55 protein-coding genes, 4 pseudogenes and 1 other annotated feature (1 of these 60 running past the window's edge) are annotated in these 57,671 nt (G+C 35.6%); of the genes and pseudogenes, 15 read left to right on the top strand and 44 right to left on the bottom strand.

Annotated features, from left to right (window positions below):
- Positions 1 to 534, top strand: a 534-nt coding sequence (locus ACIQZG_RS15525; protein WP_402756395.1) for an IS3 family transposase, incomplete at its 5' end; no start/stop codon positions are given.
- Positions 535 to 544: 10 nt separating this feature from the next.
- On the opposite strand, the gene ACIQZG_RS15530 is transcribed toward ACIQZG_RS15525, so the two are convergent.
- On the bottom strand, positions 545 to 1,447 hold the full coding sequence (locus ACIQZG_RS15530; protein WP_402756396.1) for a DUF2268 domain-containing putative Zn-dependent protease: 903 nt from the start codon (positions 1,445 to 1,447) through the stop codon (positions 545 to 547).
- Positions 1,448 to 1,595: 148 nt separating this feature from the next.
- Between ACIQZG_RS15530 and ACIQZG_RS15535 the strand changes: the two genes are divergently transcribed.
- The gene (locus ACIQZG_RS15535; protein ID WP_402756397.1) at positions 1,596 to 2,234 is read left to right on the top strand and encodes an NAD(P)H-binding protein; all 639 of its coding nucleotides are present in this window, start codon (positions 1,596 to 1,598) and stop codon (positions 2,232 to 2,234) included.
- A 75-nt stretch (positions 2,235 to 2,309) separates the two neighbouring features.
- Here the strand turns inward: ACIQZG_RS15535 and ileS are convergent, their stop codons facing one another.
- Positions 2,310 to 5,387 carry an isoleucine--tRNA ligase gene (gene ileS / locus ACIQZG_RS15540; protein ID WP_402756398.1) on the bottom strand — a complete coding sequence of 1,026 codons (3,078 nt, stop codon included), beginning with the start codon at positions 5,385 to 5,387 and terminating at the stop codon, positions 2,310 to 2,312.
- Positions 5,388 to 5,443: 56 nt separating this feature from the next.
- Positions 5,444 to 5,684: a binding site (T-box leader), on the bottom strand.
- 79 nt (positions 5,685 to 5,763) lie between these two features.
- Positions 5,764 to 6,480, bottom strand: a complete 717-nt coding sequence (locus tag ACIQZG_RS15545) for a polysaccharide deacetylase family protein (RefSeq protein WP_402756463.1) — start codon at positions 6,478 to 6,480, stop codon at positions 5,764 to 5,766.
- A gap of 182 nt (positions 6,481 to 6,662) precedes the next feature.
- Between ACIQZG_RS15545 and ACIQZG_RS15550 the strand changes: the two are divergent.
- Positions 6,663 to 6,944, top strand: a pseudogene (locus tag ACIQZG_RS15550) (hypothetical protein).
- A 33-nt stretch (positions 6,945 to 6,977) separates the two neighbouring features.
- Here ACIQZG_RS15550 and ACIQZG_RS15555 read toward each other — a convergent pair.
- Positions 6,978 to 7,148, bottom strand: a complete 171-nt coding sequence (locus ACIQZG_RS15555; protein ID WP_402756399.1) for a hypothetical protein — start codon at positions 7,146 to 7,148, stop codon at positions 6,978 to 6,980.
- Positions 7,149 to 7,562: 414 nt separating this feature from the next.
- Between ACIQZG_RS15555 and ACIQZG_RS15560 the strand changes: the two genes are divergently transcribed.
- Positions 7,563 to 8,399, top strand: a complete 837-nt coding sequence (locus ACIQZG_RS15560; protein WP_402756400.1) for a DNA alkylation repair protein — start codon at positions 7,563 to 7,565, stop codon at positions 8,397 to 8,399.
- A 128-nt stretch (positions 8,400 to 8,527) separates the two neighbouring features.
- On the opposite strand, the gene ACIQZG_RS15565 is transcribed toward ACIQZG_RS15560, so the two are convergent.
- The gene (locus ACIQZG_RS15565) at positions 8,528 to 9,448 is read right to left on the bottom strand and encodes a DUF5643 domain-containing protein (RefSeq protein WP_402756401.1); all 921 of its coding nucleotides are present in this window, start codon (positions 9,446 to 9,448) and stop codon (positions 8,528 to 8,530) included.
- 242 nt (positions 9,449 to 9,690) lie between these two features.
- On the opposite strand from ACIQZG_RS15565, the gene ACIQZG_RS15570 reads away from it, so the two are divergent.
- Positions 9,691 to 9,933, top strand: a complete 243-nt coding sequence (locus ACIQZG_RS15570; RefSeq protein ID WP_402756402.1) for a hypothetical protein — start codon at positions 9,691 to 9,693, stop codon at positions 9,931 to 9,933.
- A gap of 40 nt (positions 9,934 to 9,973) precedes the next feature.
- On the opposite strand, the gene lepB is transcribed toward ACIQZG_RS15570, so the two are convergent.
- From lepB to dacB, 6 genes and pseudogenes are all read right to left on the bottom strand, one after another.
- Complete coding sequence (gene lepB, locus ACIQZG_RS15575) at positions 9,974 to 10,531, bottom strand: signal peptidase I (RefSeq protein ID WP_402756464.1); 558 nt, start codon at positions 10,529 to 10,531, stop codon at positions 9,974 to 9,976.
- A 564-nt stretch (positions 10,532 to 11,095) separates the two neighbouring features.
- Entirely contained in the window at positions 11,096 to 12,028 is a 933-nt protein-coding gene (locus ACIQZG_RS15580) for an LCP family glycopolymer transferase (protein WP_402756403.1), read from the bottom strand.
- Between the two features lie 146 nt (positions 12,029 to 12,174).
- Positions 12,175 to 13,860, bottom strand: a complete 1,686-nt coding sequence (locus tag ACIQZG_RS15585) for a methyl-accepting chemotaxis protein (protein WP_402756404.1) — start codon at positions 13,858 to 13,860, stop codon at positions 12,175 to 12,177.
- Positions 13,861 to 14,044: 184 nt separating this feature from the next.
- Positions 14,045 to 14,485 carry a MarR family winged helix-turn-helix transcriptional regulator gene (locus ACIQZG_RS15590; protein ID WP_402756405.1) on the bottom strand — a complete coding sequence of 147 codons (441 nt, stop codon included), beginning with the start codon at positions 14,483 to 14,485 and terminating at the stop codon, positions 14,045 to 14,047.
- Positions 14,486 to 14,514: 29 nt separating this feature from the next.
- Positions 14,515 to 15,219: pseudogene (locus ACIQZG_RS15595) on the bottom strand (SDR family NAD(P)-dependent oxidoreductase).
- A gap of 88 nt (positions 15,220 to 15,307) precedes the next feature.
- On the bottom strand, positions 15,308 to 16,741 hold the full coding sequence (gene dacB, locus ACIQZG_RS15600) for a D-alanyl-D-alanine carboxypeptidase/D-alanyl-D-alanine endopeptidase (protein WP_402756406.1): 1,434 nt from the start codon (positions 16,739 to 16,741) through the stop codon (positions 15,308 to 15,310).
- Positions 16,742 to 16,948: 207 nt separating this feature from the next.
- Here dacB and ACIQZG_RS15605 point away from each other — a divergent pair, with 207 nt between their 5' ends.
- Positions 16,949 to 17,326, top strand: coding sequence for a hypothetical protein (locus ACIQZG_RS15605; protein ID WP_402756407.1), 378 nt, complete (start codon positions 16,949 to 16,951; stop codon positions 17,324 to 17,326).
- A gap of 42 nt (positions 17,327 to 17,368) precedes the next feature.
- Here ACIQZG_RS15605 and ACIQZG_RS15610 read toward each other — a convergent pair whose 3' ends face one another.
- The 4 genes from ACIQZG_RS15610 to ACIQZG_RS15625 form a co-directional block, all read right to left on the bottom strand.
- Complete coding sequence (locus tag ACIQZG_RS15610; protein ID WP_402756408.1) at positions 17,369 to 19,105, bottom strand: ABC transporter ATP-binding protein; 1,737 nt, start codon at positions 19,103 to 19,105, stop codon at positions 17,369 to 17,371.
- Positions 19,102 to 20,844 carry an ABC transporter ATP-binding protein gene (locus tag ACIQZG_RS15615; protein ID WP_402756409.1) on the bottom strand — a complete coding sequence of 581 codons (1,743 nt, stop codon included), beginning with the start codon at positions 20,842 to 20,844 and terminating at the stop codon, positions 19,102 to 19,104. The genes ACIQZG_RS15610 and ACIQZG_RS15615 overlap by 4 nt, the downstream gene beginning before the upstream one ends.
- Before the next feature lie 445 nt (positions 20,845 to 21,289).
- The gene (locus tag ACIQZG_RS15620) at positions 21,290 to 22,798 is read right to left on the bottom strand and encodes a hypothetical protein (protein WP_402756410.1); all 1,509 of its coding nucleotides are present in this window, start codon (positions 22,796 to 22,798) and stop codon (positions 21,290 to 21,292) included.
- A 15-nt stretch (positions 22,799 to 22,813) separates the two neighbouring features.
- Positions 22,814 to 23,617 carry a cupredoxin domain-containing protein gene (locus tag ACIQZG_RS15625; RefSeq protein ID WP_402756411.1) on the bottom strand — a complete coding sequence of 268 codons (804 nt, stop codon included), beginning with the start codon at positions 23,615 to 23,617 and terminating at the stop codon, positions 22,814 to 22,816.
- A gap of 339 nt (positions 23,618 to 23,956) precedes the next feature.
- Here ACIQZG_RS15625 and crcB (ACIQZG_RS15630) point away from each other — a divergent pair, with 339 nt between their 5' ends.
- Genes crcB (ACIQZG_RS15630) through ACIQZG_RS15640 form a run of 3 tightly spaced genes read left to right on the top strand, consistent with a single transcriptional unit; the run spans position 23,957 to position 25,039 of the window.
- Entirely contained in the window at positions 23,957 to 24,319 is a 363-nt protein-coding gene (crcB, locus tag ACIQZG_RS15630) for a fluoride efflux transporter CrcB (protein ID WP_402756412.1), read from the top strand.
- A complete protein-coding gene (gene crcB / locus ACIQZG_RS15635) occupies positions 24,316 to 24,645 on the top strand; it encodes a fluoride efflux transporter CrcB (protein WP_402756413.1) in 330 nt (109 codons plus the stop codon). The genes crcB (ACIQZG_RS15630) and crcB (ACIQZG_RS15635) overlap by 4 nt, the downstream gene beginning before the upstream one ends.
- Before the next feature lie 46 nt (positions 24,646 to 24,691).
- The gene (locus ACIQZG_RS15640) at positions 24,692 to 25,039 is read left to right on the top strand and encodes a hypothetical protein (RefSeq protein ID WP_402756414.1); all 348 of its coding nucleotides are present in this window, start codon (positions 24,692 to 24,694) and stop codon (positions 25,037 to 25,039) included.
- A 174-nt stretch (positions 25,040 to 25,213) separates the two neighbouring features.
- Here the strand turns inward: ACIQZG_RS15640 and ACIQZG_RS15645 are convergent, their stop codons facing one another.
- The 13 genes from ACIQZG_RS15645 to ACIQZG_RS15705 form a co-directional block, all read right to left on the bottom strand.
- On the bottom strand, positions 25,214 to 26,005 hold the full coding sequence (locus tag ACIQZG_RS15645; protein WP_402756415.1) for an ABC transporter ATP-binding protein: 792 nt from the start codon (positions 26,003 to 26,005) through the stop codon (positions 25,214 to 25,216).
- Between the two features lie 23 nt (positions 26,006 to 26,028).
- Positions 26,029 to 26,823, bottom strand: coding sequence for an alpha/beta hydrolase (locus tag ACIQZG_RS15650; protein ID WP_402756416.1), 795 nt, complete (start codon positions 26,821 to 26,823; stop codon positions 26,029 to 26,031).
- Positions 26,824 to 26,842: 19 nt separating this feature from the next.
- A complete protein-coding gene (locus ACIQZG_RS15655) occupies positions 26,843 to 27,877 on the bottom strand; it encodes a FecCD family ABC transporter permease (RefSeq protein ID WP_402756417.1) in 1,035 nt (344 codons plus the stop codon).
- Entirely contained in the window at positions 27,870 to 28,871 is a 1,002-nt protein-coding gene (locus tag ACIQZG_RS15660; RefSeq protein ID WP_402756465.1) for a FecCD family ABC transporter permease, read from the bottom strand. Before ACIQZG_RS15660 ends, ACIQZG_RS15655 begins: the two co-directional genes overlap by 8 nt.
- Positions 28,872 to 28,888: 17 nt before the next feature.
- Positions 28,889 to 29,878 carry an ABC transporter substrate-binding protein gene (locus ACIQZG_RS15665; protein WP_402756418.1) on the bottom strand — a complete coding sequence of 330 codons (990 nt, stop codon included), beginning with the start codon at positions 29,876 to 29,878 and terminating at the stop codon, positions 28,889 to 28,891.
- A 20-nt stretch (positions 29,879 to 29,898) separates the two neighbouring features.
- Entirely contained in the window at positions 29,899 to 31,191 is a 1,293-nt protein-coding gene (locus ACIQZG_RS15670) for an NtaA/DmoA family FMN-dependent monooxygenase (protein ID WP_402756419.1), read from the bottom strand.
- 761 nt (positions 31,192 to 31,952) lie between these two features.
- On the bottom strand, positions 31,953 to 32,756 hold the full coding sequence (locus tag ACIQZG_RS15675) for an arsenite methyltransferase (protein ID WP_402756420.1): 804 nt from the start codon (positions 32,754 to 32,756) through the stop codon (positions 31,953 to 31,955).
- A 150-nt stretch (positions 32,757 to 32,906) separates the two neighbouring features.
- A complete protein-coding gene (locus tag ACIQZG_RS15680; RefSeq protein WP_402756421.1) occupies positions 32,907 to 35,318 on the bottom strand; it encodes a heavy metal translocating P-type ATPase in 2,412 nt (803 codons plus the stop codon).
- Positions 35,319 to 35,393: 75 nt separating this feature from the next.
- Positions 35,394 to 35,600 (bottom strand): copper chaperone CopZ, encoded by a 207-nt coding sequence (copZ, locus tag ACIQZG_RS15685; protein WP_402756422.1) that lies wholly within the window; start codon positions 35,598 to 35,600, stop codon positions 35,394 to 35,396.
- 98 nt (positions 35,601 to 35,698) lie between these two features.
- Complete coding sequence (locus ACIQZG_RS15690; protein ID WP_402756423.1) at positions 35,699 to 36,028, bottom strand: metal-sensing transcriptional repressor; 330 nt, start codon at positions 36,026 to 36,028, stop codon at positions 35,699 to 35,701.
- A gap of 133 nt (positions 36,029 to 36,161) precedes the next feature.
- On the bottom strand, positions 36,162 to 36,476 hold the full coding sequence (locus tag ACIQZG_RS15695; RefSeq protein ID WP_402756424.1) for an ArsR/SmtB family transcription factor: 315 nt from the start codon (positions 36,474 to 36,476) through the stop codon (positions 36,162 to 36,164).
- A 226-nt stretch (positions 36,477 to 36,702) separates the two neighbouring features.
- A complete protein-coding gene (locus ACIQZG_RS15700; protein WP_402756425.1) occupies positions 36,703 to 37,035 on the bottom strand; it encodes a metal-sensitive transcriptional regulator in 333 nt (110 codons plus the stop codon).
- 151 nt (positions 37,036 to 37,186) lie between these two features.
- Positions 37,187 to 38,140 (bottom strand): cation diffusion facilitator family transporter, encoded by a 954-nt coding sequence (locus ACIQZG_RS15705; protein ID WP_402756426.1) that lies wholly within the window; start codon positions 38,138 to 38,140, stop codon positions 37,187 to 37,189.
- A gap of 710 nt (positions 38,141 to 38,850) precedes the next feature.
- On the opposite strand from ACIQZG_RS15705, the pseudogene ACIQZG_RS15710 reads away from it, so the two are divergent.
- Together ACIQZG_RS15710 and ACIQZG_RS15715 are read left to right on the top strand one after the other, a co-directional pair.
- Positions 38,851 to 39,483, top strand: a pseudogene (locus ACIQZG_RS15710) (nitrite reductase).
- A 353-nt stretch (positions 39,484 to 39,836) separates the two neighbouring features.
- Positions 39,837 to 40,400: a cysteine hydrolase family protein gene (locus tag ACIQZG_RS15715; protein WP_402756427.1), complete on the top strand. Its 564-nt coding sequence runs from the start codon at positions 39,837 to 39,839 to the stop codon at positions 40,398 to 40,400.
- 235 nt (positions 40,401 to 40,635) lie between these two features.
- Here ACIQZG_RS15715 and ACIQZG_RS15720 read toward each other — a convergent pair.
- From ACIQZG_RS15720 to ACIQZG_RS15735, 4 genes and pseudogenes are all read right to left on the bottom strand, one after another.
- Positions 40,636 to 40,866, bottom strand: a pseudogene (locus ACIQZG_RS15720) (transposase-like zinc-binding domain-containing protein); the annotation flags it as partial.
- 319 nt (positions 40,867 to 41,185) lie between these two features.
- Positions 41,186 to 41,467 carry a DNA-binding protein gene (locus ACIQZG_RS15725; RefSeq protein WP_402756428.1) on the bottom strand — a complete coding sequence of 94 codons (282 nt, stop codon included), beginning with the start codon at positions 41,465 to 41,467 and terminating at the stop codon, positions 41,186 to 41,188.
- A 169-nt stretch (positions 41,468 to 41,636) separates the two neighbouring features.
- Positions 41,637 to 42,365 carry a DUF2812 domain-containing protein gene (locus ACIQZG_RS15730; protein ID WP_402756429.1) on the bottom strand — a complete coding sequence of 243 codons (729 nt, stop codon included), beginning with the start codon at positions 42,363 to 42,365 and terminating at the stop codon, positions 41,637 to 41,639.
- A complete protein-coding gene (locus tag ACIQZG_RS15735; protein ID WP_402756430.1) occupies positions 42,362 to 42,679 on the bottom strand; it encodes a PadR family transcriptional regulator in 318 nt (105 codons plus the stop codon). The genes ACIQZG_RS15730 and ACIQZG_RS15735 overlap by 4 nt, the downstream gene beginning before the upstream one ends.
- 599 nt (positions 42,680 to 43,278) lie before the next feature.
- Between ACIQZG_RS15735 and ACIQZG_RS15740 the strand changes: the two genes are divergently transcribed.
- The gene (locus ACIQZG_RS15740; RefSeq protein WP_402756431.1) at positions 43,279 to 43,824 is read left to right on the top strand and encodes a DUF7010 family protein; all 546 of its coding nucleotides are present in this window, start codon (positions 43,279 to 43,281) and stop codon (positions 43,822 to 43,824) included.
- A 149-nt stretch (positions 43,825 to 43,973) separates the two neighbouring features.
- Here the strand turns inward: ACIQZG_RS15740 and ACIQZG_RS15745 are convergent, their stop codons facing one another.
- Complete coding sequence (locus ACIQZG_RS15745; protein ID WP_402756432.1) at positions 43,974 to 46,214, bottom strand: ATP-binding cassette domain-containing protein; 2,241 nt, start codon at positions 46,212 to 46,214, stop codon at positions 43,974 to 43,976.
- Positions 46,215 to 46,455: 241 nt separating this feature from the next.
- The gene (locus tag ACIQZG_RS15750; protein WP_402756433.1) at positions 46,456 to 46,662 is read right to left on the bottom strand and encodes an antibiotic biosynthesis monooxygenase family protein; all 207 of its coding nucleotides are present in this window, start codon (positions 46,660 to 46,662) and stop codon (positions 46,456 to 46,458) included.
- A 90-nt stretch (positions 46,663 to 46,752) separates the two neighbouring features.
- Here ACIQZG_RS15750 and ACIQZG_RS15755 point away from each other — a divergent pair, with 90 nt between their 5' ends.
- Complete coding sequence (locus tag ACIQZG_RS15755) at positions 46,753 to 47,439, top strand: ArsR/SmtB family transcription factor (RefSeq protein WP_402756434.1); 687 nt, start codon at positions 46,753 to 46,755, stop codon at positions 47,437 to 47,439.
- 219 nt (positions 47,440 to 47,658) lie between these two features.
- On the opposite strand, the gene ACIQZG_RS15760 is transcribed toward ACIQZG_RS15755, so the two are convergent.
- Complete coding sequence (locus tag ACIQZG_RS15760) at positions 47,659 to 48,315, bottom strand: uridine kinase family protein (RefSeq protein WP_402756435.1); 657 nt, start codon at positions 48,313 to 48,315, stop codon at positions 47,659 to 47,661.
- A 248-nt stretch (positions 48,316 to 48,563) separates the two neighbouring features.
- The gene (locus ACIQZG_RS15765; RefSeq protein ID WP_402756436.1) at positions 48,564 to 49,427 is read right to left on the bottom strand and encodes a DMT family transporter; all 864 of its coding nucleotides are present in this window, start codon (positions 49,425 to 49,427) and stop codon (positions 48,564 to 48,566) included.
- 214 nt (positions 49,428 to 49,641) lie between these two features.
- Here ACIQZG_RS15765 and ACIQZG_RS15770 point away from each other — a divergent pair, with 214 nt between their 5' ends.
- Both ACIQZG_RS15770 and ACIQZG_RS15775 read left to right on the top strand, forming a co-directional pair.
- Entirely contained in the window at positions 49,642 to 50,322 is a 681-nt protein-coding gene (locus ACIQZG_RS15770) for a response regulator transcription factor (RefSeq protein ID WP_402756437.1), read from the top strand.
- Complete coding sequence (locus tag ACIQZG_RS15775; RefSeq protein ID WP_402756438.1) at positions 50,312 to 51,550, top strand: sensor histidine kinase; 1,239 nt, start codon at positions 50,312 to 50,314, stop codon at positions 51,548 to 51,550. The genes ACIQZG_RS15770 and ACIQZG_RS15775 overlap by 11 nt, the downstream gene beginning before the upstream one ends.
- 70 nt (positions 51,551 to 51,620) lie before the next feature.
- On the opposite strand, the gene ACIQZG_RS15780 is transcribed toward ACIQZG_RS15775, so the two are convergent.
- From ACIQZG_RS15780 to ACIQZG_RS15815, 8 genes are all read right to left on the bottom strand, one after another.
- Positions 51,621 to 52,160, bottom strand: coding sequence for a ferric reductase-like transmembrane domain-containing protein (locus tag ACIQZG_RS15780; RefSeq protein ID WP_402756439.1), 540 nt, complete (start codon positions 52,158 to 52,160; stop codon positions 51,621 to 51,623).
- A complete protein-coding gene (locus ACIQZG_RS15785; RefSeq protein ID WP_402756440.1) occupies positions 52,150 to 53,064 on the bottom strand; it encodes an FAD:protein FMN transferase in 915 nt (304 codons plus the stop codon). The genes ACIQZG_RS15780 and ACIQZG_RS15785 overlap by 11 nt, the downstream gene beginning before the upstream one ends.
- Complete coding sequence (locus tag ACIQZG_RS15790; RefSeq protein WP_402756441.1) at positions 53,064 to 53,318, bottom strand: hypothetical protein; 255 nt, start codon at positions 53,316 to 53,318, stop codon at positions 53,064 to 53,066. The genes ACIQZG_RS15785 and ACIQZG_RS15790 overlap by 1 nt, the downstream gene beginning before the upstream one ends.
- Positions 53,319 to 53,331: 13 nt before the next feature.
- Entirely contained in the window at positions 53,332 to 53,994 is a 663-nt protein-coding gene (locus ACIQZG_RS15795; RefSeq protein ID WP_402756442.1) for a copper amine oxidase N-terminal domain-containing protein, read from the bottom strand.
- A gap of 154 nt (positions 53,995 to 54,148) precedes the next feature.
- Positions 54,149 to 54,523, bottom strand: coding sequence for a PH domain-containing protein (locus ACIQZG_RS15800; RefSeq protein WP_402756443.1), 375 nt, complete (start codon positions 54,521 to 54,523; stop codon positions 54,149 to 54,151).
- Between the two features lie 148 nt (positions 54,524 to 54,671).
- Positions 54,672 to 55,934 carry an MFS transporter gene (locus ACIQZG_RS15805; RefSeq protein ID WP_402756444.1) on the bottom strand — a complete coding sequence of 421 codons (1,263 nt, stop codon included), beginning with the start codon at positions 55,932 to 55,934 and terminating at the stop codon, positions 54,672 to 54,674.
- Positions 55,935 to 56,452: 518 nt separating this feature from the next.
- Complete coding sequence (locus ACIQZG_RS15810) at positions 56,453 to 56,719, bottom strand: hypothetical protein (protein WP_402756445.1); 267 nt, start codon at positions 56,717 to 56,719, stop codon at positions 56,453 to 56,455.
- A 114-nt stretch (positions 56,720 to 56,833) separates the two neighbouring features.
- A protein-coding gene (locus ACIQZG_RS15815; protein ID WP_402756446.1) for a methyl-accepting chemotaxis protein crosses the window boundary here: on the bottom strand, positions 56,834 to 57,671 show its 3' end. 851 nt of this gene lie beyond the right edge of the window; 838 of the gene's 1,689 nt are visible here — the last part of the coding sequence; the start codon falls outside the window, past its right edge — the gene reads right to left on this strand; its stop codon occupies positions 56,834 to 56,836.

Raw genomic sequence — 57,671 nt, forward strand, 5'->3', positions numbered from 1 at the left:
CCGGATTATGTGGCTGAAAATGTATTAGCGCGTGAATTTACTGCAGAAAAACCAAATCAAAAGTGGTGTACAGACGTCACAGAGTTTAAGTATGGCAAAGGGAAAAAGGCTTATTTAAGTGCGATTATTGATCTCTATGATAAGTCCATTGTGAGTTACGTATTGGGGCATTCGAATAATAATGACCTAGTTTTTAAGACGGTAAGACTCGCTATACGAACATTAAACGAGAATGAATTCCCTCTTTTACATAGCGATCGTGGTTATCAATATACATCGAAAGAATTCAAGCAAATCATGGATAAAGCAGAAATGATTCACAGTATGTCTAGAGTAGGACGTTGCATCGATAACGGTCCTATTGAAGCATTTTGGGGAACCTTAAAAGTAGAGAAGTATTATTTATATAAGTTCGAGTCGTTTGAAGCATTAAAGCACGCCATCGATACGTACATCAAGTTCTATAACAACGAACGTTACCAAGAAAAATTAAACGGCTTAAGCCCTCTAGAATACAGGGTTCAAGCCGCTTAAAGTATTTTTATTATTTCCACTGTCTACTTGACAGGGAGCAGTTCATGATTTCATCTGTCCCAAGTAAGGTGGCTTTTCCTATTCCAATATTATTATTTTTCATGAAAGACTGTACTATTTTGTATCCTACTGCATATCCTGCAAATGGTGATAAACCTACCGATTGATATCCCTGTTTAATTGCAATTTCGTCACCGAACATGTAACTACTAACTTCTGCGAATCCTTTAATATTAAACACATCTTTTATCACTTCTGTTGAGTATTCTAAATCTTCTTGATCAAATGAAGTGACCCAAGGACCTAATGATTTTTCTCCGTAAAGCTCTTTAGCAAATGACTCCGCTAACCCTTCGATAATTAAGTAATCACCTAGCGTTACATTTCCGTGATCCCAATCAAAATAAGAGAAACGAATATTGTGATGAAATTCATGTGCAATTAAAGAAGGTATTTTCGGAATATTATAAGGGTTAGGAAAAACTGTTATTTGAATATAACCAGGAATTCCTCCAAAACCACAATAGCCTTTTTGTAATTCTAATTTTTTTTGATCAGCTATATATAATCCAAATCTCAATTCATCTGCGCTTATTTTCAAGTCATTCTCATGAGTAAACTCAATACATGTATTCAAAGTAGTATGTGCAGTTTCTATTGCTTGAATTTCTTTAAAATTCTTTAAAGCTAGTCTTCCATTTTGGGTATCCGATACATCTAAATATCCAAGCATTTTTGTTGCCATTATTACATCGTATCCATTCTGTGATTTAGCTTCTAGCGGGACATTAATCGTATGCCACATTTTTTCAAACGGACTCATCATTGAATAACGAAAATATTGCTCTCTTTTATCCTTCATAGAGAACAACTGTTCATATTGTTCAACTGTATTTTCAATTATTAATTTCATTGTTTCCACCTCTTTCAATTTTCAACGATAAACTATTACGTAACGTGAAAGTCAACAGAAACTCATTAAAAAAATACGAATAAAATTGAAACCAATACCCATATTTTTCCGTATACACTTAATGTACACATCATTTTGGAGGTGCTATATGGAAACTACAAAAAGAATTGCGATTGTTGGAGGAACTGGAAAAGTTGGTCGTCATATTGCTGCTAAGGCAGTACAAAACGGCTATCAAGTTCGTATGCTTGTTAGAAATCCTGAAAAAATAACTTATAAAGATAATCGAATTGAGGTTGTGATAGGAGACATACAAAACATAGACACCATTCGTACTCTGTTAAAAGACTGCCAAAGTGTAATTAATACTTTCGGCCAACCTATTAAAGAAACCCCTATTTACAGCAAAGTAACTGACAATATTCTTGAAGTTATGGATGAGTTCGAAATAGAGCGATACATTGGAGTTACAGGGGGATCATTAACTATAAACGGTGATAAAAAAAGCTTTATGAATAGAGTAGGCGCAAAGTTATTTGAAATCTTATATTCCAAAATGATGTTGGATAAGAAAAATGAGTGGCTAATCCTTCAGCAAAACAAGCAAATTAATTGGACCCTATTTAGGCTTCCTTTTATAAAAGAAAGTTTAGAAATCGCAAACGTCAAGGTAAGTCTAGTTGATATGCCTGGAACAAAGATTACTAATCAAGATATTGCGACTTATATCATTAATCAGATTAAAGATCATAAATATATTCATCAAGCACCCTTTATCTCAAATTAGATAATAAAAGGTTTGTTCCATATTGCGAACAAACCTTTTTACAAGTGTCTATAAAAATTACTTATAACCCTAGTTCTAGACGTCTAAACGAACCAAGACATCTTCATTTAACAAAAGTAATGCTAGTTCAAGATCTGATGAAGATTCAGCTTTAAATGTAATGTTATTTAACAACACATTTTCTTTTATTAAAGGCACAAATTTCTTAATAATGTGCTCTAGTTTTTGACTAGCCACAATATTTATAGAAATGTACTGTTCCACCGGTAAATTTAGTTTCTTACGCTTATCCTGGATTACTCGGATTAGCTCTCTAACTTGCCCTTCCTCTATTAAATCATCTGTTAATTGCGTATTTAATAGAACTCTACATGCTGTATTTTCAGCAAGCACATAGTTCTCTTTCACAATTGATTCTTTTAAAACATGTTCTTTTAATAATTGAAGTTGCGCGTTCGATACAGAAAAATCTAGATACCCTTGACTGTTTAACGTTTCCTTCTCTTCATCCTTTAAACTCATAACAAATTCTTTCACAGCATTGACATTTTGTCCGAAGGCTGTACCAGCGTTTTTGAAGTTCAGCTTATACTGGATTGATTCATATGCTGAAAAGTCATTTGTGAATTCAATGTTCTTGATATTCAATTCATCTTTTATAATGTCACAATACTGCGTATATGCATCCATTTTTCCATCAAGCAAAACGACCATTTTTGCTAGTGGTTGCTTTATTTTGATGACTTGTGTATTACGTATACTACGTCCTAACTCAACGATTGTTAATACCTTTTTCATTTCATCCTCTAGTTCAGGATTGATGAAGGCTGCATTGAATTTTGGATAGTCTTGTAAATGAACACTTTCACCGTGTAAATTAGTGTAGATATCTTCTGCGATAAATGGTGTAAAAGGTGCTAATAGCTTGTTCACCGTACTTAGCACCTCGAAAAGTGTACTAAAAGCCGCTCGTTTATCTTCCGAAAGTCCCTTACTCCAGAATCGCTGGCGAGAACGTCTTACGTACCAATTACTTAATTCTTCTACCAGCTCTCCAATTTCTCGTGTTGCTTGTGTAAACTGATAAGCGTCCATATGCTCTATTACGACTTTCGTTGTATGATGAAGACGTGAAAGAATCCATAAATCCAGTTGGTTTCGCTTTCCGTCAAAATTAGGGTCATATGAGAATTGGTCAATTTCTGCATACAACTGATAAAATTTAAACGTATTATCCAGCGTGTCGACTAATTTTGATTTAGCATCTTGAACAATTTTCTTGGAGAAACGCTTAGGATTCCATGGTGAACTATCCACTAAAAATGCCCATCTTAATGCATCTGCTCCTGATTCATTTATAAGTTCAACTGGATCTAAGGCATTTCCCTTACTTTTAGACATTTTTTGTCCATTTTCATCAAGCACATGCCCTAAAGAAAGGACATTTTTATATGGTTTTTCTCCTGTATATAACGTCGAAACAGCTAGTAAACTGTAGAAAAATCCTCTTGTTTGGTCAATACCTTCAATCACAACATCTGCCGGGAATTGATTTTTAAATGCCTGACTATCTTCAAACGGAAAATGTTGCTGCGCAAAAGGCATTGAACCACTATCAAACCACACATCAATGACCTCAGGCGTGCGATTCATGTTGCCACCACATTGCGGGCAAGTACACATTACATTATCAATATATGGTTTGTGTAGCTCCACATCATCTGGACAATTACCCTTTGCCAATTCTTTTAAAGCCGCGATACTATTAGGCGCTTCTTCATGACGACAATCTGTACATATCCAGACATTTAGTGGCGTACCCCAATATCTATTTCGGCTTATATTCCAATCGACTAAATTGTCTAAGAAATTCCCAAATCGTCCGTTTTTAAGGTGATTCGGATACCAATTCACCTGCTGGTTATTTTCAATCATCTTATCTTTTAACGCTGACATCTTAATAAACCAACTATCCGTTGCATAGTACAATAGTGGTGAATCACATCGCCAACAGTGTGGGTAGCTATGTTCATATTTTTCTTTAGAATACAATAACCCTTTCTCAGATAGCATTTTAATGATATCTACATCACAGTCTTTTACAAATCGTCCCGCTAAATCAACAACGTCTTCCGTATAACAACCCTTTAAATCAACAACATTAACTAAAGATAATTGATTTTGCTGTACTGTTTTATAGTCATCTTCACCAAAAGCAGGCGCAATATGCACAATCCCGGTTCCACTATGCTCCGTTACGTAATCTGCTACTACGACTTCATGCCCTTTTTCAACAGTCACATAATTAAAAGGTGGTTGATAAGCAACACCTTTAAAATCCAAACCGACATGCTCACTTAGCACTTCGGCATCTTCTCCTAATACTTTTTCTACTAATGATTTTGCTACGACATAGACTACATTATCTTTTTTCGCACGTACATATGCGAGTGTTGGATTCACCGCTAACGCTACATTTGCAGGAAGTGTCCATGGTGTAGTAGTCCAACCAAGAAAATACTCTTCTTTATCAGTTATTTTAAATTTCGCGGTTACTGATAAATCTTTTACATCTTTGTATCCTTGAGCTACCTCATGTGAACTTAATGATGTCTGGCAACTAGGGCAATATGGAGAAACACGATGTCCTTTATATAAAAGCTGGTCTTTGTGTACTTTACTTAAAATGTTCCAAACCGATTCAATATACTCGTTACTTAAAGTCACATAAGGATTATCCATATCGACCCAATAGCCCAATTCCTCTGTGAATGAACGCCATATTTTTTCATAAGTGAAGACACTATTTTTACATTTGTTTATAAATGCTTCGATGCCATAGTTTTCGATTTCTTGCTTGCCTGAGATACCTAGTTGCTTTTCTACACCTAGTTCTACAGGTAAGCCGTGTGTATCCCATCCAGCTTTTCGTTCCACCTGATAGCCCTGCATCGTCTTATATCTTGCAACAACATCTTTAATCGTACGACCAAGTGCATGGCCGACATGAGGTAAACCATTTGCTGTTGGGGGGCCCTCATAAAAAACAAATGGCACTTTTCCATCACGATTCTTTACAGACAAGTTAAAAACTTTGTTATCTTCCCACCACTGCCGAATTCTTCTTTCTCTTTGGACTGTTGTTTCTTTCATACATTTGTTCCTCCTATACATTTTGTATAAAAGGCATACAAAAAACCCCGTCCCAAGTAAGGGACGGGGTTAACCGCGATACCACCCTAATTCTATTGAAAAACGCTCAATAGCACTCAGCAACGTACAATCATACGTGTTCTTTTTAACGGTAGACACCCGAGTTAACCTACTAAAATCTTCAGTTAACCTTCTCAGAGAGGATCTTCATGTAACACCTGAACACCGACTTCCACCAAACTGTCGGCTCTCTGTAGATCAAAATGAAACATTACTTTTTCTCATCAACGAATTTGTATGCTTTTATTACGTGCAATAATAACAAAGTGGTTTTCAAAAGTCAATTTCTTATCAAACATTTTTATTTTAGGATTCATTATTGAAAATCTGCGTTGCGCTTCTCAATAAGTTCGGTAATCGTAACAAATTCATAGCCATCATTTTTTAATTTCGGTAAAATTTCTTCCAGTGCTTTTACAGTTTGTTCACGATTCCCGCCACCATCGTGAAATAAAATAACATCTCCTGGTTTAGTTCCTTTTAGTACTTTTTGGACAATTCTATTTGTGCCGGGATTTTTCCAATCAAGTGTATCTTGGTGCCAAGACCACATCACGACCGTATAGCCTTCTTTTACAGCTGCATTAATCATATTATCAGTATATTCGCCTCCAACAGGGCGAAATAATGTGGGATAAAACCCAGTAATACCATATATCATGTCATTTGTCTGTTTTAATTCTTTTTCTAAATTTGGAATAGAAATTTTAAATCGATGATTAAACGTATGATTAGCAAGTTCATGTCCTTCTTCATATTGCCGTAATATAAGATCTGGATTTTTTTCAGCATTTGCCCCAATGACAAAAAAGGTTCCTTTTGCTTCATACTTAGCCAACAAATCTAAAATTTCAGCTGTATATTTTTTATCTGGTCCATCATCAAATGTCAGGGCAACAATTTTTTCTTCCGTGTTAATATCCCACACAACTTGTCCAGTTTCCTCATAATAATCTCTTCCTTTATCTGCGTAAGTACGAAAACCTACATAAAATACGGAGATGAATATTATACAAACGCTCGTAATGATCATGTACTTTCGTTTCAATTCACCACCACCTAGAATTAATAAATTTTTCAATACAACTTATCGTTTTACTATTTGCTGAAACTGATTAATTATACCGTGAATAGACTTCTTCACTTTGAATAAAGGATCTGTTTATGGGAAAAATATTTTATACAATCATTTAATTATTTTAGGTGGAGGAAAAGATGGATTTTCCAATTATCCATACAAATTTTTGGGATGCATTGATAGCCATTCCTGTTATTATGATTATCACACAACTTATCAAGGTTTATTTACATGCTCCTGCCAAATAAGTACCTTTAGTTGCATTAGTTATTGGACTACTTATATCAATTTTCATCAGCCACAGACATAACTTTCTTGCGGGGGTTTTCATGGGATGGTTTTATGGTTATGCGGCAATTGGAAACTATACAGCATTAAAAACAACCATAATTAGTTTCAAAAAGAAGCAAAATAACTAGTCGACTAAACAATACGCCAATAGAAAAAAGACGTCATTTTGACGCCCCTTTAAGTATCCTATCAATATCCTCAATTAGTTTATCAACGCAAGCTTTTGTAATTTTTTGTACATCCGATGTTTCCTTATTAATAACTTGAACACACTCACTTTGTAGCTTTTGATTCAAGGGATATTGATAGTTAGTTGTAATATCTATCCTCATACAATCACCTCATATTTAAGTATTCGGCTTACACTATAAAATACCCTTCTAACTCCAATCTATTTAGGTATTTACTCACTTTAAAAAGTAAGAAATGTACATATTTCTATTTTTACAATAAACCTGCATTTGCTCTATTGCAATAGAGAATTAAATTTTTTTATCCCAAAAGTAGATTTACTGCATATTTATAATTATTTGCCGTCATTTACTCTTTTGTATATAATTGAAAATAGATTTATTTCCATTTTTTATAAATAAAAAATGAGTCCTTCCCACAAAATATACATAAATCTTATACTGCGTAAGCATATGGACGGAATATAAATACGCCCGCAGTAAGCGTTCGACTTAAGTGGAATGTGCTGTCAAATACCTATATTCGTAAAAATCCATAAAGGGATGATGATAAAAATGGTTATTAATGATGCTATTTTAAACAGAAAAGGTGCAAGGAAAAGTAGTGATATTCCAAACGAAGTTTTAATGTACTTACATGATGGTCAATTAGAGAGTGTAAATTTAATAGAATGGCAAGCTGTTAACCATCAATCATTACTAAAAAGTATTCTGCCTTCTCTTGATTTAGAAGAAAATATGGCTTTTTTCTTATCAGAAATGGAAAAGCAAAATGTCGTAAGTGGAATGAAAGCTATCCGTGTTGTCAGTGAATTGTTAGATAATGTGTTGAAGAATGAAAGCGATGAAAAAAGGTTAGAAGTTTTAACGATAATGTCTACTCATATTTCGGATAGTGTTCGTTGTTGGGCAGCATTTATGAATAAAGGCACCAGCAAAACAATTGAAGAACTATTGTCATATATACAACCTTTTGCTGCTGATCATCATTTCGGCGTTCGAGAAATAGCTTGGATGTCCGTTAGAGAAAATCTTTCTGAAGATATTGAAAAAAGCGTACAACTGTTAATTAAATGGGCTAGTAGTTCTGATGAAAATGTTCGTCGCTTTGCTGTTGAATCTATTCGCCCTCGTGGCGTATGGACAAAACATATTGATCTATTAAAACAAGACCCCGAAAAAGCGCTGCCAATTTTAAATTTACTAAAAGCAGATCCATCTAAATACGTTCAAGATTCTGTAGGAAATTGGTTAAACGACGCAAGTAAATCTCAGCCACAATGGGTTCTTGACTTATGTAGTAAATGGGAAAATGAATCTGATGTACAGGCGACATCAAAAATCATAAAAAAAGCTACGAGAACAATCAAAAAACAAACTATAAATAAGTAAAGACCGGGCTCATTAGTACCTGGTCTCCTTTGCTTATAGGTTTATCAAATTTTAGCAGGACAAAATCTATTTTAATTGTATATTAATTTGTTCCTCTCCTACTAAATATTTTGGGTAATTTTGCAATTTTAAACGAATTGGACTTTGCATCTGTTTGAAATCAAACGTATATTTACTATAATTCCCCCATCTTTTATTCCCGTTAAGTAGTCAAAACTGTAGAATATTTCACCTCTAGCGTCCTCTGCACTCGTAAATATATTAAAGTTTCCCTCATTTTCTTTCACTGGCATGACAACATGAATCCCTTTATTTTCCAGACGAATTTTCGCGTCGACTAATGGTGGTTGATGTGTTACTTTTTCATTTTCAATATCAATTTCAACATAGTCATCATCCTTTGGTAGCGCTTGAACATTTCCAATTTCAAGTAATAATTGTTTTGGCTTTCTAAAGTAATTACTTTGTAAATAGTAATGTATAAGCCCCGACTCCAAGTTCCCATGTGCTCCAAGTTCTCCTACTTGTTTCCACACTTCACCCTGTCCATCTATTAAATGTAGCTTCCCAATGTTCAGTAAACGCATCGTATTGTTCGCTGGCACAAGCATTGTAACTTTTGCGCGTAATGGTGAGATTGCGATTTCTTCTACAATAATCCTTTGTCCTTCAAAGGATAGTGTTTGATTTATTTCTACATTTTTCGTATTGGCAATCGGTTTTTCTAATGTAAATGGAAGGACAAACGTCGTTTGTGACTCATGATTTATTTTCACCTGTAATTCAAAATTAGCGCTTTCGTAGTTAATAATCTTTGGAGAAATTACCTCTACTAGTCGCTCCACCTTATTTTTTGATTCCACACTAACATGATTTTGAACAACTGATGTACTTAATGGTAAGTCATTTTGAGAAATGCTGATTTCAGGTATTAAATTTTGTAGAGGATTTGATGATTCAAGTTTGTAATTAATCAGCATGCCCGATGTATCCGCAATCACACCTTGTAATGTAGAAGTGATATCGTCTATTATCTGTGATACATTCAATTGTTCATAATAATCGTGAGTTATACTTTCGCGCTACATATTCCTGCATGACCGCTAAAAAAGCTATTTCCTCTTTTTTTAGATCACGTAGATAAAGCATTTCATCCAAACAGGTCACTTCCTCTCTAGTAATTTGACTACCATTCCTATTAAAACGTTCATCTTTATTTCCATTTTTGATTATAATTCACAACTTTCGACCATACATAAGTTTATAGATACTAATTGAAAGAGGTGATCGTTTGCGTATATTAATATGTGTTTTCTACTTTTTAACACTATTTTATGGCGTAGAATTATTATTTGATGATGACTCAAACGAAACGGCGCCCACAGATTATGTCGCGAACTATGAATATCCAAAAGTATTAAAAGAATCTATCGAAGATTCTACTGCTTGTGCCTATTACGCAACTTATAAAATGTGCACAGATTTACACTCAAAACAAATTACCTACTCTTTTTTAGACGAAAATGATCAGTAATAGAAAAAGATCTATCTACAATGTAGATAGATCTTTTATATTATTCACGACCAATATGGAAATGTTTAAATGGATAAACAGTTAATTTTGATTCACCATAAACAGCTTCTTTCGATATAAACCCATAGTGGCGACTATCATAACTTTTTAAACGATTGTCACCTAATACAAAATATGAGTCCTCTGGAACCGTTGCTTTTCCAAGCAGTGCTTCTAGCGTAAAATTTTCAGTAATTCGTAAATGGTTAGGGTCATCTGTTTCACGATTGACATAGCTTTCTTCATACGCCTTTCCGTTGACATATAAGATATCATCTTTCATTTCTACTGTATCCCCCGGTAAGCCAATTACACGTTTTATGTAGAACTCATCTTCAGTTGGTGACTTGAAAACGATTTGGTCAAAACGTTCAATTTTACTTGTCTTGCTAACAATGATTATATCTTTATCCTCATAAGTAGGATACATTGACGCACCCTGTACCTTAATAGGTGCAAATAAAAATTGCTTACAGCCAAGTACAACAAGAACTGTTATGACAATAATTTTAATGTACGAAAATAGTTCTTTTTTAAAATCTGTTTTTTCTTCTTGCATGCTCATTCCCCGATACTATTTTTTCTTAAGTATAACATTTTTCACTGCAACTTTACGACTAATGCTAATCATTTGTCATCTTTTTTTAATTATTCAAGAAAAAAGACAAAGGCACTTCTACCTTTGTCTATTAGTTATTTTAAGTTTTATTGGTTGTTTGAGTAGTAGTACGATGCTGTTCAAGGAGTAAATCTGCTACTAAATATATACCTATTGGTAATGCCAACGATAGTAAAATTATACCAATCATCATAACAACCACTTCCTAAACTATTTCGTTGACATCATTATACACAGAATTTTTCGATATTTCAAATATATTTATCGACCATTATCTAAACATTTTCAAGCAAAATAGCTGTAATTGTAACAATAGAGAGTTTTTTCGTTTCTTTTGTACTTTTCGACTGGGCATATAACATTCCATGCAATTATTGATAGCTGTATATCTAAGTACCTGGGTCCTCCCATTCATTCTTCTCCCCCCTTTATAGTTAAATTCATTACTGCTATTTTACTCAAATTGTCAAAAAAATCATTCGTATTTACACATTATTTACAAAATCATTTCAAATGTTCATTTAATTCTGTTTGAATGTTTTGTAGCTCTTCTTCATTTGGAATGTAATACCATATATTATCAATCCTTGTACCAGATCCTTCTTCAAATGACAGTTGTTCAATTTCACTATCCATTTTTTTATAGACCCCTTGTAATTGAATCAGTTCTTTCATCGTGAAATTCATTCGTACATTATCGCCAATTACTTCTAACATATCACTTGCTTTTAATAAAGTCGTTGGTGTCGAAGCCTTTTTCAAAATGGCTTCTATAACTTGGCGTTGGCGAATTTGACGTCCAAAATCCCCCCGTGGATCCTCATAGCGAATGCGTGTAAAAATAAGTGCCTCCTCGCCGTTTAAAGTCACTTCACCTTCTGGAAAATGATATGAACCATATGTCAATTCCATATCATTTTGAATGGTAACGCCACCCAACGTATCAATCATTTTCAAAAAGCCTTCCATATTGATAAATACGTAATAATCAAGTGGAATGTCCAATAAATTTTCAACTGACGCCATCGCCATTGGTACACCACCAAATGCATAAGCATGATTAATTTTATCCTTTGTGTCATTGCCGACGATATCTGTTCGAGTATCCCTAGGAATACTTAACATTTTCATCGTCTTTTTCTCTGGGTTAACAGTCATGACAATCATCGTATCTGAGCGCCCGTTATCATTTTCCCTTTCATCCACCCCTAACAATAGCACTGAAAAAGGATCTTTTTTAATGACAGTTTTTTGGTTGTTATCGTCTGTGTTTGTAGATTCCAAAAGTGGCGTGTTCATTTTATTCATCGTTTTATGGACATTATAATAAGCAGTCCCCACAAATACTAGAGTGAGTGCTAGTAAGCTCCCTATTATCCAGAGCCAGATTTTCTTTTTACTTTTCTTTTCTTGTGATTTCTTCATTTTATGCTCCATTCTAGAGTCCTCTCTTGCAAATTCACAGATTTACTCACCTTTTAGACGTCTCAGATTGAAAAAAAGTTCATATAGTATAGTAATATGCATAATGTACGAAAAAAAGACGTACACTAGTATTCGCTAAATGTACGCCTTTCTATGCATCAATATTTAAAATTTGCAATTCCATTCGTTAATTCTACAGCTTTTTCACTTAGATTTTCAGAAATATTATTAATTTCTTGAAGGGAAGCCACTTGTTCAACGATTTGCTGCGCCATTTCCTCTGTACCTTCGGCTGTGATACGAACATGTCCATCTACCTCTTGAATCGAAGCCGTAATCTCTTCAGAAGTTGCTGTCATTTCCTGTGTAATCGCCGTTACTGTGGAAATTTGCTCCGTCATATCTTCAATAGCTTCCACTATATTCGTAAATGAAGCTCCTGCTTGTGCGATAATGTTGACACCTTCCTCGACAGTCGTAAGACCTTGTGTAACTGAAGCTTCCACATTTTTTGTTTCTTGCAAAATATCTGTTGTTAGTTGGACAATTAGGTTTGCAGATTCTTTTGATTGAACAGCCAATTTTCGTACCTCATCCGCCACAACTGCGAACCCTTTGCCATGCTCCCCGGCACGTGCTGCTTCTATTGCAGCATTTAATGCCAGTAAATTTGTCTGCTCTGTAATATCAGTAATCACTTTTGTAATACTCTGTATTTCAACAGATTGTTGACTTAGACTAGAAATAAGTGCTGTTGTTTGTTTGGATGTATCATAAATCGTATTCATTTGTTGTTTCGCATGTTCAATTGTAAGTTGCCCAACATCTGCTGTATCTTTCGTCTGTTGTGCCTTTCCAAGTACTGTATTCGTTGCATCTGCAATCTGCTGGATACCTACCGTAGTTTCTGACATTGCAAGTGTAGCCTCGTTTGAAACAGTTGAGGATACTTTAGTGCCGGCTGCGATCGTTTCAACATTTTGTGCAACCGTATTAGAAGAAGATGCAACATGGGAAGTACTAGCAGTTAGCTCTTCGGCAATCGCTGATAAATCATTTGCCGTTTCACCTGTAGCACGGATTAATGAACGAATTGAGAGCTTCATTTCATTAAAAGCGTTCGCTAAAGTACCCAGTTCATCTTTTGATTTTACTTTAATATCTTCAATTGTTAAATCACCCTGTGAAATGCGTTGTACCGAACTCGCCATTCCAGTTAATGGCTTTACGATCTTCACCGCCATTAATATACTTAAACATGTACAAATCACTGTTGCGAGTAGCCCTATTAAAATGGTGATAATGGCACTTTTTTGAACTTCTTTCTCTGCATTGTCAGCAATTTCAGTAAATTGCATTTTATTGAATGCAAGCATTTCATTCGCTACACTGCTCATTAAGCTATTCAATCGAGATAACTCAGTATCATATATTTCACGCGCAGCAACAGCATCACCTCTATCAACAGCAGCTATTACCGTCTCTGCCACTTGATCAAATGACTTTTTTCCTTCTATCAGTTTATTATTAATCTCCAATAATTGTTCATCCTTGATGAGATCATTTAACAATCCAATACCTGTACCGATTTTAAGTTGCACACTCTGAAAACTTTCTAAAGTACCGGAACTTCCAGTTTCAATATAATGCTGAATGTAGATACTTTGTTGTTTTGTATTACTTTGTAAATCGGAAGCTAAGTAGATTTGTTCAACATTTTTATCAAGAATGGCATTATATTCAGTTTTCATCTTCGTTAAATCCATATATCCATTGATGGATAAGGCGATAATGCTTAAAAATAATATTGTAAATGCTAAATATAATTTTACTTTTATGGACATGTCTTTTGTCATTCTCCTTCTAGGACTATATTCCGGATTTACTACGAAAAAATCCCTTGTATACCAATAAGAGTATCAAATATTCAGTAAATGATAAAGTTATTTTTGTCGATATTATGAAATTTATGTAAAAAAAGAAACTCCATAAATGGAATTTCTTTTTTCGTAATGTGTGTAATTGATATTAAGCTTGTAATTTTTTTTCTTGTATACCTTGCACTAATTTTTCTTGAATCAATAAATATTGAGCAATTTCTTCCTCGTTTAATACTTCAAAAAGTTGCATAAAAACATCTCGCCCAATGCTTTGCGCCTTAAGTAAAGCATTTTCACCTTCTTTAGTAATTTCCATACGAATCGTACGACGGTCATTAGCATCATACAATCTTTGCGCTAGACCAAGGTCTACTAACTTCGTCGCAATGCTCGTCATGGCACCTTTTGTATAACCAATTGTTTCAGCTAACTCGGCCTGCTTTTGCGGACCTTTTGTACGTAATTCGCTAAGGACTAAAATCGGTGATATGCCTAACGGATAAGGAAAAGCTTTTGTAAACCGTACAATGTTTGCATTATTCATCTGATCAATCATATGAATGAGTTTAAAAATAGTTGTTTGTGTCAAAAAAAATCCTCCTCGTACATACGAGAATATTAGCGAAGCATAACAGAACCTCCGTCAACCAAAATTGTTTGACCTGTTATATTTTGTGAATCTTATAACGCTAAAAATACAGCTACATGGCCAATATCTTCTTCAACATCACCAAAACGTCCTAGCGGAATTTTATTTTTCACTTCTTCGTAATATTCAGGTTGTGCTTTAGCCCAAGCCTGAACACCTGGCGAGTTCACAAGTGGACTGATTATATTTACATTGATACCAAAACGTCTCCATTCATTAGTACTACACGTGTAATAACACGAATTGCTTCCTTCGCTGCAGCATATACACCTTGTGTTTTATGTCCAGTTAGACCAGCGCCAGATGCAAAATTAATAATATTGCCTTTAGACTCTTTTAAGTGTGGTAAAGCCGCTTGCATTAAATAGAATGTTGGATAAAACCCTGTACCAAATGATAAATCTAAGTCAACTTGTGTAGTTTCTTCAAGTGTTACTTGTTTAGAAGCATGGGCATCATTAATTAATACATCTATTTTACCGTAGTTTATCACAACTGTATCAATTTTTTTTGCCAAAATAGCTTGATTCATTAAATAAGCTTGTAAAAACATTGATTTTGGAGAGAATTATTTCAGTTCTTTTTCAGTTCTTTTCCATTGCTTTAGCCATTCCACTACCAATACCACCAGCACCACCTGTTATAACGATAACTTTAACTTGTAATTTCAGCAATAATATATACCCCCTTTGATTGTATTTCATTAATTTCACCATCAAACCAAATAACGGAAAAATAAACCACTCCACAAATTGTAAAACTTTACATTCCCTTTGCGATTTGCTCGACAATTTGATCGATTGTAGACATCGCAGACGATTTATTCGCTTGTGTTAAAATACTAAAAATATACCACTTCCCACTTTTCCCCTGAACATAACCTGATAATGCATATGTACCTGTAATATAGCCCGTTTTAGCAATTACACTGTACCCCTTTAAACGATTCTCTAATGTAGCTCCAACAAGCTTTCCTTTCCTACCAGCTTGAGGAAGAGCATCTAAATACGAGAAGTACCATGATTTACTACGTACTTTATGTAAAAGTAAACTTTCTTGCATACTACTAACTCGGTTTTGATGATTTAAGCCTGAGCCATCTTCAAAATACCACTGCTCCATATTAAGACCACTATCAAAGCCGTATGCGCGAATTGCTTGAATGCCCGCTGACCAACTACCCTCACCAAGTTTTTCGCGACCAATTTGCTTCATGAGCATTTCTCCCATACCGTTTATGCTTAGTTTTAAAAAGCGGAAGTTAATATCCTGTAATGGCTTTGAATATAAAACGCCCACTCTTTGTGCATTTTTAGGAACTTGCCCTATTTTAAGTGGCATTTCTTGTATACCTTTCGCCTTTAATTTTTCTCTAAATACATCTAGTGAATATAGTGTTGGATCATACACTGTCACTTTTGTAGTTTGCTGCATTCCTGCTGGCAAATTACCTTTAACAATAATTCGGTCTGTGCCATATTCACGAGTGATACTTACCGTGTTTTTCCCACCCTTTGTGACTACTTTTGTGTGGTTTACGATTGGAATTATACTCGTATATGGTGCTAGCTGAACATTTGCAGTAGCTCCTACCTTAGAACCAGTAACTTTCACCTGCACAGTTGAAATATCGTAATCATCATTAGGTGATATGGTTAAAGATGAAATCCTTGAAGCAAATGATAATGACTCGTCTTCAGGAACAATGCCCTTTGATAATCGGTCACCGTCAAACCACGTATCATCTGCGATTAATGCCCCAGTAATTTTAGTAATCCCTATCTTTTCTAGACCATTAGCAAAGGATTCTAAATGAACAGGTAGTAATGTAGGATCTCCCCCTCCCTGTAAATAAAGATTACCTTGTAAAACACCATTTTCAATTGGCCCATCAATATAAGTCCTCGTCATAAAGCGATAGTCCACACCTAGTAAATCTAATGCTGCAGCACTTACTAACAGCTTGTGTGTCGAAGCAGGTCGAATCAATTTTTCACCATTTTTACTATATAGTATTTTTCCGCTTTCCATTTCTCGGATAGTGATACTATGCTCATTTTCAGTCCAATTTTTAGCAATAATACTGTTAATATTAGTTGTCAGTTTTTGTGTACTTGCTGATGCATCTTCAATTAAGAAGAATTGAAAACAGCAAAGCATTAAAATCGTTATAAATGCAAAATTTCTCTTTTTCATAAGCCCTCCGATGGTGTCTAAATACTATCATCTATAAAACAAAGTATATAAATAGTAATATCAGCACTTTTCCTTAATTTCCTATTATTTTACAACGTACATCATGAAATATATAGCAAATTTTAGTTAAAAGTTGTAGGTCATTTTTTCTTTCGACAAGAATAGACTAAAGAAGCAACACATTCTACAGTAAAGGAGATGATTGCAATGGGTGCTAAATGGGTTAAAATTTCGGTTTTGTATTTCGCGATTGGTCTGGCTTTTGGACTTTTTATGCATTATACAATTGAGCTGCAATGGAAAGCGACGCATGCTCACATTAATGTTGTAGGTTGGCTGTCAACTGGTTTCATCGGTGTTATTTATTCGGTTTATAAAGAAGCTGCCGAAACATCACTCGCAAAAGCACAATTCTGGCTATATAATATTGGATTACCATTCCTCTTTGCAGGTATGATGATGATTTATTTAGATGTGCCTCGTTGGTTATTTGAAGTCTGTGTATCCGGTGGCGGTATTGCTGTTGCGCTTTCAGTTGTCTTATTTGTTGTCAATGTCTTTAAACATGTAAAAACTGCTTCATAAATATAGAAAGACCCACTTTTTCATCAAAGTGGGTCTTTTCATTTATTCTTTTAGCGATTTCGCTTGCATTTGATACATTTTTTCGTAAATGCCACCTTGCGCTAATAACTCGTCGTGTGTCCCTCGCTCCACTATTTCTCCACGGTCAAGTACTAAAATGCGGTCTGCGTTTTTTATCGTAGATAGTCGGTGCGCAATAATAAAGGTTGTACGCCCCTTTTTTAGAACATCCATTGCATGTTGAATAATTTCCTCTGTCTCTGTATCAATATTAGACGTTGCTTCATCTAAAATTAAAATAGCTGGGTCAAAGGCGAGAGCACGCGCGAAGGAAATAAGCTGACGTTGTCCCGAAGACAAAGTACTTCCTTTTTCAATCACTGGCTCATCATATCCATTTTCTAGGTTGTTAAGCACTTGCTCTGCACCTACTGCTTTTAATGAAGCTTCAATTTTCTCACGCGTAATATTTGGATTATTTAAGCTCACATTCGATGCAATTGTACCAGTGAATAAATATGGGTCCTGCAACACAATCCCCATATGCTCACGCATCGTTTGACGGGAAACTGTTGTTACATCAATCCCATCAATCGAAATCTTACCTTTAGATGGATCGTAGAAACGGAATAGTAAGTTCATAATCGAACTTTTCCCTGAACCTGTATGGCCTACCAAGGCAATTGTTTCTCCTTGATGTGCTTCGAATGACAAGTTTCTCAACACATACTCATTATTTTTATAGGCAAACGAAACATTTTCAAACACTACATTCCCTTGATATCTCGGTAAACTTTCCTGCGATACTGGCTCTCCGTTCATGTCTAACACCTCAAACACGCGCTTCCCTGCAATGAGCGAGCGTTCAAGTTGTGAGAACTGATTAACAATATTCGTAATCGGATTAAACAGTTTTGTTAAATAATCCACAAATGCATATAAAGTACCTGCTGAAACGACCTCTGCCATAGTCATTGATTGCGTTCCAAAGTAAAAAATGAAAATAGTAAACATAATAAGTCGTAGCGTATTAACTAAGTTAAAGGATGTAGCCGAATCTAGAAAAAGTAACTTACGCTGATACGTATAATGCTCATCATTCATAGCATCAAATTCCTTACTCATTTGTTGTTCGCGGCGGAAAGCTTGAATAATCGTCATACCTTGAATCGATTCATTGATCATGGCATTAATATCTGCAATTTTCGTTCGAATAACATCATTATATTGTGAAGCGAACTTACGATATAAAATCATCCATAAGTAGATGACAGGCATCATCGTTAATGCAAGTAGCGCCATTTTCCAGTTCAAGATAAAGAGTGCCACATAAACCCCGAAAATTGAAATAAAACTCGTGACAAAGTTTGATAGAACCTGGACATATAAATTACGCACCGCTTCTGTATCATTTGTCACACGCGCGACAATTTTCCCTGCTGGTAAATTATCGAAATAGTGGATTGGCAATGTTTGAAGATGTTCAAACACATCTTTTCGCAACTTTTGCACGACACGATTGGCACCGGACTGCAAATAAATATACATGAAATAACGTAGAATCGCAGTTGCTACTGCTAATCCAAAATAAAGAATAAGTAACCAAGTTATTGGTTTTATCTCGATTTTTCCGATTGTCATATAATTATCAATAATATGCTTAGCGATAAAAGGACCAACTAGCTCTGTAAATACAGCAATCGTTAAGAAAAACAGCCCAACAAAAATCGGTCGCTTAAAATACATTGCATAGTGAAATAGTCGTTTACTTGTACTCATGAGGCACCTCCTTCAAGCTGTTGGCGATCGAATTGTTCTTTATACCAGCCATTTTGTGAAAGGAGTTGTTCGTGCGTGCCCTGTTCAACCACTTGCCCATCGTCTAACACAATTATTAGGTCGGCATGCTGAATACCAGACAAACGATGTGTAGTAATAATCGTCGTTTTCTCTTGTCGTTCCCGCTGAATATTTTCAATAATTTTCGCTTCAGTTTTTGCATCCACAGCGGAAAGAGAGTCATCGAGGATCAATATTTCAGGATCTTTAATAAGGGCACGTGCAATTGACACACGTTGCTTCTGTCCACCGGAAAGCGATACACCTTTTTCCCCGACAAGTGTTTCTAAACCCATCTGTAAATTCTCTAAATCCCTCTCAAAATATGCAGCACGTACGGACTGTTTTACTTCTTCCTCTGTTGCATGTTCTTTCCCAAATAGAATATTTTCACGAATCGTACGAGAGAATAGCACGTGGTCTTGCGGTACATAACCAATCCAATCCAAAAGCTGCTCCTTTGATTGCGCGGTAATATCAATACCATCGATGGATAATTGCCCTTGTTCTAGTGGATATTCTCGTAATAATTGACGTAAAAACGTTGTCTTCCCAGCACCTGTTTTCCCAACAATGCCAAGAGTTTCACCTTTTTTCAGCGATAAAGAAATACGCTGTAAATTCTTCACATGACTCATCGGATATTGGAACGTTAAATTCTCAAAACCTATGGCATTTGGTGTTGCTACCACTTTAGGATCATTAGTATTTTGGACGTCTGCCTCATAGTTTAGCGTTTCCTGTACACGATCAAGCGAGGCATTCCCTTGTTGCATTACATTTATCAACTCACCAATCGCAAAAATTGGCCAAACTGCAAGCCCAAGATACACATTAAACGTCACTAACTGCCCAACTGTCATCGCTTCAGTCGCCACTAAGTGAGCACCATAACCAAGTGCTACGACATAGCTAATCCCTGTTCCGACCTTTGTAATCGGTCCAAAAAGCGCATTGATTTTTACCGTATGCATATTTTTCTCATAAACTATTTCACTCATTGCCGCAAAATCAGCTTCGTCTTTTTTCTCCTGTACATAAGCACGCACTACGCGAACACCAGCAACAGATTCTAAGACGTTATCATTCAATTCACCGAACGTTTCCTGCTCTTTCATATATCGTTCATGTACGATTTTCCCTAAATACTGAATGAGCACTGCCATAATCGGTACTGGCAACATAGCAAAAATCGTCAGCTTCCAAGAAATCATATAACCCATAGCAAATATGATACAGCCCATATAAATCGTCGAATCGATTAACGTCATAATGCCAAAACCTGCTGTTAAAGATACAGCATTTAAATCATTTGTCGCACGAGCCATCAAGTCCCCCGTGCGATTTTTTTCATAAAATGTCGGAGTCATCCGTAAAAACTGTTTCATTAACCGACGACGCATCATCTTTTCAAGATTGATAGCCCCTTCAAACAGACGGAACTGCCATACAAAATTAAGTACATAACCGCCGATTATAATACCTACGAACACCAATATATATTTCGTTAAGATTGGTACAGTCATTTCGCCTACTGTCAGAATATCAATGATCGATCCTAGTAAATATGGCGGGATAACTTCTAATACGCTAGCAATGATAAGTAACACTATTGCTACTGTATACTGCTTCCAGTAAAGCTTAAAAAACCAACTTAATTTCCTTAAGACATCAAACATAATTTAATACCTTCTTTCACCTTTTGCTCTTTTGCGAAGCTACCCACTATCTAGCAACTCCCTGTTGAAAATCATCTTTATCATTGTGTTCCACATACTACATACACTCCTCTTCCTGTTTTTTCACTACAACCCGTGTAATTAGGCAATAAAAAAGAGACACATCCCCTAAAAAGAGAATGCGCCTCTTATAAAAGGTAAGGAGTAGCCCATACCCTTCATTGCAAAATTAATTTACAACATTAGACATGAACAATGTATGCAGCTGTAATTTGTAAATCCACTGTTAAAGTAATCATTGTCATGTCCTCCTTTGTACAATTTGTTATAGTGTTCTTGAAGATTATCACACTTTAGAAATAATTGTCAACAATGTAATTGTATTTTTTTACGTTTCCCAGGAAATAATTAACGCTTTAAATCGGTAAATTACTAAATTACGATTTTATTTCGTTACCTCAAATGCTAATCTAATAGCTGGCATAGATGAACCAGGATGATCCGTTGAATACGTTAATTGAGGGATTAGCGTCATATCCGTAGCTAATTCTTTTTGCTTATAAATACCTGGGTAAAGATCGATTAAATGATGCCCAACATCACCTGTTGCAATTACATCAAATGTTAAATTGCCTTGACTGTTAAACGCACATAAATAGCCTGTATAAGCATTGTCATACGTTAAATAGTAGGCATTGTCGAATTCAGTCCAACCGCCACCTTTAATCGTAATTGAAATTTTTGTACCGACGGGACCCGATTTTGGTGAAAAATCAACAATTGATGGCAAGATACGTAAGTAAGCCTGTCCGTATACTTCTCCACTAGCAACTAAATCAAGACGGTGTGGAATACCCCCTAGGTCATCTGGAACTTTGAAATCATAGCTTAAATTGCCCTTTGCATCCGTTTTAATTTTTTCTAAGATTGTCACTTCCTCAGCAAATCCCTTACCGCTAACACGACTGCCTTTCATTGTGTTCCATACAAGCTCGATTTCTGTATCTTTTGGCAAGCCCGTAGAAGTTAAAGTAACAGGTTCACCTACATTACCTTCGTCTACACTAAGTGCAACTTTTACGTCTTTCTTTTGCTCAAGCCTAGGCATTTCTACACCACCCGATGCTGCAACAGGCGCATCTTCTACGTGATTTGCAATTGTTGGTGCGACACCGTCGGTAATTTTAAACATAAAGTCTGGTGCCGGTTTATCTGGATAAGGCGACTGTAGATAATTTATGTACTGCATACCTAAATAGCCTGTACGTAACCGTATTGCATGATCGCCAACAGAGCCTGCTGCACGAATTTTCGCTTCAGCTGTACCATTGGTCGAAATACCTGTCACAAGACCTGTATATTTATTGTCATATGTTAGCTGCCAGTTACGCATGTACGTGCTCCAGCCTAGCCCCTCCATTTTAATGGAGATTTCTGTACCGACCGGACCTGATTGTGGTTCCATCACAAATGACGGGTCTACTGTATAACCAACCTGACCTATCTTTTTACCATCTTGTTTTACCCAAAGTGTAATATCACCACCAAAACCCTCTGGAACATTAAATTTACCAGTCCATTTACCATCTGTATCAGTGGTACCTTCTAGTAACATGATTTCTTTTTCCGTAAATTCCGGACCGATAACTGCATATAAATCTTCTATAATATATTCACCATCAATAGAGTTCCATACTAATTCAACAGGCTTGTCAGGCTTTAAGTCTGTTACATTAAATTGCACTTCATCACGTACAAATCCACGCGAAGCAGATAATGTAATGTTGTTTAACAACTTTTCTTCAACGACTTCCCCTTTTTCCGCCGATGCTTCGGACACTTCATCTTGTTTTTCTCCTACTGAATCGTCCTCTTTTTCTGTACAAGCAGCTAATGCAAGGCTACTTGTTAAAGCAAGTATAAGTAGCCGAGATTTTTTCATCGGAACTTTCATTTATATATCCCCCTATTATTCAACAACCACTAGTTTTGCTGTCATGTCGCCATGACCTGCGCCACAGAAAACGCTACAAACTATCTTGTATTCACCTGCTTTTTCTGGTGTAAATTTAACTGAACCATCCTTATCTAATTTTACATCTAAGCCCTCTACTAAGACCCCGTGTAAACCTTCTTCAGATTTTAATGAAAGTGTAACTTCCTCCCCAGCTTTTACATAAAACTCTTTCTCACCTGCAGGACCATGGAATTCAAAGTTTTTTCCGATTATCTCTACTTTTTGATTTGTTTCTACTTTCGCTAGATCTACTGTTTCCTTTTCTGGTGCTACTTCTGCTGAAGTTTCTACCACTTCGTTAGAGACAATTGTTAATAATGAAGGAGCTACATTAAACGGCTTAAATTCACCTTTTTGATCTTTATATTCAGCTTTTACCGTATAGCCAAGTGTTCCTGTTGGTGTATCTTCTGTAACCGGATATGCTACAACCCAGAAGTTATCATCGCCGTGCTTCCCGTAAGTCATATCAAGAACTACCCCAGTAGATAAATGCACCTGTACCTTGGCATCTTTTACTTGCTCATTTGTTATACCGTCTAAAACATTATTTCGGAAAACAATTTTGTCTCCTGGTGAGAAGCGACTAGCAAGTACACAACCCCCTTGTTCTGTTACAGTGTCACCAGTAATGACAAGTGCACCAACTTCTTTTTCTGCCCCTTTGTCTTTTTCGTTCTCTGCATCATTACTACAAGCAGTTAAAATTATTGTGGCTGCAAATAGTGATGCTAAAATCGGTCTTCTCTTTTCCATGTCAAATCCCCCATTTAATTTTTAATTTTCCGAATATCCAAATTACTATTACAGTGTACCTCTCTATCGTATCTCTCACAATATTATTATGCGAAAAAAGCTCGAAAATTCATAAAATTCATCCACTAGTATGAATTTTCATATAAAGCACTTCTCACAAATCCTTTTATCACACTATTTATAGTGTAAATTTAACATATGAAATGTTATACATTTTTGAACTCCACTTTATATGAAAATAACGATTGATTTTCAAATTTATTAATCGCTTTTTTGTAGAATTCACCTTATGATAAGTAACGATGAATAAGTAATTAATGACGAAGGGACGTTTCTTAAATGAAGCAGTTTTTCGCAGTTGGGGTTGGGGGTTTTTTTGGAGCCATGACCCGCTATGGATTTAGCAAGATCATACCACAAGAAAATGGATTTCCTTTTTCTACAGTATGTATTAATAGTATCGGTTGTTTTTGTCTAGCTTGGCTCTTTACAAAATATACGAAGCGAACACCGGCTGTTCTTGCCATCGGGACAGGCTTTCTCGGAGCTTTTACAACATTTTCTACATTTTCAGTGGATACATTATTGTTATTTGAACAAGGAAGGTGGGTCCTTGCCGCAAGCTACATAGCTGGCTCTGTTGGAGGGAGTCTATTTTTTGCTGTTTTAGGTGTCCTTTTTGCAAGGAGGCAAGTACAATGATACTCATAGGTATTGGTGGTTTTTTTGGTGCACTTATCCGATTTAGCATTAGTAGATACATTATCCATTCCTATCCGTGGGCGACTTTTCTGATAAATTGTAGTGGGTCCTTTGCCCTTGGATTTTTATATGGATTACAGCCTACCGAATGGCTTTGGAAACTTTTAGGAATAGGCTTTTTGGGTGCCTATACAACTTTTTCAACATTTGGCTTTGAGGTATTGCAGTTACTAGAAAAACATCAGTGGTTGCAAGCAGTGACTTATATTTTTAGTTCAATCATTCTGGGCATACTTTGCGCTGCACTTGGCCTATTTCTGGCATAGAAATTAACATTACATTCTTATTACACTACTACGATGAGGTGATTATTTGACGCAACTAACATCTGAACATTTACAAACACTAGAAGCTGAAATCACACATAATCTACATACTTTAATAGATTTAGAGTTAGAAGATGCATATTCCGAAATGAGTACACAATTCGCAAAACTACTTGCATCGGTTCAAGCTGCAAACCTAATCGATTATAAATTAGATGTACTTGTTGAACCCGAATTGTTTGCAACAGAGACACAAATTTTGCTCAAAAGTTTGATTGAGGCAAAAACACGACCAAATAATCGACATAAGCTGTTAACTCATCGCATGATTTTAAAAATATGGCTTCGCAAAAATCAGCGCTTTACTTATGAAAATTTACCGCAAATGTTTTAATTGCTAAAGGCGCCTTCCTATCAAAGCGGAAGACGCCTTTTTTATATTTACTACATTGATGACATTGAATTGCGTGTGGAGATGTTTAACTCCTGTGATGACGTAATTCTGCATAAATAGCTAAATAATAATTTGGTGGACTAGCTCCAATAATCATCACGTCATAACAACCATTTATGATACGCTTTCATCTACTTTTCCATATGATAAGCAAATCGGATTTTGGCTGAAAGGACAGGTCGTTAACATCGCTTGAATTTGAAAGATACATTGTAAATGTTCGCAAGTTACCACTCGTTCTGGTGTACCTTCTGTTACCATTGCACCATCTCGCATTGCGATTAAATAGTGAGAAAAACGAGATGCATGATTTAAATCGTGTAACACCATGACAATTGTCTTACCTTGCTCTTGATTGAGTCGCTCCAACAATTGTAAAACATCTAGTTGATGTGCCATGTCTAGGTAAGTTGTCGGCTCATCTAAAATTAAAATCTCGGTATCTTGGGCGAGAGCCATCGCAATCCAAACGCGTTGCCGCTGTCCTCCAGATAACGCTTCGATTGGTCGTTCTTGGAATTCGGTTAAATTTGTCGCTTTCAAAGCCCAATCAATTGCTCGCACATCATCTTCTTTCAAACGTCCAAAACTAGATTGATGTGGAAATCGACCGTATGTGATTAACTCACGAACCGTCAAACCGGTAGGTGCTTCAGCCGTCTGAGGCAAAATCGCCATCTTCTTCGCGATTTCTTTAGTGCTTGTCTCGTGAATAGCTTGTTCATCAATAAAAACAGCACCATGACTCGCTTTTAAAATACGAGCAATTGTTTTGAGTAAAGTAGATTTGCCGCATCCATTTGGTCCGATAATAGTTGTAATTTGCCCCTTCGGAATCTTGACACTTAACTCTTCTATAATGATAGTTGGTCCATAACCGACCTTAATCTGATCAACAGCTATCATATCTTTCACCTCATCTTCTCAAGTTAATCTTTTATCTGCTGTTGTTCTGGTGAGAAAGACTTTGCACTCATTAAAAATCGTAATGCTTGACTTATTGTCGTTGGAACAATAGACAAATGATTTTCATCTGGTGATGTATAAAATTGCATTGATTGTAAGGGTAATGATTCTAAGTGACGATACAAGGAACATGCATTTTCATACATCTGATGTTTTGACTCTTGCTCTGTTGCCATGAAAATCGCACAATCTAAATTTGAGATATGCAAAGCTTCTTGTAATACTTGCTCTTGATTCCACCAGAGTGATGGACTACAGATATAATATTGTGAGAATAATTGAGGTTCTCGAACGAGCGTATTAACGAGAAATAAACCTCCTAAAGAATGTCCAAAAATAAGTTGCTGTTCATCATTCACATTTAGCATATGTCGGACGATTTCTTTCACTTCTTTTAATATTTCTAAAAAGCGCTCTGCACCTCCAAATGTAGGCCAAGGCTTTCCGGAAGGATGTTCCGGTAAATTGACTACTTCACTTTGCGGTGTGAAGTCATATACTCGTAGAGAAGGAAAGGCTTCTTCTTGTTCATATCCAATCGATACTATTACCGACAAATGCACGCCTGTTTTTTCAGTGCGACGTGACTGCATTGTCATAATATTTTCAAAGAGTCCACCATAAGCGTTTCCATCCAAAACGTACAAGACTGGGTATCCTTCTCTCGGTGCTTGCTTTTTAGGAATTGCTATTGTAATTCGGTATGCAGTCTGCGATAAAGGGTGACGCATTGTTTTTACTACATGTGTATAACTCATAACTTACCTCTATTCTTAATCATGTCACTTTGCGACTTTTTCGGATTAATAAATATATGAAATACGGCACGCCAATAATAGAAATGACAATCCCAACTGGTAATTCTGCGGGTGCGAAGATCGTCTTTCCAATCCAATCCCCTGTTAAAACAAGGATTACACCGACAATTCCACTAATCGGAATAATGTGTTGATGATGTATACCAACTAATCTTCTCGTAATATGTGGAGCAAGTAATCCGACAAATGATATACTTCCTGAAACGATAACACTTGCACTAATTAAACCAACCGAGCCTACTAATAAAATCATACGTTCACGGTTTGCTCGGACTCCTAAACCGATAATCGCAACTTCATGGAGTTGTAATATATTGAGAATGGGTGCTTTCCAAATTAATACTGGAATGATAAAGATTATCCAAGGCAACATAGAAATTATTTGTTGCCATGATGCGCTATAAATACTTCCCGATAACCATACTGTCGCCATCTCGAAGTCATGAGGATTCATCTTCAATGAAATAAAAAGAGTAAGAGCACCAAAGCCAGCATTCAACGCAATCCCTACTAAGATTAAACGTTTTGGATCAAGCTCACCCCGATATCTTGAAAGCACAAAGAGTAACGACGCTGCCACCATTCCACCTATCCAACCCCATACAGACATCCCGACAATACCGAAACTCGACATTCCATTAATATTACCTTGCGCGATGAACATATAAAGTACTACTGCGAGCCCTACAGCAGACTGGATACCCAAAATCCCTGGATCAGCTAAATCATTTTTAGTTATACCTTGTAAAATGGCTCCAACTATCCCGAGTGCTAAACCGACTAATGCGCCAATTACAATTCTAGGCATCCTAAATTCAAAAATAACAAGTTCATGATTAGAGATATGATCTATACCAAACAACGTTCGAAATGTTTCAGATGTTGTCAAAGGGTACGTCCCACTTGTTAAACTGAAATAAAAAATCAGTAATGTAAAAGCGATTCCGATACTACCAACTATAATAAAACGAGTATTTTGTTTCCGGTTAGGCATGCTGTTTCCCTCCCTTTATTCGAATGAGATAAAGGAAATAAGGGACACCTACAAGTGCTGTTATGACGCCTACTGGTGTTTCGAAAGGTGGATTAATCGCGCGGCTTAATACATCTGCCCATGCAAAAAATAGTGCACCGAACAGGCCAGCGTATGGAATAATCCTTTTATAATCTTCTCCAATCAAAAACCGAGTAATATGCGGAATCACTAACCCGATAAATGTAACTTTACCTACTAAAGCTACAGATATACCTGTCAATAATGCAACACTCACTAATGTCAAAACTTTCATCACTACTATGTTAATACCTAGACCTTGTGCAACCTCATCTCCTAATGAAATCGCAGTAACGGACTTTGCAACGTACAGCGCAATAACAAGTCCGATTATCGCTAAAGGCACAGCCCACTTAATCATGACAGGGTCAATTTGATGAAGTCTCGTATTATACCAAAAGCTAATGTTTTGAGAGACTTGAAAATAAGTAGCTAAAGCTTGAGAAACACCGTTTAAAAACATCCCTAAAATTGTTCCGATAATCACGAGCGATATAGGAGTCAGTCCACCTGGAGTGATTTTAGCGATACCAAAAACGAACGCTACTCCTAAAATTGAGCCGATAAAAGAAAAGAAAATAAGAGTGAGAGGTTGAAGATTCGGTAAAAATATCATAGATATTGTAATGATAAAGACCGAGCCATCCGTTACTCCCATAATGTCAGGTGAAGCTAGGTAGTTCCTTGTCATCCCTTGCATAAGTGCCCCTGATATCGCAATGAAAGCGCCTACTAATAATGCACCTAGCACTCTTGGAATCCTTGATGATCGAATGATTAAGTGTTCCATATTTGTCGGATCAAAATGAACAAATGCTTTCCATATCGTAGAAAAAGAATAACTGGTAGCACCATACATCGTCGAACACGCAATTGTAATAACAAATAAACTAATTAAGAAGAGAGCTATCAAAATCTTATTCTGTCGAATCATGTTCATTTAGCTACCCTCTATTTCTTTAAAACATTTTGTTCTAACGCTTTTAAAAATTCAATTTTACTAAAGATTGTACCTCCTTCTAATAATGAATCTACAATATTTATGTGGACATGATCATTTTTGAAAGCAGCGATATTTTGAATAATTGGATTCTTTTTCAACTCTTCATAAGCCTGTTCGTTTTCTTGGTTTCCAGTTTGTTGCACTTGGATGAAGAGATAATCTGGATTGACTTGTGCTAATTGTTCAATCGAAATCGCTTCTTGTGCTTTTGCTTTTTGGATTACTTCTGGAACTTCTAGTCCAAGCTCATCGTATAAAGAAGGGTTGAAGAATACATCTTTAGGATAGACAAACATTTGACCACCACGAATGCGAAGTGTCATTACTGTGTCTGCTTCAAATTCTTTCGCTAAAGTCGTCTTAGCAGATTGTAGATCTTTGTCGTATTGAGCTAAAAGAGCTTTTGCTTCGTCTTCTTTATCTCCTAATTGTGCCATTAGCATCAGATTATCTTGCCAATTTGATGAAATGTGAGACACTAAAATCGTAGTTGTGATTTCTTCTAATTTTTTAACTACTTCTTCCGGGAATTTAGTTGTTCCTAAAATAACATCTGGTTGTAATTCTAAGATTTTTTCAAAGTTTGGTTGTTGTTTCTCACCAATAGACTCTGCTTTCCCCATTGCTACTTTAAACATTTCTGGAAACTCTCCTGCAAGAGTGATAGCTCCTACTGGCTCTACTTGTAAAACTGTCGCATCTTCCATCGCTTCCATCGTACCAGCAATTACGATACGCTCTACTTTTTCTGGCACTTGGTATGTTTCGCCTAAGTACGTAATTTCTTTCATTCCATTCTCAGTTTGACTTTCTTTTTCAACATTAGTCTCCTTCTCTTCTTCTTGTGGCGTTTCTTTTTCTTTCGTTGTATCCGTACATGCAACAAGAACTAAAATAGCCATTAATGCAAATAGTAATAAACTCAGTCGTTTTTTCATGTTATATCTTCTCCTTTGGATCACTTATCCATTTTTAAATGTTCTCGCAATGTTGAACCTGTGTACTCTTTACGAAACAAACCATACTCTGCAAGTAGAGGTATAACTTGCTCTAAAAATAACGTTAATGAACTATCTGAGCCCCCAGGAACTGCAATTATTCCATCTATCGCTTCCGCTTCGTACCACCGAATAATCTCTTTTGCCACATCTTCTGCTGTTCCGACCACTACCCAATGGGCAGAGTGCATCACTTCTGGTCGATTCAAAATCTCTTCAACAGTTGGATGATTTCTTTCAATATATCGGTATAACAATTCGCTATGTGTGCGACTACGAATTGTTGAATCGAGAGCAGGTAAAATTTGTTCAGTAATAATGTCCGTTAAAGCATAATCACTTAAAGAAACATGTAGTAGTTCTTCTGCCGCATGATATTTTTGTTTCATCGTGATGTGGGCATGGGCTTGACGGTGCATCTCTTCGGCCTCTTCCTTTGTCTTTCCAACAAAGAAATAACAACCAGGCAAGAGACGTATATCATCAGCTTTACGCCCCCCCGCTATTGCACGGCGCCTTAAATCTGCTCTTAATTCAACGGCTTCAGATAATTCCGGTGTCGCTGCGAAAATGGCATCTGCAGTTGCCGCTGCGAATGCTCTTCCTTCATCAGAAGCACCTGCTTGAAATATAGGAAGCATTCCTTTCGGGTGAGAAATGACATTTAAGGGACCTTTTACGGTAAAGTGTGAACCTTTATGATTCAATTCTTCTATAGACCTTTCAGAAGGTTCTCCCGTGAATTCTTCGTGAGGATAACTCGTCCATAAGCGCTTCACAACTTGCGTGGACTCGGCAGCTTTTTCATATCGTTCTTTCGATGTTGGGCGCTCCTCATAGTTAAAGTTCTCAAAACCTTCTATAGAAGTCACGACATTCCAACCAGCTCTTCCACCACTTAACCATTGCAACGACTGTAATTGTCTTGCTAATAAATAAGGAGGCACAAATGACGTAGAAGCTGTCGTGACAAGTCCAATTTTCTCAGTATATTGACTAATAATGCTAAATAATAAAGTAGGATCTGTTGCAATGCCTTTACTTTTTTTCATAAAAGCAGGGTGAGCCACTATGTAATCCGCCTTAAATAAAAAATCTAACTTTGCATGTTCTGCTTGTTGAGCAATTTCAATTTGTTCTTGAATACTGCTTGCATACTCTTCTTCCAACGCTATTTGCCGGTCATCCACAGGACCTTTAGATTGACGCCTTCCCAATGTAAGTCCGATTAATAGCTGCTTTCTTTTATTCATATTTACATTCCTTTCACTATCACCACAATCTATCATTATTGATAAAATTCATTTGAGATATATGTTCATCCTAAGACTTGTTATCCTCCCTACCTTTTACTCTAGTAAATATATAATCTATGCAAAAAAGCATTTATACATATCAAACTATTCCGAACAGATCTCAAACGAATTATAACGAGAATGATTATCATTGTCAATTGATGTTGGTAAAAAAGTGTAAAGTTATCCTCAACTCCCTATTATTGTTTCGATTTTAGCAACTATAACTTTCGAAAACCTCAGTATCTGTAGGTCACCCAAACACGTTAGTTGATCGGCTTATTCGACTTCAGTTTTCTACGGCTTAATGTGCTATTTTATTTTTTTCTAAGTGCAATAGGAAGTTGATTTAACAAAATCAAGTGAAATGATTTAATTCGATATTTTTAAAATCATAGGAATCCTATGAAGCAGACAAAAGGAATATGGGATTTTTCTAAAAAGGTTTCTAAGTGTTGATTGTGGGGAACTGCCTCAACTATAGCCATTGAATTCATTCCTAGGTTCTAAGCTATTTGGTAAGTATAAAAAAACGCTCAGATTTTATAAAAAACTGAGCGTTTTGTAAAGCGATAATAAAGTTGATTACATACAATTTAATTTAAAGTTCACATTAGCTTCAGCTAATGTGAACTTATTCAGAATCTATTTCAGGTAATAAATGAAATATTCTTTCGTTAAAACAATAACATGATTTACGGTCATACTGTTTCACCTTTCTATTTAACGGCTTGAATAATTGCTGATACAATGTAGTTTTCGATATCATAGTTTGGTTCCCATTCTCGGATAAACTCTTTTGATTCATCCTTTGGCTCAATCGAGATATTTTTAAAACCAGCATCTTTTAACAATTCTTCGTATTCCTTAATCGAAACAGCACCAGAAATACAGCCAGAATATAAATTCATATCCGATATATAGCTCTCTGGTAGTACTGCAGTTAAGACGACATCTGAAATTGCTAAACGACCACCTACCTTTAAAATACGATAAGCTTCGTCAAAAACTTGAGCTTTGTTTGGAGAAAGATTAATCACACAGTTTGAAATAATAATATCTGCTGTATAGTCTGCAACAGGCATATGCTCAATCTCACCTAAACGAAACTCCACTTGCTCAAATCCTGGTTTTTCTGCATTACGACGCGCTTTTGATATCATTTCTGGCGTCATATCTATCCCGATTACACACCCTTTTTTTCCTACTTTTGGAGCTGCTAAGAAACAATCGAAACCCCCACCTGAACCTAAATCAATAACCACTTCACCAGGTTTCAAATCTGCTATTACTTGAGGATTACCACAGCTAAGTCCCATATTTGCCCCGTCTGGAATAGAAGATAGTTCTTCCTTGGTATAGCCCATTTTTTGCGATATCTCATCGATGGAGATATTTTGATTTCCACTTGGAACACTGCAACTAGGTGCAGGTGTACAGCAATCTTGTGTGCTGTTTAATTTCAAGGCTACTTTCGCATAGCTTTCACGTACACTCGTACGAATATCATCTTCAAGTTTCATTAAAATCCTCTCCTTATATAAAAGAACTCTTATATAAGGATATAATTATATATTGTTATATACAAGAAAATAGCATTCTTATCTCAAAAAAAAGCTGTGTCAAAAGATAATACTTTGACACAGCTTTACTTCGATAATTCTGTATAATAGTTATTTTAGTTTCACACGTTGTAAGCGAAGGGCATTTAACACAACACTCACGGAACTGAATGCCATTGCAGCACCTGCTACCCAAGGTGCTAAAAATCCTGCAGCTGCAATGGGAATCCCCATTACATTATAAGCAAATGCCCAGAATAGGTTTTGTTTAATGTTGCGCATTGTTTTACGGCTCATTAAAATCGCATCAGCAATGCTGTTAAGGTCGCCACGAATTAACGTAATGTCTGCAGCCTCCATCGCTACATCTGTACCTGTACCAATTGCCATACCAATATTGGCTGTCGCTAGTGCAGGTGCATCATTAATACCATCACCAACCATCGCTACTTTTTTATCTTGAGCTTGTAGTTTTTTCACTTCTTCTGCTTTACCTTCTGGTAATACTTCTGCAATTACAGCATTTACGCCTACTTCTTTTCCAATCGATTGTGCTGTACGTTCGTTATCACCTGTCATCATAATAACTGTAATCCCCATGTCTTTTAGACGACGAATAGCTTCTTTTGAAGTTTCTTTAATCGTATCAGCAACAGCCACTAACCCTGCATATTGGCCATTTATTGCCGCAAGCATCGCTGTTTTCCCGTTACGTTCTAATTCTTCCATGGTCGGTAAGACCTGTGTAATATCAATGTTATATTGTGCCATTAACTTACGTGTACCAATGACAACTCCTTGACCTGAAACTGTTGCCTGCACGCCATACCCTGGTATTGCTTCAAAGAATTGAATATCGCCAAGTTCAATACCACGATCTACAATGCCTGCCACAATAGCTTCTGCTAATGGGTGTTCCGATTGTTTCTCCGCTGCACCAATCAGTGATAAGAACTTTTCTTCTTCTACATTTTCTACAACAACATCTGTTAATACTGGTTTACCATGTGTCACAGTACCTGTTTTATCAACGACAACTGTATCGATACTTCGTGTTTGTTCTAAGTGCTCGCCACCTTTGAAAAGAATTCCAAATTCAGCGGCACGACCAGAACCTGCCATTATTGATGTTGGCGTAGCAAGACCAAGTGCACATGGACAAGCAATAACTAATACAGCAATAAACACTTCTAAAGCTTTTGTAAAGTCACCTGGAGTAACCCATAATATCCAGATCAAGAAAGTAATCACGGCGATTCCGACAACAATCGGCACAAAAACACCTGAGATTTGATCCGCTAAACGCTGGATCGGCGCTTTAGAACCTTGTGCATCTTCAACTACTTTAATAATTTGTGCTAACGCTGTATCGCGCCCTACTTTCGTTGCTGTCATTTTGATAAAGCCGTTTTTATTGATCGTTGAACCATATAAAACGTCACCAGATACTTTATCAACCGGTAAACTTTCACCTGTTAACATCGATTCATCAACAGCAGTTGTACCTTCTAATACTTCACCGTCTACTGGAATTTTTTCACCGGGTTTTACTAATATCGTGTCACCAATAGCTACTTCTTCTAATGGAATTTCTTTTTCTACGCCATCACGTACAACAATTGCTGTTTTCGCTTGAAGACCCATTAATTTTTTTATCGCTTCTGATGAACGGCCTTTTGCTTTTGCTTCAAATAATTTCCCTAGTAAAATTAGTGTAATTAATACCGCACTTGTTTCAAAATACAGATGCGGTCCGTGATGTGTCCCTACCGTTATGATGGCTTGATAGACACTGTAAAAGTATGCTGCAGATGTTCCCATCACTACTAAAACGTCCATATTAGCACTACCATTTCGAAGGGCTTTATAGGCACCTACGTAGAATTGCTTCCCAATAATAAATTGCACTGGTGTTGCTAAAACCATCTGCACCCAAGGATTCATTAATAGTTCTGGTACGTATAAGAACGATGTGAACGAAAAATGCCCTACCATCGTCCACAATAATGGTAATGCAAGAATTGCTGATAAGATAAACTTATTTTGTTGTTTTTTAATAGCTTGCTCACGATGGTCAACGGTTTCTTTGTCATCTTGTTGTTGATGTGCGCCAAAGCCTAATTTTTCAACCTTCGCAATGATCTCTGCAATGGCTACTTCTGAAGGGTTAAATTCAATCGTTGCTTTTTCGAGAGCCAAGTTCACGTTCGCTATGGCAACACCATCCATTTTGGTTAAACCTTTTTCAATACGCGCCGCACATGCTGCACACGTCATCCCTGTAATATTGAACTCTGCTTTTTGTTTCACGACACCATAACCGAGTGCTTCGATCTTTTTCTCAAAATCAGCTTCGCTCAATTTTGATGGATCGTATTTGATAGACGATTTTTCGAGTGCTAAATTGACATTCGCAGTTTCGACACCGTCCATTTTATTTAAGCCCTTTTCAATACGCGTTGCACATGCCGCACATGTCATTCCCGTAATTTGCAGGTTTGCTTCTTTTAGTTCTGAACTCATGTTACTTCCCACCTCTTTATACCACTCAGGGGTATATATTTTTGAAAATAGGAGAGTGCTACGAGAGCACTCCTATTATTTAATATCGTAACCTTGATCATCAATTGTTTCTTTAATTTGATTTAGAGTAACTTGCGCTTCATCAAAAGCAACTTCTACTAAACCTTGTTCTAAGTTTACTTTTACTTGGTCAACGCCTGCTAATGCACCAACGCTACCTTCAACTGATTTAACACAATGTCCACAAGACATTCCTTCTACATTTAATGTTACATTTTGCATATTATTCTCTCTCCTTTAATTTTTTATTATAGATATATTTATACAGTAACGGGGTATATAGAATCTATAAATACCTCTGTACTCTACAAGAAACTTCCTTATTTTTTCATCAACTTCTGAATTGTCACGAGCAACTCGTCTAACACTTCTACGTCACCTTCCGATAAACGATCGACTACGCATCCCTTTAAGTGCCCTTCAAGTAAAATCTTCGCTACACTATTTAAAGCCGACTGAGTAGCAGATAATTGTGTGATAATATCATCACAATATACATCTTTTTCAATCATACCTTTAATGCCTCGAATTTGGCCTTCGATACGGTTTAAACGATTGGATAAATCTTTTTTGACTTTTTCAGAATGATGACTTTTTCGACAAGATGCTTCTTCTGCATGACAAGTAACAACTTCTAAGGTACTTTTCAATTATTCGCCTCCCTACCTCACCTTTATAATACTATACCTACCCAGGGTATGTAAAGTAAAAAAACTTATTTTACAAAGTTTTTTTAGCAGATCATTTTAGCCTTGATATAACTGACTTTCGACATGTCTATTGTCAATGTTTTGCATGGTCAATTGCTTGATGTAACAAATTCATTACATGGTTATCATCACTTGAATAATACAAGGTTGTCCCTTCACGTCGAAATTTTACTAATCGTAAATTTTTTAAAAAACGCAACTGATGAGATACTGTAGATTGTCCCAAATTAAGCGCTTCTGTAATTTCATTTACTGAATGTTCTTCGCAGCACAGTAAATTTAATATGCGAATACGTGTTGGATCACCTAACGCTTTGAATGTCTGCGATACAACAAATAATGTTTCTTCATCTAATTCATGTGTATTAGTTTGTACTTCTTCTTCCATTATATACAACGCCTCCAGTTATTAACAACCCCTCAACATGAGAATATGTTCATATAATAATTAATATAGAAACTTTACCATAGATAGTCAAAGTTAACTACCTTTTAATAAAGACAATGAAATAACACAAGTGGATAAAACTTTATTGTTTTCTCCACCTATATTAGTTGTATGAATGATTTTTATATTACTTATTAAATGGCTAGACGGCACATACTCATATACATCATTTCTTCATTAACTTTTGAACGGTTACAAGTAATTCATCTAATACTTCTTCGTCACCTTCAGCTAAACGATCAACCACACAGCCTTTTAAGTGACCTTCGAGTAAGATTTTCGCGACACTATTCAATGCAGATTGTGTAGCCGAAATTTGTGTAATAATATCATCACAATACACATCTTTCTCTACCATCCCTTTGATGCCACGTATTTGACCTTCAATACGATTTAAACGAACAGTTAGATTTTTCTTCACGCGTTCTGGATGATGACTTTTTCGACACGTGATAGATTCTTCTGTCGAATGATTCAATTCTTCGATATTTTTTTCCAAAATAAAGCCCCCTAACTAGCTATTATCATTATTATACACAAATACGGTAGATAAAATAATAACAGACTTTACGCTTTTACTAATACAAGAACACCTCCGATTAAAGCAATCGAAGGTGTTAATAGATAATATTAGTTATTTAATTACCCACTTAGTGATGATGGTGTGCATGTGCATCTGGAGCTTCTGCTTTAGCAGTACATAAAATCGAATTATCATGTTGATGTGCCCTTGTTTCAAGTTGAATCGTAACATGCTGAATATTTTGATGTAATAAATCATGTTCAATTTTTCGAAGTAATTTTTCACACTCTGCAATTCTCATTTGGTCATCAACAACAACATGGCAGGAAAGCGCATTTAAACCACTTGTGATTGACCAAATATGTAAATCATGCAGACCTTTGATTTCCTTTGTCTGTTCAATCGTTTTCACAACATCTTCGACATTAACATTTTGGGGTGTACCCTCCATCAATACGTGTAGCGCTGCTCTTGTTACATAGTAACCGCTACGTAAAACTAGTCCAGCTACAATAACACTTGCCAATGGATCTGCCCAACCCCACCCAAAGAACATAATTAGTAAGGCTGCAATAATCGCACCAACAGAGCCTAACATATCACTAATAACGTGTAGGTATGCCCCACGCATGTTTAAATTTTCTTCTGTGTCTCCGCCTCGCATCATAATCCAAGCAACTAGAATATTCACCGCTAACCCAATACAACTAATGACCAACATTCCTGTAGTCGCAACTTCTGGTGGGTTCGCAAAACGCTCAATTGCTTCATAAAAAATGAAAAGAGCGATGAGTATAAGCGTCACACCATTAAAGACTGCTGCTAAAACCTCAAAACGTTTATAGCCATAGGTTTTACTATAATTAGCTACCTTCTCGCCAAGTGTAAAGGCAAGTAATGCGATTCCGAGTGAAACTGCATCACTTAGCATATGACCTGCATCAGAAAGGAGTGCTAAACTGTTCGTTAAATACCCCCCTACCGCTTCTACAAGCATATAACTAGTAATAATGATAAAAGAAATCAGTAATATTTTCTTATTTGTACCATGTGCATGATTATGATCATGATGACCAGACATAATAATCCCTCCATCTATTTCTTAATTAAATTCAACAAACATTCAATATATGATTATATGTTCATATACGAATCATATATCCGTTTTTATCTATTGTCAATACATATAATTTAAGGGGTATATGATTTTCACCAATAAAAAATTACCTTTAAAATAAGAAAGAACTCCTTAAAATTAAACATTTTTTATAAAAAATAAATTTTTCATTTATATACCTTACATAGGTATAGTAGTATAGTTGCGGTAAGGTACGGATAAAGATGATTCACTTGCACAGCTGGAACAATCATTTATTAGGTGATCCACTTACTTTTTATACGCACGTTCTACATCTGTGTTAAGTGTATGTAGATCTTCTCAGATTTATTTAATATAAGGAATTTTTTCTCGTCCATATACCCTCTATATGTATAAAAAGCAATAGGACAAGAGATGGCATGCGGTAGCTGTATAAACACAGTTAGCAATAGCATGTATAAAATTGAAGGCAGCATAGCAAATGATGAAAATGCAGTGGAATATGATGATAGCCAAGCAACAATTGAGCTTCACTATTATGCAGTAGTCAATTCAATAAGCTAATAGTCTTTAAAGAAAATTGTGAAACTCATCAATTTAAATTAAAAATGAAAAGGCACTTTCGATAAATTCAAAATTCGGTTCATATCTGCTTCCGAAAATGCTTTTTCAATAGAAAGGTAAATGTTGTTATGACTGAAACAGAAAAAAAATTGGCTGTTAATGGAGGTATTGGCTTTGGTTCAAAACTCAATGCCAAGCAGCTGGTATTACTCGCTTAATATTTAGAGGAGCAAGAATTGGAACTAACGACGTTTCAACAACTTTATATAGAAGTCTTTGAAAGTAATGTAGAATTTATCACAAAAAAGTTTATTGAAGTTGGACTAGCGGTATACCCTGTTTGTAATACCATTAAAAGTTTTCATCACTGCAACTTTTGTAAAGATGAGGAGCAAGAAGGTAAGCCAGTTGCCAAATAAATTAACCGTCGAATCACTGGCAAGCCAGTTCCCTTCACACTTCGCCTAGCTTACGCTGGTTGCCCTATCGGATCTTGAGAACCTCTTGTGAATGATATTGGTGTCTTAAGAGGTAAAAATGGCTATGATCTGTATATTAGCGGTTATCCTAAAGGAGCAGATGCACGAGTTGGCAAGTTAGTGAAAGCTCAACTCCAGCCCGAAGAACTTTATACACTAATCGACAAGGTCGTAGAGATTTATTCTGAGCATGGAAAGAAACGCGAATCTTTTTTTAAATTTGTCAATCGTTACGGTTTTGATACGCTTACAGAACAGTTATTGATGGCAAAACATATTTAATTAACATAAGGCTGTTTTCGCAAAGATTGTTGCTATTAAAACTAAAAAGCAGATTTAATCAACAAAACGTGTAGATTAAATTCTGTCTTTTGTTTTGCTAATTCGTGAATCGAAATTTCAACTAAAGTTCTCCTTTGGTTAAAAACGTTACAATATTTATACAGTTATTTACAATTAACAGAACAAATATGTTACACTTTAATAGTCTGATAATTATAATTAAGACAATTTTTATTTTGGAGTTAGATATTATGACAAACAAAGGAAATGTTAGCTTGAAAATTTATTAAGGGATTACGACTAACTAAATAAACACTTTAGCGTTTCCCTACATTTTGAAAGGGGAAATTTATTTGAATCAAACATTATTAGTCATTGATGTTCAACAAGAATTAATTGATGGGAGTCAAGAAGTAAATCCAATATTCAATAAAGAGCAACTTATCAGGAATATCAATAAAGTAATTGAAAAAGCAAGTGAATTAGGTGTTCAAGTTGTGTTCGTAAGAGATCTTGATGTTGCTGAAGGAGAAGGTAATGGATTTCAAATTCACAATGAAATCAGTATACCCTCTGAATCAAGGATTTTCGATAAATCTGCAACAAACGCCTTTTATAGAACTGGCCTACTTGAACATTTAAAATCACAGCATATTGAACATATTGTGATTATGGGCTGTGAAACACAGCATTGTATAGATAGTGCTGTCAGAACAGCAACTATTAGTGGTTTTGATGTAACATTAGTTGATGATGGGCATTCAACATTGGGCAATGAAGTTTTAAGTCCAGAACAAATAATAAGACACCACAATACTACACTTCACGGTCATTTTAATGTTGATCACTTTTCTATTGTTAGAAATTCAGGGGAAGATTTATTTAGTCCAACTCACAATTCATATAGGGAAAATTAAAAGTAGCACTTAATATATAAATATTTATAATTAGTTTAGATGACAACATATTAGAATCAAACTGTACCTAAACTCACCTGCACGGTAAGTTTAATAATAATCCACTTAAAAAGCATCTAATAAATGGTGCTTTTTATCATTTCTTAATGCTTCAACTGTAAAATAGTTAGATTTTTGACAAGCTGAAATAAGCCTTTCCTCTACCCAATTTTCAAATGGCAAGTTTTTATGTAATCTTACATAAATATCTTTGTCTAGAACGGTATTTACCATTACGTTTAACAGCATTACTTCCACAATGAAGACAACCTAAACCAGACGAAAACTGAAACTCCTTGATCTTAGGAAGTAATCTTTCCATTTTATTTTCTTCTTTAGGATATAAGTCTTGTTTCATTGCGTTAAAAAAGGCTAGTCGATCTGCTTTTTTTAATTCTCCGACTTCTTCATACAAATATCTCCACATTATTGAACGCCTTCTGAAAATGCATTATATTCAACCATACTCAGTATTTTCAAGAGAGCAACAATCGATACGAAAACAGCCTAACATAAAGAAAGACCATTGATGTGGCACAAGATTATCATTAGAAAATGATTGCACATAAAGCAGGTAAAAACTAAGCTCTTGGAAATCACATCAAACAAATGCCTATTTCTGCTTGTCAAAAAAATCGTTGCTGTTAAAACAAAAAGACAGAATTTATCTACAGTATGTGTAGAATAAACACTGTCTTTTTATTTTGATATTTCTTGTATTGAAACTGCTATGCCAATTCATTCATTTACTTATTATTTAGTTCAATATTGTGTAGCCAATCTTGAAACTGTCTTGTTGGGTAGTATGTATTGCCATTCAATACGACATTAGGTGCACCTGGATATTCACGTAATAATTCTTTAATTTCATTTTCACTTAGATTTACATAGTAATGTAATTCATTTTCTTTTAGGAAATAATAATAGCTCGAGCCTTTTTTAGAGTTACCAAAATTTCTTAAACCATCACCTATAAAATAGCCTAAAACAGCTAATCCAACAGCTATCCAAATTAAATTTATCTCCATTTTATCCTCCTATTTTCGAATTTCTTTCTTTTACATGACCTTTCACAACTATCTGCTGGTAAAAGTTGAAGAATATGTTTTCAAGTACTTATTAATTCACCATTTGTATTTATCACAATCCGTTTTAGCTCAATAACAATGTCTAAAACTTTATTATTCGACTCCTACACTACGCATTCTTCCCGCTCATTTTATGCCAAAGAGACATAAAGACCCAAATAACGATTGGAAAGGCGAATGCTCCTGCAATTGGTCCAATGACAGAAGACGCTAATATGTTAACTGAACTGTTAACGTTATATAACAACATAAAAACAGCTATTGAGAAGAGAAAGGCTATTATAGCTTTAAAAAGATTAACTAATCCTTTTTTTTCTTCTATCTTCCACTTGTTTTTATATGTTGCGAATACAGTCAAAGTAGTTGGAAAGGCAATGGCAGTCAAAATAACTGCTATTACAGACATTATTGAATGTAATGTACCAGAGCTTATCATTACTCCTACCCATGCAAGTACTGTTATTAAAACGCACGGAATGGCAAAATGATTCATTGAACGGGCTAAATTTTCATACTTTACGATGGATGTGTCACGGTCACTATAAATCGGTGTTGTATTAGGAAGTGCTCGAAATAAATGAATATCTCCTTCTGAAGTAATATGCGACCATCCAGCAGATGCAAAAAAGTCAAAGTACTCCTCTGCTTCATCCTTTTTCATTGAACGATAATCGACACTATAGATGTAATCTGTGCATTCCCCTTTTTCAAGCGTATACCCCATAAACTTAAATTTACTGACATGCCAACCCTTCAATGAAAATCGGCGTAATTTTTCCATATCCTTATCCTCAGAAAAAGCTAATCCACCTGAAGTAATATACTTTCTTTGTCTCATTCTTCAACCTCCTTTAACCCTGTCTCTGCTAATTGGATCATCAGTTTTCTTAGCTTCATATCTTCTTCTAATACTTCTCTGCCCTTGTCTGTAAGCAAATATGTTTTACGCCTTGAATCTGACCCATCATACAAATATATCCACTCTTGATTTAATAATTTTTTAATAATTGTGTACATCGAAGCAGGACCTATCGTAATAACACCTTCTGTTGTTTCTTCAACTAAGGTCATAATAGCGTAACCGTGCCTAGGTTTAGTTAAAGCAGCCATAATATAGAACATTGAATCCGTTAACTGCTCAGTTTTCTTCAACCCATCACCTTCTATATCTTTTTAAGATATATCACAAAAAGATATATCTACTTTTAAAAAATATATCATGTTGTGATATATCTGTCCATAGTTATATCATAATTTGATACATTAAACATTTTTCCAATTTAATCAAAAAGAACCCTCTCACAGAGCTCTTCTAAACAAATGATGTCCTTATTCATCATCCTTTTACAACCAAACTGTTTCGATCATTGAATAGTAACAATTATTTAGCACTCATCTATTAAACAAGCTAAATAAATACTCATAATAAGAAAATAACAAAACCTTTTCTCTTGTTAAATTAAATCTTAGTTGCTATTAAAGGAGAACTGTTTCAATAAATGGACGTAAACATTCTATAAAAATAACTTTTGGGTGTATCTCATAACAAATTCCATAGCATTCGTTCTATGTATAGGTCCTCGTCTTGTTCAATAAGTTATTTTTATATCTTTGTCATTCTTTTGTTTTCACGTAGTTACTCGTATCGATTGTTAGATTTAGGATTAGGATTAAAATCATTTATAGTAAAGAAAGTTAAATACTGATATATTATTAGAAGCATTACAATAATTTAACAAAGGAGTAAACTTATGAATAAGACACTGGAGGATTTACAAAAAGAAGTTATACTCGAAACAAAAAAAGGGTTTCCCATTTTACTGTCTGGCGCTATCATCTTTTTAATTTTCACCCTTATGCCCTTATTTTTACCAATGAAAGTTGTACATTTAACTTGGATATTTGGCTTAGGCGCCATTTTCCCTATTGGAATTCTAATTAGCACCCTCTTTGGTGTTAATTTATTCGCTACTGGTAACCCGTTAGGCACTTTAGCTGGGATAGTTGCAGCCCCTCAAGCTTTTTATATTCCTGTATTTATAATTGTATATATGAATATACCCGAATACCTTCCCTTCACAATCGGTTTACTTGCAGGATCTCATTTCCTACCATATATGTGGATATATAAAAGCAAAGCTTATTTATTTGTGGTTTTAGGTATTTGTTTCTCCTCTTTAATATTAGGAGGATTCTTTGTTGAAGAAGCATTCACTTTTGTCCCTTTAGCGATTTCAATTGTATATATTATTGGTGTTCTGCTAATTAGAAGGGAACTCAAAGTCAGTCTTGGTTAATCATCATTTTTGTTAACCATTTCTAATTGATGTCTATTAAAAATAATAGATTCCTATAATTGAAGCTACAACGTCCAGAATATCCAATTAGGTATTCGAGTATAAAATAAAAATGAGATAGCTGGTAGTAATCTACCCGCTATCTCATTTTAAATATATTTCGCTGTTATCGACTGTGTACATTGTTTGATGTTAGCTGGTGGACCTTCATACAAAATCTGACCACCTTCTGTACCACCTTGTGGCCCAATATCAATAATCCAATCACTTTGACGAATAACATCTACATTGTGCTCAATCACAATTACCGTATTGTCCTTTTCAACCAATTCGTTAATAATACTAATAATGTTCGATACATCGGATAAATGTAGACCTGTTGTCGGCTCATCGAGAATATAAATATTACCATCCGTTTTTAATTCTTTTGCTAACTTCAATCGTTGACATTCTCCACCTGACAATGTTGATAACGGCTGACCTAGCGTTAAATAGGAAAGTCCAACAGTCTCAAGACTTTTCAATTTGCTTCGAATATCCCTCGCCTCAAAAAAATCTAATGCTTCTAGCACTGTCATGTCCATTACTTCTACAATATTTTTGTCTTTATATAAATAGCCAAGAACGTCTTGACGATAGCGATTACCCTCGCAGTCACTACATTCTGTCTCCATTTTATCCATAAATGATAAATTCAATTCGACAATTCCTGCCCCATTACATGTTGGGCAAGCACCAGCTGAATTATGGCTAAATAAACTACTATCCACTTGGTTTGCTTGAGCAAATGCTTTTCGAATGCTATTCATAATTCCTAAGAATGTAGCGGCATTTGAACGACTCGTTGCGTGTAGAGCGTTTTGATCGATGCGTAAGGCTTCGGGAAAATCCTTAGCAAATACTTGGTTCACTAGTGTGCTTTTCCCTGAACCAGCCACACCAGTTACTACGGTAAATACACCTTTAGGTACACGTAGACTAACATCTTTTAAATTATGAAGACTGCTTTTTTGACTTTCAAAAAACTCTGTTACAAGTCTTGGATTCGAATTAATCGGTGATTGCTCACTTAAAAATTTCGCAGTCAATGTATCTGTTTTAAGTAAACCTTGATAATCCCCACAATACATAATATGACCGCCTTTAGAACCAGCATGTGGTCCTACATCGACGATATAATCTGCAATTTGAATGACATCTGGATCATGCTCCACAACTAGAACTGTATTGCCCTTATCACGAATCTTCACAAGCAAGTCATTTAGTCGATAAACATCACGTGGATGCAGCCCTGTACTTGGTTCATCAAAAATGTAAAGGAGGCCTGTTAAGTCACTTGATAAGTACTTCACCATTTTCACACGTTGAGACTCGCCACCCGACAATGTAGATGTTTCACGATTTAAACTCATATAACCTAAGCCGATATCACATAAATTCGTTAAACGCTCCAAAACACTTGCAATAATAGGCTTGGCTTGTGGTTCTTCCCACGTTTTAAGAACCTCAATAAGCTCTGTTAATTGCATGGCAGTTACATCATAAATCGAGTAACCATAAAGCTTAGAAGAAAGTACATTTTCATTAAAACGCTTACCTTCACAAGCATGACAAGTGCATGAAGTAGTAAAATCTTTTATTATTTTCAAGCTTCTTTTTGAGGCTTCTTTTTCTGTATTGACGGTTTGTCGCATGAATCGGACCACCAAGCCTTCATATGTGGTATTGATATCACTACCAACATATTGCACCTTAATTTTCTCAGGATCAGCATATAAAAACTTTTGTAATTCTTCTTTTGAATAATCTTTTATTTTTTTATTATTATCAAAGAAGCCGGATTCACCATAAACCTTCCATTGATAGGTATCTGGTGAATAGCCTGGTAAAAGAATTGCCCCCTCATTTAATGATTTATTACGATCAAGTGCTGCATCGAGATTTAATGTAATAACTTTGCCGATGCCCTCACACGTAAGGCACATTCCATTTGGATCATTAAATGAATACATATGGCCAGCACCAAGATGCGGCGTAGCGAAACGTGAAAACAGCAATCTGAATAATGGAAGAATATCCGATATTGTTCCTAACGTAGAACGTGCATTGCCACCTAAACGTTTTTGGTCCACTACAACTGCTGTCGAGAGATTTCGGATTTCATCAATTTCAGGTCTGCTGTACCGAGGTAAAAAGGTTCTAATAAAGTTACTGTATGTTTCATTTAATTGGCGTCCAGCTTCTTGTGCAATTGTGTCAAACACAATGGAAGACTTTCCTGAACCAGATACACCTGTGAATACTGTTATTTTCCCCTTAGGAATTTGTAAATCTACATTTTTTAGATTGTTCTCTCTTGCATTGATAAGCTCGATAAATTGTTCGCTCATAGATACCCTCTCTCTCCTAGCATTTTCAAACGAATCGACCTATCCGATTCGGAAAATCCAATCATATCAGTAGTGGATTTGAAATTGCAAATAAAACTTAAAAAGAAAATACCCATAATAACTTTATCACTATCTAACTTACAATACCAAAAACGAATAGGCCCGAATAACTTTACATACTTCAACAATGTATTGGCTGTACCATACTTCTTTTCCTATTAGCTGTGCTACTTGATGTTCTTTATACATTTTCCAAGCTTGAATAGCGTTTAAGATTCCCAATATGAAACTGTAATACCCTGTCTTCTGGATTTCTCATACCTTCCAATCGAATAAATCCAGGAATCTCCCTTACTAATTCTTCTATTCTAGCCGACATGCTATCGTAGCCAGCTTCATCTTTTTCTGTACTTTGGGAAGTAAAGATTACTGCATAATATGTATCCATCCCAATACCTCCTTTTCTTTACTCACCATTGTAAACAATTAACATTACAACTATAATCGAAGTATAGAATGCGAAAAAAGGTGGAACAACATGAGCATTAATCCTAATATGGCAAAAGTAGCCTCTCTCCTAAGTGAGACTTCCCGGGCAACCATTCTCGCAAGCTTGATGGACGGACGTTTTCATACTGCAAGTGAACTAGCCTATATGGCCGGCATTAAACCTCAAACAGCTAGCTTTCATCTAACTAAATTAGTAGAAGGTAAACTCGTTACCGTCGAAAAACAAGGCCGGCATCGCTATTTCCAGCTAGCCAGTGAAGAAATTGCACAGTTTATAGAGTCCTTTCTAGCCATCTCCCCGCTTCCTGAAGTATCCTCATTAAAACAATCAAGTCAAATGAAGCTATTGCAAGAAGCTAGAACCTGCTATGACCATTTAGCAGGAAAATTAGGGGTGGCACTAACCGATTCAATGTTAGAAGCTGGTTATTTGAAGAAAGTAGAAAAAGAGTTTGTCATGACACCTACAGGGGAACAATTTTTTACGGAATTCGGAATTGATTTAAAAACATTAAAAAGAAAACGTCGCTCATTTTCAAACGTTTGTTTAGATTGGAGTGAAAGACGCTATCATCTAGCTGGTGCTTTAGGTCATGGGCTACTTACACACTTTTTGGATTTAGGGTGGATTATGAAAGTTCCATCTATCCGAGCTATTAAAATCACTGATGTTGGGAAAGTTGGCTTTAAACAAGTGTTTCATATCGACGTCTAATAGACAAAACCCCGAGAAGTTAGACTATCTCGGGGTGAAACCTTCCTATTTATTGATATTCGGATTTTATGGTGGAAAAGGACATATGACTCACCCTTCTCCTATTTCTTAATAAGTGTGGAAATGTTCTTTTTGCAGACCAAATCTCCTTTGTTCCTTCTAACCATATATTTGGAGTTGTTTCATCATTCTAAAGATAGCCAACTATCTGGTCCATATTTAATGTTTGAAATGGGCAAATGCATTTTTTTCTATGCATATTGCTTCCGTGGAATTTTTGATAATAAGATCAAAATGCTGACTGTATGGATGCATAAACACTTCGTACTGGATTCTACGTTCTGCATGTGACTGCCATAAATATTGAATGTCGATTCCTCTTTCAACAATATCACGACCTGACCTTCTTAATAATTCCGTTTCGCCATCTGTATAGAAGTAAATTTTCAAATCAAATAAATCAGGATTAATAAATGCGACACTCATACCTTCTACAATTGTAACTTTACTTTTTGAAGAAACCAACGCACTTTTCAGATAATTTGTATCTATTGTATAAAAATCTAAACCGGCTTTTACCATCTGAACGTCTCGTTCTAAAGAAGGCAAATGATGTGCTGCTGGATGACAAGCGGTCATTTTATAATGATGACTTTCGTTTTGATATGTATAGTTAATAACTACATTTTTTCGAATGTCCGAACAAACAATATACGGATCTGTATTAATATAATTTACTTCATTTTGCTTTAGAAGGTTTACAAGCTTATTGGCAAACGTTGTTTTTCCAGCAGCTCCGTGTCCTGAAATGCCAATAACAATTTGTTTATCAGTACCACTAACCCAATCTACGATTTCATGTAATAATTTATCCATCACTTTCTCCCTTTTACTTATTTATTTTCCATTTGATTAATTTGAAATTCATTGGGAATAGTTAAATAGAAATATTTAAGTTGAGTTGATGAGTACCTTCTCCCTCATCAACTCAGCTCCTATTCCTTTGTTCTTCTTCCTTATTTTTAATCTATCTAATATCAGAAAAATTCTCTTTTTCATTATACACGAAACGGAAAATATGATACTAATTAACATAATTTCAAAAGAAAATTCGAGCTATTCTATCATTTTTTCGACTGAGAATTACGATTGACTAAGAAGATACCCATAATAATGAACAAACCGCCAACTAGTAGTGATGGATATAGCGGCTCATCAAGTAATTGCCAACCAGTTAATACACCAAAGAATGGTGCTAAAAATAGAAAGGCACTCGTTTTTCCTGGATCACTTTTTTGTAAAAGATAATACCAGACAGCAAATTGAACTATGGAGGATAAGATGCTTAACCATAGTAAAATAAATATTGAATGACTGTTTACAATGAAAAATGGTTCTTCAAGAGTAATGCTTCCTAGTAATAATAGTAATCCTCCAAAAAGCATTTGATAAGCTGAAAGCACCCACGTATCGAAAAATACGCCCCATTTTTTAGCTAACAACGTAGCAGTCGCCCAGAAAACAGCTGAAAGAATTCCGTAAACGATACCAATCTTAAATTCAATTTGTGCTCCCATTGTAATTACGACACCTATAATACCTAGTACCACACCACCCCATTGATAGACTCTATAGCGTACCTTTAAAAAGATTGTAGCAAAAATTACTACAAGCAATGGGTTCATGAATGTTAGTATGGATGATTCACTTGCCGTAATCGTTCGTAAACTTAAGAAAATACACCCCATTACTCCGGCTGTTTGGAATGTTCCAATAGTAAATATCTTTAGCCAGTCTTTTTTCGTTGTAGGATGCGGTCTTTTTAACACAATAACTACTAATGCCATAATGACCCCTGCAAGTAAAAATCGTAATGCAGATAATAACAATGGTGATGAATAAGGTAAACCAATTTTGACGACTGCAAAAGAAGAACCCATCAAAAATGTTGTTAACAGCAACAATGGTACAAATTTAAAAATATTCATAATTAGCTCCTCCTAATATGTATTGACCAATCTATGGTAATTATAAAAGAGGATTATTTCAGTTCTCATCGAAGTATGGAATACATATCGATTTTGTTCTAACTGTGAAATATTCTACTAAACTATTGGAAAACTTTAATATAGATATTTTCAGCTTAATTTCATTTTCTCAGCGTACAGTATACTGAATATAATTTAACAGGAGGAATTTACTTTGAAAATATTACTAGCAGAAGATGATGCCCGTTTACGAAAAAATATTGTATATATTTTAAAAAGGGAATTTCACCACGTGGTCGAGGTTGATAATGGCCAAGATGCGATAGACAGCACCTTTGTAGAAAGTTATGATTTGCTAATTTTAGACTGGATGATGCCTCTACTAAGTGGTATCGAAGTTTGTCAGCAACTACGTGAAGCGGGTTTTAGTGGCGGTATTTTGATGTTGACTGCAAGAGACGATACAGCTGATATCATTAGAGGCTTAGATAGCGGAGCAGATGATTACCTAGTGAAACCATTTAAAATGGAGGAACTATTAGCAAGAATTCGAGCTATTTTACGGAGAAAAGAAAAAGACATCGAACAAATTATCCAAGTTGATAATCTACTACTACATGTAGATTCCCGCGTTTTCCTATGCAACGATACAGAAATTGAACTAACCAGAAATGAATTTTTACTATTAGAATATTTATTTCTCAATAAAAGTCGCGTGTTAACAAGGGAACAAATTTGTATTTACATATGGGGCTTTGATTTCGAGGTTTCAGATAACTCTTTAGATGCACTTGTCAAACTTGTTCGAAAAAAAATAGATGATGGCCAAGAAAAATCACGCATTCAAAATGTACGAGGCATTGGCTATAAACTGAGGGATAATTGTGTTTCATAAAACAAGATTAAAACTATCATTATTTTATGCAATTCTTTATTTTTTATTTTTTTCGCTTTTCCTCATTATTCTTTATTTTTCGCTGGTTAAGTTGATGGATTCCCAACAATTAGAAGAATTAGAAGCCTACTCTTTAAAACAAGAACATGATTTTTATGAATATATGAATCGTGACCAAAAAAAATTAAGCTATGATCCGAATCGCAATTTTTTCTATTATATCTATACGAACGATCATGTTTTTGTTCACGGTGATGAATCACATAGAGGATTGAATAAAGAGATTGAGAAAATATTTGCAAATAGTAATACTGCTGAAAAAGCAGTACGTCGTATAGAATGGCAGCAAGAGCATTTCCTTCTTCTCAACAAACCTATCGTCGAAAATAATGAGGTTGTTGGATATATCGTTTTAGGAAAATCCGTCACTTCACAACAACACTTTTTCAAAAAAACTATACAGTTACTTGTTCTGTTAACCTGTATTTCGACAGTCTTGATTGGACTACTAAGTTACTATATGGCTGGTAAAGCAATGATTCCTATTCAATGGTCATTTGATAAGCAGAAAAAATTCGTATCCGATGCGTCACATGAATTGCGCACACCGCTCAGTATTTTTTACAGTTCACTTGAAATATTAGAACTCGACGAAGCAAATAACCTAAGTCCTTTTGGAAAAGAGTTAATCCATGACATGAAAGACGAGGCAGAACTAATGAAAGGACTTTTGGAAAAGCTACTATTTTTAGCGCGTCACGATCAGCAACAATGGTTTCAGCATAAAGAAGTTATACAGCTTTCAAATTTAGTAGAGAAAACAGGTGCTAAATTCCAAAAAATAATGCCCCCTGAAATACAGTTTGACACACAGATTGCAGATGGTATTGAGTTACTTGGAGATACTACAAAAATCCAAGAACTAATATATATACTTTTGGACAATGCTATTTCGTACACTAAAAAAGGAAAAATAACGCTGACATTATTAAAAAATAGCCATTCAATTAAAATAAAAGTGAAAGATTGTGGAATAGGTATTCCAGAAAATGAACTATCGTTAATATTTGAACGCTTCTACCGTAGTGATGCTGCCCGCCAAAGAAATGGTACTGGCTTAGGTCTTGCCATAGCGAAAGCAATTGTTGAAAAGCATAATGGAGAAATCTTTGTTTCAAGTATTATAGGAAAAGGTACAACATTCACTATCGTCTTTCCTCTTAAATAATAAAAGTATCAACTCATTTCCATTCTTGGAGGAGTTGATACTTTCTTTTCTTTTCGAGTGATGCTTTATCTTAAGGAGCCACCCCAACTTTTTTTTCTTTGATCATTCGTCTTAGCAGCAATATGAGCAAAGTACAACATGCTGTCACAGCATAAAAAATTATTACCAATGTATTTTCCGTGTCACTACCAACACTTGTGCCATGAAATAAAGACAGGATCCAAGCAGGCAATACAAGAAAGTGCATGTTTTTCCATAAAGGCCGCTTCATTGTTTTAATCCATAAATCTGAAGTCATCAACACAACTATAAAAAAATAAAAAGCAATTGTTCCTAGACCGGATGCTACGGGCTCATACTCAGAGAAAAAAGGTATCAAAATCTCTCCCAAATTATATGGCTCATAGTTATCTTTTAGCAGTAGAAGCATATGACCAAGTAACGTAAACAATCCCATCCATCCTGCATTTTGGTGTATTTGATAAATTAAATTTTTATGTGATTTTACATAAGAAGATTTCCTTAACAGGCCAAAAATGATCGAGATTGTAAAATAAAAATATGCTAGAAATCCAAACAACCTAATCAATTCCCATGTACTAGCTATCATTTGCTCCCCCTCCAGACGTAATCCAATAGCCTTTTTGCCCCTCTTTCACGAGAAAACGAGCACTTCTTTGAAAATTTGTTTCAAACCACTGTTGTTGCTCACTGGCGTCTACTAGAAAACAAAGCTTCGCAGATACTTCGGCATTACACATTGTAGATGTTACGACTGTTGCTTGTATTACATCCGTTTTTGCAACCTCTCCTGTTCGTCCATTCAATAGATGATGCTTTGAAATATTGTTTTGTGTCCAACTTCTAAATATTCGGTTTGAAGTTGCAATTGCGCCTGTTTTAATTTTGATTTGGCTAATCTCTTTATCTATATCTATGGCATCTGCAACACCAATCTTCCAAACTTTCTCCCCAGTAGACCATACTTTTAGATCACCACCACCATCTACCATTCCGTAATCTGGAGCGACTTCATTTTCAAGCCACTCTGCCAGTTTTTCAATCGCATACCCTTTAGCGAAGCCGCCCAGATCAATTTCTTGGTGAGCTACCTTCATAACCTGTTGATTATCTAGAAATTGAAATGGTCTCCCTGCGATAAAATGAGCTTGGGATGATTTTTGTTTGGCCTCTGCAAATGGAAATGACTGATTATAGCCGTGCCGTTCTAGTTGTAACTTCAAATATGGTGAAAATAACCCATTTGATTGTAGATAATAATCATTTGCTAGTCGCAAACAATCGTATAGATGTGAATTTATTCGCAATGCCTCACCTATTTTTAATGTATTTAATTCAGACAGCTCATTGTTTGGTTGGAATCTTGACCACTCTTTTGCTACGTATTGCAGCCATTTTTCAGCTGTATCTTTCCAAGTTGTATTCATCCCCTTAGGAATAGCAATATAAAAATCCGTATTCATTAATTGTAGGGAAAGTGTATCCATCTCCATTATGTTCTTCTCGTTTTTCGTTCACTCTTTATTAATGCTTGATTCACGACTTCCATTTCAAAGTTAGTCCAATCCAGTTGGACTAATTCTTTTTCTTTCTTTGTCATGCTTTCTTCTTGCTCAGCAGTGATTTGAAAAACATTTGAATTCGTTGTCTCAGCTTGTGTTGCATTATTCATTTGTGCAAGTAATACTGCGGATAGCATTACTCCAGACGTACCCAATAACCATTTAGCTTTCTTTGGATCTTTCATGATTTTCACACTCCTATTTGATTAGAGGTTGACATAAGAACTGTTGGTTGTTCTCTTGCCATTCCACAACATATCCTAATCCATTCGTAATAGCACTTATTGGCAAATATAGTTCTCCATTTAATAAGAAAGCAGCTGCAGGTAATGGAGTTTTAACAGCGTTATCATAGACAACATTTGTACCTGAACGAAAAATTAATTCATTCTCTTTATATTGAATAGCTAATATTTTGCTTGTTTTGTAAAAGGTTGTTTTAGCCCCTAAAAGTTGTGCGACCTCTTTTCCTGGCACAAAAAACTCCCCGTTTTTTGGGATGACTGAAAAACTCAACTCATCATTTGTATCCTCTACTTTCAGCTTAACCACTTTTGACGCTGCGAATGGTAAAACCTCTTTTTCTCCAACTAAAGTTCTTGTCCAAATATTCCAAGTTCCTTTATCGTATTCTTCTCCAATCATATTATAGGACTCATAGTCGTCATCATCATATTCATCGTAATCTTCATCATCGTCATATTCATACTCATAACGATCATCATCGTCGTCATAATCCTCGTACTTATTATATTTTTTGTGCACTTTTTCATGGTCATCATCTGCTTGTACAATTACTCCATTTGTAAATGTACAAGCGAATAACATTGCTAAAGCCAACTTGATTCTTTTATTTTTCATTGACACCACTCCTTTCCTTCAAATACATTTTAGGTTATTAATATGAAATGAGTCTGAAATTTCCATATATTTCGCGCAAAACAAAAAAAGTTGCCTCAATTAATTTGAGACAACCTTTCTTGCGTAAAGATTAAAGCAAATAGCGCTACCTTTATTATTTTAATACATATTCCGCCAAAACATTTTGGACTTTATAAATATTGAGAGATTTATTAAATCTTTTTTCAATAATACCACCCGCAGAGATCCATATTTTCATCTCAGCATCTACATCAAAATTACCGGCTGTTTCTACTGAGAAATGTACAATGTTTTTATACGGTATGGAATGGTACTCGATTTTCTTCCCTGTTACGCCTTGCTTATCAATTAAAATAAGCCGTTTATTTGTGAAAACAAATAAATCACGTATTACTTTATATGCATGTTCTACATGTTCTGACTTCGTTAATAAATCTTTAATCTCATTTTCTACTGCTTCTAAACTTGTTTCTGAGGCATTTCCTATTAATCCATCAAAAAAACCCATTAAACACACCATCCCTTTACCAAAATAAAAATTAATCACTGAAAATTGGTGTGAATAATATGATTTCTTGATTTCATCAGCAAGCGTAAAAAATTTTCAGTGTCCACTTAGCTTATTCAGCTTTCATCATAATGTGAGCGCCAGAGGATTATTTTACTTTAAATCTCACCCAGATCATTACTGGTATTAATAGTAAGGCTAAGTATGTACCGATAAAACCTAACATCGCATAACTTGAATATGCCACTACAACACCTGATAAAATGCTTCCGGCAGATCCTGCTAGTGCTACCCAAACGTCTACGGAACCTTGTGTTCTTGCGCGATTATGAATAGTTGTCGAATCGATAATAATGGTAGTCCCACTGATTAAGCCAAAGTTCCAACCTAGCCCTAATAACATGAGTGCAAGTGTTACCCATACCATTGAATCACCAGGTGCAAACGCAGCTACTAAGCCTGCAGCTGCCAATATTATACCCGAGGCAACTACCACAATCGTTCGACCTATTTTATCAACAAGTATACCTGTACCCAAAGATGGTAAGTACATGGATGCAACATGTAATCCAATTACCATTCCAATAGCGCTTAAATTACTGCCATGCCCTTGCATGTGAACAGGTGTCATCGTCATGATAGAGACCATAATGACATGCGACAATATTAAAACAAGTGCCCCCACTAAAATACCAATGCGATTCGCTTTTTTTTGCAAGGCACTCACATTCTCTGCTACTTTATGCTGTTGCTCATCTGCTATTGCTTTCGCTACTAATAATGGATCTGGACGTAAAAAAATGAATAAAGTAAGTCCTGCCAAAATATACGCTACGGCTGCTAGAATGAACGGTCCGGCTAATGCTGGCATACTGATTGCAGTAGCAATTTTACCCATCGGTGTCACTAGGTTAGGTCCGGCAATTGCGCCGAATGTTGTCGCAACCATAGCGATACTTGTAGCTGTGGCTCGCTGCTTGTCATTTGCCAAATCCGTACCTGCATAGCGTGCTTGTAAGTTTGTCGCAGTCCCCGCTCCGTAGATAAATAATGAGATGAATAATAACGCTAAACTGTTAATGTTGGCAGCAATGATTACTCCGATAGCGCCAACTCCTCCTGCTATGAATCCAAAAGATAACCCATAACGTCTCCCAAATCGCTGTGAAAGTTGACCTACGATAAATGCTGCTAACGCAGAGCCGAGTGTAAATAATGCTGCAGGTAACCCCGCAAAACTTGCCGTCCCTAACATATCTTTCGCAATTAGAGCTCCAACAGTAATCCCTGCTGCAAGTCCCGCCCCACCAAATACTTGTGACAACATAACAATTATCAAGGAACGCTTATATAACTTTTGCTGTTCATCTGTGGAATGAACATACTTCTCTATAGAATTTCTATTAATCATATAAACTTCCTTTCTACCCTAATTCCATCTTTAAGTATAATTATAGTTGTTATCTTGATGAAATTTAACAAATATTTAATTTATCACCAAAACATCAATTACAATTGGGTTTATACACTTTACAAAAACTCACTAAAATCCGTACACTCGGAATAACTGGATATGTAAAGTAGCATTCTTCCAAAATAATTATTTAAAAATACAAATTTTCCTTACTCAAACGTCTAAATATATAGAGAGGTGAAAAAATGGATTTTGATCGAATATATGAAGAACATTTCCAACGTATTTATCAATACATCTACTATATGGTATCTGATTCTGGCATTACCCTCATATTCTGTCTACAAATTTGAAGCGTTTAAAATGATTATTACAATTGTAGCATTGGTAATTTACATAATTTTATTATAAAAACTTTACCCTCGCTTAACTTATAATGCTTTAACACTAAAATAAGACACCATTTGATCAACGCTCAAATGGTGTCTTTCCCATGTAGAAACTTCTTTACGTACTTAATCATTTATAATAAATTTCTTCAAAAGCTGTCGCCAGCTCATCCAAAAGACCATTATCAAAACAGCCAATCCTACAAAATCCGTAATTTTCCATAATACAGTTAAAACGATTAAGATAGCTAGCGGAAGAAATATTAGCTTAAATTCACCCAGATTTTTCATTTCACCACTCTTCTTTCCATGGAGATATTTTGTTTCTCTTAGGAAAGATATATGCTGAACCGAAAGAATAATCAACTCTTTTTTGAAAATAATTTTAATCATTGGTAATTAAATTAAGATGTGGTTTGATTTAAATACTCGAACTTTACTACACTACATTTTTCCTTAAACAATAATTTAATGGTATTAGTACTTTCAAAAAATCAAAACAATGAGTTAGACTTTAAACTTTTTGATTTCTTCCTTCACTAGCAGTGCTTCTTCACTTAAAGTCTTGGCAACAGAATTAACTTCATGGATTGCTGCTGTCTGTTCTTCCACAGTAGCTGCAATAACCTCCGATTGTTCTGCAACATTATTCGCTGAGGAAGACATTTCATGTACAGATGCTGCCACTTCTTCGGTACTTGCGGAGACTTGCTGTGTAGAAGCAGATACATCTTCAATCTGAAAAGTCATTTCTTCAATTGATCCCAAGATACCATCAAAGGCGTTTTGTGCATTTTGTATAAACTTAACACCTTCATTGACATTTACCACTGTTATCCCCACAGCCTTTTCTACTGCTTTCGTATCTTGCTGGATGTTTGCGATTAAGCCAACAATTTGATTGGCAGAGCTTTTTGATTCCTCTGCTAGTTTACGGACCTCATCAGCAACGACCGCAAATCCTTTACCATGTTCCCCTGCCCGTGCAGCTTCGATGGCTGCATTGAGAGCTAGAAGATTCGTCTGTTCCGTAATGTCAGTAATTACATTTGTAATAGTGACGATTTCAGCTGATTGTTCACTTAGCTGTTGAATGCGTTCACTTGTTTCGTGAGAAGATTGCTGAATGATTATCATCTGTTTTTCCGCAATATGTAACGTTTTCTCTCCATCATTAGCAATGGACTGTGTGTCAACCGCTTTAGAATGTAGCATTTGTGTTGCTTCTGCGATACGTTGTACACCATGAGCCGTTTCATCCATAGTGCTTGATATTTCTCGTCCAGTATCAGCAGCTTGATTATCACTTAATGCCATTAATTCTACACGTTTAGCAATGTCACTA

It is taken from the genome of Lysinibacillus sp. NPDC096418 (genome assembly GCF_044762775.1).
GTDB lineage: Bacteria > Bacillota > Bacilli > Bacillales_A > Planococcaceae > Lysinibacillus.

Bases quoted from the DNA above. Each gene is read 5' to 3' on its own strand.
- ACIQZG_RS15530 (WP_402756396.1), bottom strand. From the start codon at position 1,447: ATGAAATTAATAATTGAAAATACAGTTGAACAATATGAACAGTTGTTC.
- ACIQZG_RS15535 (WP_402756397.1), top strand. From the start codon at position 1,596: ATGGAAACTACAAAAAGAATTGCGATTGTTGGAGGAACTGGAAAAGTT.
- ileS (WP_402756398.1), bottom strand. From the start codon at position 5,387: ATGAAAGAAACAACAGTCCAAAGAGAAAGAAGAATTCGGCAGTGGTGG.
- ACIQZG_RS15545 (WP_402756463.1), bottom strand. From the start codon at position 6,480: ATGATCATTACGAGCGTTTGTATAATATTCATCTCCGTATTTTATGTA.
- ACIQZG_RS15555 (WP_402756399.1), bottom strand. From the start codon at position 7,148: ATGAGGATAGATATTACAACTAACTATCAATATCCCTTGAATCAAAAG.
- ACIQZG_RS15560 (WP_402756400.1), top strand. From the start codon at position 7,563: ATGGTTATTAATGATGCTATTTTAAACAGAAAAGGTGCAAGGAAAAGT.
- lepB (WP_402756464.1), bottom strand. From the start codon at position 10,531: ATGCAAGAAGAAAAAACAGATTTTAAAAAAGAACTATTTTCGTACATT.
- ACIQZG_RS15580 (WP_402756403.1), bottom strand. From the start codon at position 12,028: ATGGAGCATAAAATGAAGAAATCACAAGAAAAGAAAAGTAAAAAGAAA.
- ACIQZG_RS15585 (WP_402756404.1), bottom strand. From the start codon at position 13,860: ATGTCCATAAAAGTAAAATTATATTTAGCATTTACAATATTATTTTTA.
- dacB (WP_402756406.1), bottom strand. From the start codon at position 16,741: ATGAAAAAGAGAAATTTTGCATTTATAACGATTTTAATGCTTTGCTGT.
- ACIQZG_RS15605 (WP_402756407.1), top strand. From the start codon at position 16,949: ATGGGTGCTAAATGGGTTAAAATTTCGGTTTTGTATTTCGCGATTGGT.
- ACIQZG_RS15610 (WP_402756408.1), bottom strand. From the start codon at position 19,105: ATGAGTACAAGTAAACGACTATTTCACTATGCAATGTATTTTAAGCGA.
- ACIQZG_RS15615 (WP_402756409.1), bottom strand. From the start codon at position 20,844: ATGTTTGATGTCTTAAGGAAATTAAGTTGGTTTTTTAAGCTTTACTGG.
- ACIQZG_RS15620 (WP_402756410.1), bottom strand. From the start codon at position 22,798: ATGAAAGTTCCGATGAAAAAATCTCGGCTACTTATACTTGCTTTAACA.
- ACIQZG_RS15625 (WP_402756411.1), bottom strand. From the start codon at position 23,617: ATGGAAAAGAGAAGACCGATTTTAGCATCACTATTTGCAGCCACAATA.
- crcB (WP_402756412.1), top strand. From the start codon at position 23,957: ATGAAGCAGTTTTTCGCAGTTGGGGTTGGGGGTTTTTTTGGAGCCATG.
- crcB (WP_402756413.1), top strand. From the start codon at position 24,316: ATGATACTCATAGGTATTGGTGGTTTTTTTGGTGCACTTATCCGATTT.
- ACIQZG_RS15645 (WP_402756415.1), bottom strand. From the start codon at position 26,005: ATGATAGCTGTTGATCAGATTAAGGTCGGTTATGGACCAACTATCATT.
- ACIQZG_RS15650 (WP_402756416.1), bottom strand. From the start codon at position 26,823: ATGAGTTATACACATGTAGTAAAAACAATGCGTCACCCTTTATCGCAG.
- ACIQZG_RS15655 (WP_402756417.1), bottom strand. From the start codon at position 27,877: ATGCCTAACCGGAAACAAAATACTCGTTTTATTATAGTTGGTAGTATC.
- ACIQZG_RS15660 (WP_402756465.1), bottom strand. From the start codon at position 28,871: ATGATTCGACAGAATAAGATTTTGATAGCTCTCTTCTTAATTAGTTTA.
- ACIQZG_RS15665 (WP_402756418.1), bottom strand. From the start codon at position 29,878: ATGAAAAAACGACTGAGTTTATTACTATTTGCATTAATGGCTATTTTA.
- ACIQZG_RS15670 (WP_402756419.1), bottom strand. From the start codon at position 31,191: ATGAATAAAAGAAAGCAGCTATTAATCGGACTTACATTGGGAAGGCGT.
- ACIQZG_RS15675 (WP_402756420.1), bottom strand. From the start codon at position 32,756: ATGAAACTTGAAGATGATATTCGTACGAGTGTACGTGAAAGCTATGCG.
- ACIQZG_RS15680 (WP_402756421.1), bottom strand. From the start codon at position 35,318: ATGAGTTCAGAACTAAAAGAAGCAAACCTGCAAATTACGGGAATGACA.
- copZ (WP_402756422.1), bottom strand. From the start codon at position 35,600: ATGCAAAATGTAACATTAAATGTAGAAGGAATGTCTTGTGGACATTGT.
- ACIQZG_RS15695 (WP_402756424.1), bottom strand. From the start codon at position 36,476: ATGGAAGAAGAAGTACAAACTAATACACATGAATTAGATGAAGAAACA.
- ACIQZG_RS15705 (WP_402756426.1), bottom strand. From the start codon at position 38,140: ATGTCTGGTCATCATGATCATAATCATGCACATGGTACAAATAAGAAA.
- ACIQZG_RS15725 (WP_402756428.1), bottom strand. From the start codon at position 41,467: ATGGAGATAAATTTAATTTGGATAGCTGTTGGATTAGCTGTTTTAGGC.
- ACIQZG_RS15730 (WP_402756429.1), bottom strand. From the start codon at position 42,365: ATGAGACAAAGAAAGTATATTACTTCAGGTGGATTAGCTTTTTCTGAG.
- ACIQZG_RS15740 (WP_402756431.1), top strand. From the start codon at position 43,279: ATGAATAAGACACTGGAGGATTTACAAAAAGAAGTTATACTCGAAACA.
- ACIQZG_RS15745 (WP_402756432.1), bottom strand. From the start codon at position 46,214: ATGAGCGAACAATTTATCGAGCTTATCAATGCAAGAGAGAACAATCTA.
- ACIQZG_RS15750 (WP_402756433.1), bottom strand. From the start codon at position 46,662: ATGGATACATATTATGCAGTAATCTTTACTTCCCAAAGTACAGAAAAA.
- ACIQZG_RS15755 (WP_402756434.1), top strand. From the start codon at position 46,753: ATGAGCATTAATCCTAATATGGCAAAAGTAGCCTCTCTCCTAAGTGAG.
- ACIQZG_RS15760 (WP_402756435.1), bottom strand. From the start codon at position 48,315: ATGGATAAATTATTACATGAAATCGTAGATTGGGTTAGTGGTACTGAT.
- ACIQZG_RS15765 (WP_402756436.1), bottom strand. From the start codon at position 49,427: ATGAATATTTTTAAATTTGTACCATTGTTGCTGTTAACAACATTTTTG.
- ACIQZG_RS15780 (WP_402756439.1), bottom strand. From the start codon at position 52,160: ATGATAGCTAGTACATGGGAATTGATTAGGTTGTTTGGATTTCTAGCA.
- ACIQZG_RS15785 (WP_402756440.1), bottom strand. From the start codon at position 53,064: ATGGAGATGGATACACTTTCCCTACAATTAATGAATACGGATTTTTAT.
- ACIQZG_RS15790 (WP_402756441.1), bottom strand. From the start codon at position 53,318: ATGAAAGATCCAAAGAAAGCTAAATGGTTATTGGGTACGTCTGGAGTA.
- ACIQZG_RS15795 (WP_402756442.1), bottom strand. From the start codon at position 53,994: ATGAAAAATAAAAGAATCAAGTTGGCTTTAGCAATGTTATTCGCTTGT.
- ACIQZG_RS15800 (WP_402756443.1), bottom strand. From the start codon at position 54,523: ATGGGTTTTTTTGATGGATTAATAGGAAATGCCTCAGAAACAAGTTTA.
- ACIQZG_RS15805 (WP_402756444.1), bottom strand. From the start codon at position 55,934: ATGATTAATAGAAATTCTATAGAGAAGTATGTTCATTCCACAGATGAA.
- ACIQZG_RS15810 (WP_402756445.1), bottom strand. From the start codon at position 56,719: ATGATTAAAATTATTTTCAAAAAAGAGTTGATTATTCTTTCGGTTCAG.